The organism is Micromonospora sp. NPDC003816 (assembly GCF_042874705.1).
In the GTDB taxonomy this organism is placed as follows: domain Bacteria; phylum Actinomycetota; class Actinomycetes; order Mycobacteriales; family Micromonosporaceae; genus Micromonospora.
Map to the genome: position 1 here is coordinate 1,001,702 of NZ_JBIANP010000002.1, position 55,481 is coordinate 1,057,182.

At 70.7% G+C, this 55,481-nt stretch carries 54 protein-coding genes, 2 tRNA genes, 1 pseudogene and 1 riboswitch; of the genes and pseudogenes, 16 read left to right on the forward strand and 41 right to left on the reverse strand.

The window, feature by feature from the left end:
• Positions 1-298: 298 nt before the first annotated feature.
• The 3 genes from ACFYTT_RS10450 to ACFYTT_RS10460 all read right to left on the reverse strand — a co-directional run bounded on the left by ACFYTT_RS10450 (position 299) and on the right by ACFYTT_RS10460 (position 4,234).
• A complete protein-coding gene (locus ACFYTT_RS10450) occupies positions 299-2,155 on the reverse strand; it encodes an acyl-CoA dehydrogenase (RefSeq protein WP_387258555.1) in 1,857 nt (618 codons plus the stop codon).
• 193 nt (positions 2,156-2,348) lie between these two features.
• Positions 2,349-3,476 carry a PP2C family protein-serine/threonine phosphatase gene (locus ACFYTT_RS10455; protein WP_131051715.1) on the reverse strand — a complete coding sequence of 376 codons (1,128 nt, stop codon included), beginning with the start codon at positions 3,474-3,476 and terminating at the stop codon, positions 2,349-2,351.
• A 98-nt stretch (positions 3,477-3,574) separates the two neighbouring features.
• Positions 3,575-4,234, reverse strand: coding sequence for a septal ring lytic transglycosylase RlpA family protein (locus ACFYTT_RS10460; RefSeq protein WP_131051714.1), 660 nt, complete (start codon positions 4,232-4,234; stop codon positions 3,575-3,577).
• A gap of 272 nt (positions 4,235-4,506) precedes the next feature.
• On the opposite strand from ACFYTT_RS10460, the gene ACFYTT_RS10465 reads away from it, so the two are divergent.
• Positions 4,507-5,052: a phosphoribosyltransferase gene (locus ACFYTT_RS10465; RefSeq protein WP_387258558.1), complete on the forward strand. Its 546-nt coding sequence runs from the start codon at positions 4,507-4,509 to the stop codon at positions 5,050-5,052.
• A gap of 157 nt (positions 5,053-5,209) precedes the next feature.
• On the opposite strand, the gene ACFYTT_RS10470 is transcribed toward ACFYTT_RS10465, so the two are convergent.
• On the reverse strand, positions 5,210-5,725 hold the full coding sequence (locus tag ACFYTT_RS10470) for an alpha/beta hydrolase (RefSeq protein WP_117228054.1): 516 nt from the start codon (positions 5,723-5,725) through the stop codon (positions 5,210-5,212).
• 105 nt (positions 5,726-5,830) lie between these two features.
• Here ACFYTT_RS10470 and ACFYTT_RS10475 point away from each other — a divergent pair, with 105 nt between their 5' ends.
• The gene (locus ACFYTT_RS10475) at positions 5,831-6,250 is read left to right on the forward strand and encodes an ASCH domain-containing protein (protein WP_387258560.1); all 420 of its coding nucleotides are present in this window, start codon (positions 5,831-5,833) and stop codon (positions 6,248-6,250) included.
• Between the two features lie 6 nt (positions 6,251-6,256).
• Here the strand turns inward: ACFYTT_RS10475 and ACFYTT_RS10480 are convergent, their stop codons facing one another.
• The 8 genes from ACFYTT_RS10480 to ACFYTT_RS10515 all read right to left on the reverse strand — a co-directional run bounded on the left by ACFYTT_RS10480 (position 6,257) and on the right by ACFYTT_RS10515 (position 10,227).
• Positions 6,257-7,135 (reverse strand): LLM class flavin-dependent oxidoreductase, encoded by an 879-nt coding sequence (locus tag ACFYTT_RS10480; RefSeq protein WP_387258562.1) that lies wholly within the window; start codon positions 7,133-7,135, stop codon positions 6,257-6,259.
• A 59-nt stretch (positions 7,136-7,194) separates the two neighbouring features.
• Positions 7,195-7,761 carry a dienelactone hydrolase family protein gene (locus tag ACFYTT_RS10485; RefSeq protein WP_387258564.1) on the reverse strand — a complete coding sequence of 189 codons (567 nt, stop codon included), beginning with the start codon at positions 7,759-7,761 and terminating at the stop codon, positions 7,195-7,197.
• Positions 7,762-7,806: 45 nt separating this feature from the next.
• Positions 7,807-8,127 carry a hypothetical protein gene (locus ACFYTT_RS10490; protein ID WP_387258567.1) on the reverse strand — a complete coding sequence of 107 codons (321 nt, stop codon included), beginning with the start codon at positions 8,125-8,127 and terminating at the stop codon, positions 7,807-7,809.
• A 66-nt stretch (positions 8,128-8,193) separates the two neighbouring features.
• The gene (locus ACFYTT_RS10495; protein WP_387258569.1) at positions 8,194-8,511 is read right to left on the reverse strand and encodes an antibiotic biosynthesis monooxygenase family protein; all 318 of its coding nucleotides are present in this window, start codon (positions 8,509-8,511) and stop codon (positions 8,194-8,196) included.
• Positions 8,512-8,613: 102 nt separating this feature from the next.
• Positions 8,614-8,937 carry a divalent-cation tolerance protein CutA gene (gene cutA / locus ACFYTT_RS10500; protein WP_387258571.1) on the reverse strand — a complete coding sequence of 108 codons (324 nt, stop codon included), beginning with the start codon at positions 8,935-8,937 and terminating at the stop codon, positions 8,614-8,616.
• 210 nt (positions 8,938-9,147) lie between these two features.
• A complete protein-coding gene (locus ACFYTT_RS10505) occupies positions 9,148-9,492 on the reverse strand; it encodes a DUF6966 domain-containing protein (protein WP_131051706.1) in 345 nt (114 codons plus the stop codon).
• Positions 9,493-9,647: 155 nt separating this feature from the next.
• On the reverse strand, positions 9,648-9,995 hold the full coding sequence (locus ACFYTT_RS10510; RefSeq protein WP_387258574.1) for a DUF6228 family protein: 348 nt from the start codon (positions 9,993-9,995) through the stop codon (positions 9,648-9,650).
• A gap of 158 nt (positions 9,996-10,153) precedes the next feature.
• A tRNA-Gly gene (locus tag ACFYTT_RS10515) sits at positions 10,154-10,227 on the reverse strand.
• Positions 10,228-10,440: 213 nt separating this feature from the next.
• On the opposite strand from ACFYTT_RS10515, the gene ACFYTT_RS10520 reads away from it, so the two are divergent.
• The gene (locus ACFYTT_RS10520; protein WP_387258575.1) at positions 10,441-11,442 is read left to right on the forward strand and encodes a zinc metalloprotease; all 1,002 of its coding nucleotides are present in this window, start codon (positions 10,441-10,443) and stop codon (positions 11,440-11,442) included.
• A gap of 67 nt (positions 11,443-11,509) precedes the next feature.
• Here the strand turns inward: ACFYTT_RS10520 and ACFYTT_RS10525 are convergent, their stop codons facing one another.
• Entirely contained in the window at positions 11,510-12,043 is a 534-nt protein-coding gene (locus tag ACFYTT_RS10525) for a pyridoxamine 5'-phosphate oxidase family protein (RefSeq protein WP_131051699.1), read from the reverse strand.
• A gap of 79 nt (positions 12,044-12,122) precedes the next feature.
• On the opposite strand from ACFYTT_RS10525, the gene dcd reads away from it, so the two are divergent.
• Positions 12,123-12,701, forward strand: coding sequence for a dCTP deaminase (gene dcd / locus ACFYTT_RS10530; RefSeq protein ID WP_131051698.1), 579 nt, complete (start codon positions 12,123-12,125; stop codon positions 12,699-12,701).
• Positions 12,702-12,756: 55 nt separating this feature from the next.
• Here the strand turns inward: dcd and ACFYTT_RS10535 are convergent, their stop codons facing one another.
• The 4 genes from ACFYTT_RS10535 to ACFYTT_RS10550 all read right to left on the reverse strand — a co-directional run bounded on the left by ACFYTT_RS10535 (position 12,757) and on the right by ACFYTT_RS10550 (position 18,120).
• Entirely contained in the window at positions 12,757-13,797 is a 1,041-nt protein-coding gene (locus ACFYTT_RS10535) for an NlpC/P60 family protein (protein ID WP_131051697.1), read from the reverse strand.
• A gap of 12 nt (positions 13,798-13,809) precedes the next feature.
• A riboswitch (cyclic di-AMP (ydaO/yuaA leader) is annotated at positions 13,810-13,944 on the reverse strand.
• Positions 13,945-14,123: 179 nt separating this feature from the next.
• Positions 14,124-15,137, reverse strand: a complete 1,014-nt coding sequence (locus tag ACFYTT_RS10540) for an NlpC/P60 family protein (RefSeq protein WP_236145589.1) — start codon at positions 15,135-15,137, stop codon at positions 14,124-14,126.
• A gap of 252 nt (positions 15,138-15,389) precedes the next feature.
• A complete protein-coding gene (locus ACFYTT_RS10545) occupies positions 15,390-17,591 on the reverse strand; it encodes a (Fe-S)-binding protein (protein WP_131051695.1) in 2,202 nt (733 codons plus the stop codon).
• Positions 17,592-17,856: 265 nt separating this feature from the next.
• Positions 17,857-18,120, reverse strand: coding sequence for a cell division protein CrgA (locus ACFYTT_RS10550; protein WP_131051694.1), 264 nt, complete (start codon positions 18,118-18,120; stop codon positions 17,857-17,859).
• Positions 18,121-18,341: 221 nt separating this feature from the next.
• Between ACFYTT_RS10550 and ACFYTT_RS10555 the strand changes: the two genes are divergently transcribed.
• Positions 18,342-19,142: a DUF881 domain-containing protein gene (locus ACFYTT_RS10555; RefSeq protein WP_131051693.1), complete on the forward strand. Its 801-nt coding sequence runs from the start codon at positions 18,342-18,344 to the stop codon at positions 19,140-19,142.
• Positions 19,143-20,255: 1,113 nt separating this feature from the next.
• Here the strand turns inward: ACFYTT_RS10555 and ACFYTT_RS10560 are convergent.
• The gene (locus ACFYTT_RS10560) at positions 20,256-20,669 is read right to left on the reverse strand and encodes a hypothetical protein (protein ID WP_176092224.1); all 414 of its coding nucleotides are present in this window, start codon (positions 20,667-20,669) and stop codon (positions 20,256-20,258) included.
• On the opposite strand from ACFYTT_RS10560, the gene ACFYTT_RS10565 reads away from it, so the two are divergent.
• From ACFYTT_RS10565 to ACFYTT_RS10575, 3 genes are read left to right on the forward strand one after another with little or no spacing between them, the layout of a single operon-like run.
• Positions 20,659-21,525, forward strand: coding sequence for a class E sortase (locus tag ACFYTT_RS10565; protein ID WP_131051409.1), 867 nt, complete (start codon positions 20,659-20,661; stop codon positions 21,523-21,525). The genes ACFYTT_RS10560 and ACFYTT_RS10565 overlap by 11 nt on opposite strands.
• A gap of 2 nt (positions 21,526-21,527) precedes the next feature.
• Positions 21,528-21,827, forward strand: coding sequence for a hypothetical protein (locus ACFYTT_RS10570; protein WP_131051373.1), 300 nt, complete (start codon positions 21,528-21,530; stop codon positions 21,825-21,827).
• A 5-nt stretch (positions 21,828-21,832) separates the two neighbouring features.
• The gene (locus ACFYTT_RS10575) at positions 21,833-22,483 is read left to right on the forward strand and encodes an aminodeoxychorismate/anthranilate synthase component II (protein WP_387258582.1); all 651 of its coding nucleotides are present in this window, start codon (positions 21,833-21,835) and stop codon (positions 22,481-22,483) included.
• A gap of 135 nt (positions 22,484-22,618) precedes the next feature.
• Here ACFYTT_RS10575 and ACFYTT_RS10580 read toward each other — a convergent pair whose 3' ends face one another.
• The 8 genes from ACFYTT_RS10580 to ACFYTT_RS10615 are packed head-to-tail and all read right to left on the reverse strand — an operon-like array spanning position 22,619 to position 32,350.
• Positions 22,619-23,311 carry a vancomycin high temperature exclusion protein gene (locus ACFYTT_RS10580; protein WP_387258584.1) on the reverse strand — a complete coding sequence of 231 codons (693 nt, stop codon included), beginning with the start codon at positions 23,309-23,311 and terminating at the stop codon, positions 22,619-22,621.
• Entirely contained in the window at positions 23,308-25,164 is a 1,857-nt protein-coding gene (gene pknB, locus ACFYTT_RS10585) for a Stk1 family PASTA domain-containing Ser/Thr kinase (RefSeq protein ID WP_176092222.1), read from the reverse strand. The genes ACFYTT_RS10580 and pknB overlap by 4 nt, the downstream gene beginning before the upstream one ends.
• Entirely contained in the window at positions 25,161-26,576 is a 1,416-nt protein-coding gene (locus tag ACFYTT_RS10590; RefSeq protein WP_387258586.1) for a protein kinase, read from the reverse strand. The genes pknB and ACFYTT_RS10590 overlap by 4 nt, the downstream gene beginning before the upstream one ends.
• A gap of 1 nt (position 26,577) precedes the next feature.
• A complete protein-coding gene (locus ACFYTT_RS10595; protein ID WP_131051378.1) occupies positions 26,578-28,083 on the reverse strand; it encodes a penicillin-binding protein 2 in 1,506 nt (501 codons plus the stop codon).
• Entirely contained in the window at positions 28,080-29,570 is a 1,491-nt protein-coding gene (locus ACFYTT_RS10600) for an FtsW/RodA/SpoVE family cell cycle protein (RefSeq protein WP_131051379.1), read from the reverse strand. Before ACFYTT_RS10600 ends, ACFYTT_RS10595 begins: the two co-directional genes overlap by 4 nt.
• Before the next feature lie 27 nt (positions 29,571-29,597).
• Positions 29,598-31,064, reverse strand: a complete 1,467-nt coding sequence (locus ACFYTT_RS10605) for a PP2C family serine/threonine-protein phosphatase (protein ID WP_176092220.1) — start codon at positions 31,062-31,064, stop codon at positions 29,598-29,600.
• Positions 31,061-31,549: an FHA domain-containing protein gene (locus tag ACFYTT_RS10610; RefSeq protein WP_111242783.1), complete on the reverse strand. Its 489-nt coding sequence runs from the start codon at positions 31,547-31,549 to the stop codon at positions 31,061-31,063. The genes ACFYTT_RS10605 and ACFYTT_RS10610 overlap by 4 nt, the downstream gene beginning before the upstream one ends.
• Before the next feature lie 6 nt (positions 31,550-31,555).
• Positions 31,556-32,350 (reverse strand): DUF3662 and FHA domain-containing protein, encoded by a 795-nt coding sequence (locus ACFYTT_RS10615; protein WP_131051381.1) that lies wholly within the window; start codon positions 32,348-32,350, stop codon positions 31,556-31,558.
• A gap of 227 nt (positions 32,351-32,577) precedes the next feature.
• Here ACFYTT_RS10615 and ACFYTT_RS10620 point away from each other — a divergent pair.
• The 3 genes from ACFYTT_RS10620 (at position 32,578) to ACFYTT_RS10630 (ending at position 34,638) form a co-directional block, all read left to right on the forward strand.
• Positions 32,578-32,663, forward strand: a tRNA-Leu gene (locus ACFYTT_RS10620).
• Positions 32,664-32,728: 65 nt separating this feature from the next.
• Positions 32,729-33,844: an NAD-dependent epimerase/dehydratase family protein gene (locus tag ACFYTT_RS10625; protein ID WP_176092219.1), complete on the forward strand. Its 1,116-nt coding sequence runs from the start codon at positions 32,729-32,731 to the stop codon at positions 33,842-33,844.
• Complete coding sequence (locus ACFYTT_RS10630) at positions 33,841-34,638, forward strand: WecB/TagA/CpsF family glycosyltransferase (RefSeq protein WP_357214451.1); 798 nt, start codon at positions 33,841-33,843, stop codon at positions 34,636-34,638. The genes ACFYTT_RS10625 and ACFYTT_RS10630 overlap by 4 nt, the downstream gene beginning before the upstream one ends.
• A gap of 64 nt (positions 34,639-34,702) precedes the next feature.
• Here the strand turns inward: ACFYTT_RS10630 and ACFYTT_RS10635 are convergent, their stop codons facing one another.
• Positions 34,703-36,577, reverse strand: a complete 1,875-nt coding sequence (locus ACFYTT_RS10635; RefSeq protein ID WP_357214448.1) for a S8 family serine peptidase — start codon at positions 36,575-36,577, stop codon at positions 34,703-34,705.
• A gap of 220 nt (positions 36,578-36,797) precedes the next feature.
• Between ACFYTT_RS10635 and ACFYTT_RS10640 the strand changes: the two genes are divergently transcribed.
• Positions 36,798-37,400 (forward strand): hypothetical protein, encoded by a 603-nt coding sequence (locus ACFYTT_RS10640; protein WP_387258590.1) that lies wholly within the window; start codon positions 36,798-36,800, stop codon positions 37,398-37,400.
• Here the strand turns inward: ACFYTT_RS10640 and ACFYTT_RS10645 are convergent.
• The 3 genes from ACFYTT_RS10645 to ACFYTT_RS10655 all read right to left on the reverse strand — a co-directional run bounded on the left by ACFYTT_RS10645 (position 37,368) and on the right by ACFYTT_RS10655 (position 39,030).
• Entirely contained in the window at positions 37,368-37,766 is a 399-nt protein-coding gene (locus tag ACFYTT_RS10645) for a hypothetical protein (RefSeq protein WP_387258592.1), read from the reverse strand. The two genes, ACFYTT_RS10640 and ACFYTT_RS10645, sit on opposite strands and share 33 nt — an antisense overlap.
• A 191-nt stretch (positions 37,767-37,957) precedes the next feature.
• Positions 37,958-38,179: a DUF397 domain-containing protein gene (locus ACFYTT_RS10650; protein ID WP_131051387.1), complete on the reverse strand. Its 222-nt coding sequence runs from the start codon at positions 38,177-38,179 to the stop codon at positions 37,958-37,960.
• Positions 38,149-39,030 carry a helix-turn-helix transcriptional regulator gene (locus ACFYTT_RS10655; RefSeq protein WP_131051388.1) on the reverse strand — a complete coding sequence of 294 codons (882 nt, stop codon included), beginning with the start codon at positions 39,028-39,030 and terminating at the stop codon, positions 38,149-38,151. The genes ACFYTT_RS10650 and ACFYTT_RS10655 overlap by 31 nt, the downstream gene beginning before the upstream one ends.
• Before the next feature lie 566 nt (positions 39,031-39,596).
• Here ACFYTT_RS10655 and ACFYTT_RS10660 point away from each other — a divergent pair.
• Positions 39,597-39,887 (forward strand): hypothetical protein, encoded by a 291-nt coding sequence (locus tag ACFYTT_RS10660; protein ID WP_131051389.1) that lies wholly within the window; start codon positions 39,597-39,599, stop codon positions 39,885-39,887.
• 107 nt (positions 39,888-39,994) lie between these two features.
• A complete protein-coding gene (locus tag ACFYTT_RS10665) occupies positions 39,995-40,429 on the forward strand; it encodes a hypothetical protein (protein WP_387258595.1) in 435 nt (144 codons plus the stop codon).
• Positions 40,430-40,436: 7 nt separating this feature from the next.
• On the opposite strand, the gene ACFYTT_RS10670 is transcribed toward ACFYTT_RS10665, so the two are convergent.
• Both ACFYTT_RS10670 and ACFYTT_RS10675 read right to left on the reverse strand, forming a co-directional pair.
• Positions 40,437-41,183, reverse strand: coding sequence for a PASTA domain-containing protein (locus ACFYTT_RS10670; protein ID WP_387258597.1), 747 nt, complete (start codon positions 41,181-41,183; stop codon positions 40,437-40,439).
• 105 nt (positions 41,184-41,288) lie between these two features.
• Positions 41,289-41,963, reverse strand: a complete 675-nt coding sequence (locus ACFYTT_RS10675; RefSeq protein WP_176092216.1) for a PASTA domain-containing protein — start codon at positions 41,961-41,963, stop codon at positions 41,289-41,291.
• Between the two features lie 121 nt (positions 41,964-42,084).
• On the opposite strand from ACFYTT_RS10675, the gene ACFYTT_RS10680 reads away from it, so the two are divergent.
• Positions 42,085-43,545, forward strand: a complete 1,461-nt coding sequence (locus tag ACFYTT_RS10680) for a hypothetical protein (RefSeq protein ID WP_387258599.1) — start codon at positions 42,085-42,087, stop codon at positions 43,543-43,545.
• A 42-nt stretch (positions 43,546-43,587) separates the two neighbouring features.
• Here ACFYTT_RS10680 and ACFYTT_RS10685 read toward each other — a convergent pair whose 3' ends face one another.
• Positions 43,588-45,066, reverse strand: a complete 1,479-nt coding sequence (locus ACFYTT_RS10685; protein WP_131051394.1) for a glutamate--cysteine ligase — start codon at positions 45,064-45,066, stop codon at positions 43,588-43,590.
• Positions 45,067-45,372: 306 nt separating this feature from the next.
• Positions 45,373-45,954 (reverse strand): YceI family protein, encoded by a 582-nt coding sequence (locus ACFYTT_RS10690; protein ID WP_131051395.1) that lies wholly within the window; start codon positions 45,952-45,954, stop codon positions 45,373-45,375.
• 103 nt (positions 45,955-46,057) lie between these two features.
• On the opposite strand from ACFYTT_RS10690, the gene ACFYTT_RS10695 reads away from it, so the two are divergent.
• Positions 46,058-46,582 (forward strand): MarR family winged helix-turn-helix transcriptional regulator, encoded by a 525-nt coding sequence (locus tag ACFYTT_RS10695; protein WP_176092214.1) that lies wholly within the window; start codon positions 46,058-46,060, stop codon positions 46,580-46,582.
• A gap of 336 nt (positions 46,583-46,918) precedes the next feature.
• Here ACFYTT_RS10695 and ACFYTT_RS10700 read toward each other — a convergent pair.
• The 7 genes and pseudogenes from ACFYTT_RS10700 to ACFYTT_RS10730 form a co-directional block, all read right to left on the reverse strand.
• Positions 46,919-49,378 (reverse strand): annotated as a pseudogene (locus tag ACFYTT_RS10700) (ATP-binding protein); the annotation flags it as partial.
• 11 nt (positions 49,379-49,389) lie between these two features.
• On the reverse strand, positions 49,390-49,725 hold the full coding sequence (locus tag ACFYTT_RS10705; protein WP_387258687.1) for a hypothetical protein: 336 nt from the start codon (positions 49,723-49,725) through the stop codon (positions 49,390-49,392).
• 153 nt (positions 49,726-49,878) lie between these two features.
• Positions 49,879-51,033, reverse strand: coding sequence for an acyl-CoA dehydrogenase family protein (locus ACFYTT_RS10710; protein ID WP_131051399.1), 1,155 nt, complete (start codon positions 51,031-51,033; stop codon positions 49,879-49,881).
• A gap of 83 nt (positions 51,034-51,116) precedes the next feature.
• On the reverse strand, positions 51,117-52,649 hold the full coding sequence (locus tag ACFYTT_RS10715) for an acyl-CoA carboxylase subunit beta (protein WP_176092211.1): 1,533 nt from the start codon (positions 52,647-52,649) through the stop codon (positions 51,117-51,119).
• Between the two features lie 125 nt (positions 52,650-52,774).
• Positions 52,775-53,596: an amino acid ABC transporter ATP-binding protein gene (locus tag ACFYTT_RS10720; protein ID WP_387258601.1), complete on the reverse strand. Its 822-nt coding sequence runs from the start codon at positions 53,594-53,596 to the stop codon at positions 52,775-52,777.
• A 5-nt stretch (positions 53,597-53,601) separates the two neighbouring features.
• Positions 53,602-54,396 (reverse strand): amino acid ABC transporter permease, encoded by a 795-nt coding sequence (locus ACFYTT_RS10725; RefSeq protein ID WP_176092210.1) that lies wholly within the window; start codon positions 54,394-54,396, stop codon positions 53,602-53,604.
• A complete protein-coding gene (locus ACFYTT_RS10730; RefSeq protein WP_236145567.1) occupies positions 54,393-55,145 on the reverse strand; it encodes a basic amino acid ABC transporter substrate-binding protein in 753 nt (250 codons plus the stop codon). Before ACFYTT_RS10730 ends, ACFYTT_RS10725 begins: the two co-directional genes overlap by 4 nt.
• Positions 55,146-55,481 lie beyond the last annotated feature (336 nt).

The window sequence follows — 55,481 nt, forward strand, 5'->3', positions numbered from 1 at the left end:
CGGGGGGGGGGGGGGGGGGGGGGGGGCCCGCGGGGGGGGGGGGGGGCGGCCCCCGGGGGGGGGGGGGGGGGGGGGGGGGGTGGGGGGGGTCCCGCCCCCCCCCCCCAACCCCCCCCCACCTCCAGATCGATACTCCGGAACCCGTTCCACCAGCCTCAGTAAATGAGGCATTCAAAAGGGCATGGACACACCGAGCGCACGGAAGCACCCGCGAACGGGTGCAGCCGGTGGGGCACATGCCCCACCGGCTGCACCGGACAGCGCGGACTACGTCACCGCGCGGTGTCGACCGGGCCGATCAGAACGCCTCCTCCGGGATGTCCATGATGTCCAGGTCGGTGCTTTCGAGGATGCGCCGGTCGGCGCCGACGCGGGGCAGTACCTCGCGGGCGAAGAACCGGGCGGCGGCCACCTTGCCGGTGTAGAACGCCTTGTCGGTCGCGGAGACCTCGCCGGCCAACGCCTTCAGCGCCACGTCCGCCTGCTTCTGCAGCAGCCAGCCGACCACCACGTCGCCGAGCGCCAGCAGGAACCGCCGGCTGCCCAGCCCCACCTTGTAGAGAGACCGGGCGTCGCCGCCCTGGACCTCGCCCAGCCAGCCGGTCATCACACCGATCATGTTCTGGATCTCGGCGAGGGCCTTGCCGAGCGCCTGCCGCTCCTGCTTGAGCTGACCGTTGCCGACCTCGGTGGTGATGAACTCCTGGATCTCTCCGGCGACCGCCATCAGCGCCTTGCCGTTGTCCCGGACGATCTTCCGGAAGATCAGGTCGAGGCTCTGGATGGCGGTGGTGCCCTCGTACAGGGTGTCGATCTTGGCGTCCCGGACGTACTGCTCCAGCGGGTAGTCCTGGAGGAAGCCGGAACCACCGAAGGTCTGCAACGACTCGTGCCCGAGCATCTCGTACGCCCGCTCCGAGCCGACGCCCTTGACCAGGGGCAGCAGCAGGTCGTTGACCCGCTTCGCCAGCTTGGTGGCCTTCTCGTCACCGGCCGCCTCGGCGAGGGCGATCTTGTCCTGCCAGGACGCGGTGTAGAGCACCAGGGCACGCAGGCCCTCGGCGTACGACTTCTGCAGCAGCAGCGACCGGCGGACGTCCGGGTGGTGGGTGATGGTGACGCGGGGAGCGCTCTTGTCGGACTGCTGGACCAGGTCGGCGCCCTGCACCCGGTTCTTGGCGTACTCCAGGGCGTTGAGGTAGCCGGTGGAGAGGGTGGCGATCGCCTTGGTGCCGACGAGCATCCGGGCGTACTCGATGATCATGAACATCTGCCGGATGCCGTCGTGCTTCTCGCCCAGCAGCCAGCCCTTGGCCGGTACGCCGTGCTCGCCGAAGGTCAGTTCGCAGGTGTTGGAGACCTTGAGGCCCATCTTGTGCTCGACGTTGGTGGCGAAGACGCCGTTGCGCTCGCCCAGCTCGCCGCTGTCCTCGTCGAAGAAGTAGTTCGGTACGACGAACAGCGACAGGCCCTTGGTGCCGGGTCCGCCCACACCCTCCAAGCCGACCGGACGGGCCAGGACGTAGTGGACGATGTTGTCGCTCAGGTCGTGCTCGCCGGAGGTGATGAAGCGCTTCACGCCCTCGATGTGCCACGAGCCGTCCGGCTGGGGAATCGCCCGCGCGCGGCCGGCGCCCACGTCCGAGCCGGCGTCCGGCTCGGTGAGCACCATCGTGGAGCCCCACTGCTGGTCGATGAAGAGCTTGGCCCACTTCTTCTGCTGCTCGGTGCCCTCGACGTGCAGCACGTGCGCGAAGGACGGGCCGGAGGCGTACATCCAGACCGGGGCGTTCGAGCCGAGCACCAGCTCGGCGAGCGCCCACCACAGCGCCCGGGGGGCGTTGGTGCCGCCCAGCTCCGGGGGCAGGTCGAGCCGCCAGAACTCGGAGTCCATGAACGCCTGGTACGACTTCTTGAACGACTCCGGCAGTGGCGCGGTGTGGGTGGCCGGGTCGAAGACCGGCGGGTTGCGGTCACCGTCGGTGTAGCTGGCGGAGAGGTCATCGCGGGCCAGGCGGTCCATCTCGGCGAGGAAGCTCCGCGCCGTGTCGACGTCGAGCTCGGAGTACGGCTCCTGGCCGAACGACCGGTCCGCCCCGAACACCTCGAACAGGTTGAACTCGAGGTCCCGAAGGTTGCTCTTGTAGTGGGTCATGTCGCTGGCCCCGCTTCCGGACAGGTGTTACCGATCAGTAACCCCAGACTCTATTACTGACGGGTAGGCAGCGACAACCCGCACACCGGAGTGACAGGGATTACACACTTGCGGTTCAGGTTCCGGCGGCACGCCGTCGCCCGGCCCGAAGGTCGGCCCGGCCCGGCCGGACACCGCCCGACGGCCCCGGGGGTCAGCTCTCGGCCGCCCCGACCTCCCAGCTCGGCACCGCCGCCGTCGCGCCACCGCGCGAACCCGTGTACTCCATCAGGACCAGCGCGATGTCGTCGTCCAACCGACCGTGCACCCACTCCACCAGAGCGGTCTCCAGCGAGGCCAGACCGTCGCCCACCGTGCCGTGCCCGAGCAGCCGCCACGCCCGGTCGGCGGTGGGGAAGAACTCGCCGTCCCGGCGGGCCTCACCGAGCCCGTCGGTGAACAGCAACAGGCGATCGCCGGGTTCCAGCCGCTCGACCCGGGGCCGGACCACCGGCATGAAGCCCAGCGGGGGTGCCGGGGCGGGCGGTTCGAGCGGGATCACCGCGCCCCGGCGCAGCAGCAGCGGCGCCGGATGTCCACAGTTGACGATGGTGAGCGTGCCGCCCCGCTCCTCCACCAGCGCGGCGGTGACGAAATCCTCGTCACCCACGCTGCGGGCCACCGCCCGGTCCAGGTCCGCGACCACCCCGCGCAGGTCCGAGCGCTCGTACGCCACGTGCCGGTAGGAGCCCAGCACGATGCTGGCCAGCCGGACCGCCTCCAGGCCCTTGCCGCGTACGTCACCGATGATCATGCGTACGCCGTACGGGGTGTCGATGGCCTCGTAGAGGTCGCCGCCGATCTCCGCCTTCGCGGTGGACGAGATGTAACGTCCGGCCACCGCCAGCGTGCCGACCCGGGGACCGAGCGGACGCAGCACCGCCTGCTGGGCCACCGCGGCGAGCTTGGACAACTCGGCGATCTGCTCGGCCTGCCGCTGACGTACCGCCGCCACCGCCGCCGCGATCCCGGTGCCCAACGCGATGCCCGCCACCGCGACCGCCGTGGAGAGCGAGACGTTCTCCTCGGCCAATGCGAACGAGGCACCGAGCACGGACGCGGCGGCACCGACGCCGAGCACGATGCGCCAGGACGCCAACGCGGCGGCCAGGAACGGAGCGGCCACCATCAGCGCGATGTAGTTCGCCGCCCTCCCGTCTGCCAACTCGACGGCAGAGACGAGCGCGAGCAGGGCAAGGGCCGCGCCGAGGCCGGCGCGGGATCCGGGACTCAGCCGGTTACGGCCCGGCTGGAGGAGTTGCGTACGTACATCCGACAGCATGCCCGATGGACGTGAACGAAAAAATGAACCTGACCCGTCGGACGAGAGGGATCTGGCCGCGAGGATCATCCCGCGCGCCGATCGCCGCCCGGTCGGGCTCAGCCCAACACCTCGTAACGCACCTGGATGTGGCCGAGGTCGAGCGAGGCGATCTCGGCGAACGAGCCACGGGACAGGTCCAGGCAGCGGCCCTCGATGAACGGTCCCCGGTCGTTGATGCGTACGGTGATCGACTTGCCGTTGGCGGGGTTCGTCACGCGTACCCGGGTGTCGAACGGCAGGGTCTTGTGCGCGGCGGTCATCCCCTCCGGGTTGAACGCCTCGCCGTTGGCGGTCACCTGGCCCTGCCAGTAGAAGGAGGCGCCACACGAGCCGCTGTCCACCACCGGACGGGCCGTCGTCTTCGTGGCCGTCGGCTTCGGTGTCGGACTGGCCGTACGCGTCTTGCTCCGCGACGGTGCCTGCGTGGTCCGGACCGGCGTCGGGCTCGCCGAGGCGCTCGGCGAGGCGCTGGCGCTCGGGCTGGCAGTCGGGCTCGGGCTGGCACTCGGTGACGCGCTCGGCGAGCCGGTCGACGGCTCGGTGACGTCCGGGGTGACCGGCAGGTCGATCGCGGTCGGACCGGCCGGCTCCGAGTCGCCCGCCAGACGCACCGCACCGACGGTCCCGCCGACGGCGAGCGCGACGGCGAGCACGGCCGTGGCGGTCAGCCCGGCCGGCGAGGTGATCCTGCGGGTACGGGTGTGCCTACCAGTCACCGGCCCGGTCCTTTCCTCAGCAGATCAAATCGGGTCGGACCATAACGAGAGAACCACTTCCGACGTCAACGTGATCATGATGGTATGACCATAATTGCGGCGATACGTGAAGCCGATCATCCGATCCGAGGTGGGCCAGCCGGCCCCCCGCAGCCGTGGGCTGTCGCTGCCCCGCAGCGGGGGGCCGTTGGCTGCCACAGCCACCGGTGGTTGCCGCGCAGCGGTGGGCTGCGGCTGCCTCGCGGATCCCGGGTGTGCCGCAGGATGAGGGGATGTCCACCGAGCTGAGAGCCCGCCTGGTCGAGCTGTTCCGTTGGATCGACCCCGGTCCCGGGGCGAGCCACCTGGTCAGCGACGTCTCCGGATGGTGGCGCGACCCCCACGTACTCGCCGCTCTCGGTCCCGCGCTCGTCGCGCCGTTCCGGGCCGCCCGACCCACCGTGGTCGTCTCCCCTGCCGTGACCGGCTTCCTGCTCGGCCCGCTGGCCGCCACCGCGCTCGGCGTCGGGTTCGTGCCGGCACACAAGCCCGGCGACGGCCGGCTGCCCGCCGGTCCGCTGACCTGGGCGCAGAGCCCGCCCGACTTCCGTGGCCGGCAGGTCGACCTGGCCGTACGGGACCGGCACCTCGGCCCCGGCGACCGGGTGCTGGTCGTGGACGACTGGGTGGCCACCGCCGCCCAGGTCCGGGCGCTCTATGACATCTGCGCCGCCCGAGGTGCCGAACCGCTGGGCACTTCGGCGGTGGTGGTCGACTGCGCACCGGAACTGCGCACCGAACTCCGCATCAGCGGCTTGCTCACCAGCGCCGCCTTGTGAAAGGAAGGGCACCTTATTAACGCCTCGTGCATAGCAGGGGTCCCCTGCTAACAGCGAACCCCGCCGCGCCGCCGCCGAACACCAGCCGCCGAACACCAGCCATCGCCAAGCACCAGCCGCCGCCGGAGGCCGGCATCCGAAGCCGACCCGGGCGGGGTCAGCGGACGAAGTCCTCGACCACCGTGCAGACCTTGCCGAGCACCTCGGCGGACCGGGCCAACGGCCCCGGCACCATCAGCGCGTGGTCGGCGGCCGTGATCTCCAGCACGTGCGGGGTCAACCGGCGGGCGATCCCGCCATCCCAGGACGAGTCGGCCGTACCCCCCACCAGCAGGAACGGGGCGGTGGACCGGCGCAGCGCGTCGACCACCTCACCCCGGTGCAGCAGCGGCGTCAACCAGACGGCGGGTAGCCGCCGCTCGACCGCGAGTGGCGCGGCCAGCGAGCCGAGCGACTTGCCGACCAGCAGGTCGGTGCGCTCGGTCAAGGTCGGGGCGACCTCGTCGCAGACCCACCGGCCGATGGTGTTGGGGTCGAAGTCCTCCGGCACCTGCCAGGCGATGCCGTGCAGCCCGAAACCAAGCCGACGCAGCGCCTCACCCAGATAGAGGAAGAGCGGATACCGGGTGTCGTAGCCGCGTCCGGGAATGAGCACCGCGCGTCGGTCCGCCATCGACATCTCCTCGTTCGTCGGGCATCGACCGTACCGCTCCCATGCGGACTCTCCACCCGTGGAGAACCGACCGGAATCCGTCGGCCCCACCGGTAATCTCGCGTCATGTGGCCACGCGTCGGCGGACTACGCACCCTCGCCCTCGGCACGTCCGGCGAGCTTCGTGCGAGGCTCAACACCCTGGTCCTGGGCGAGGTGAAGACCGCCACCGCCGGCTTGCTCACCGAGTACGCCGAGGAGCGCGAGGACCTGGAACACGTCGGTGAACGGCTGGTTGTCGTCGACGACCAGGACTCCCTGGTGGCCGTGGTCGAGGTGACAGGTGTGGAGGTGACCCGCTTCGCCGAGGTGAGCTGGGACTTCGCCCGCTCCGAGGGGGAGGGCGACCGCTCGATCGAGGAGTGGCGGGCCGGGCACGCCGCCTACTGGGCCCGGCTCGGCACGCCGGTCACCGACGACACCGAGATCGTCTGCGTACGCTTCCGGCTGGTCAGCCGAGGCGACGAGGGCGCGTACGGGACGTAGGACACCTCAGCCGCGCAGGTCGGGCAGCAGTCGGGTGGCCACGTCGACGAGCACCGACTCGTCGCCCGCGTACCAACTGCTCTCCCGGGGCCAGTGCGTGATCACGTCGGTGAAGCCCAGCTCCGCCGCGCGGCCCACCTGGTCGGCGAAGAACTGCGCGCTGCCCAGCGAGAAGGCCGGTGCCGAGTCCAGCGAGAGGTAACGGTCCAGGCTGGCCGGGTCACGCCGGTCGGCGACGAGCCGGGCGTCCATCCGGGCCACCAGCTCGGCCACCCCGTCCCACCACTCGCCCAGGTCGTCGACGTCCGGTCCGGTGGTCACCCAGCCCTGCCCGAACCGGCTGACCAGCCGCATCGACCGGGGACCGTTGGCTGCCATCACGAACGGCACCCGAGGCGTCTGTACGCAGCCCGGGTTGTTCCGCGCGTCCACCGCCGCGAACCACTCGCCCCGCCAGGTCGTGCCGTCGGTGAGCAGGATCGCGTCGAGCAGCTCGGTGAACTCGGCGAACCGGTCCACCCGCTGTCGCGGCGGCAGCGTCTCGCCACCGAGCACCGCCGAGTCGAAGCCGATGCCGCCCGCGCCGAGCCCGAGCAGTACCCGCCCGTCGGACACGTCGTCGAGCGAGGTCACCTGCCGGGCGAAGGCCGCCGGATGCCGGAAGTTCGGGGACGCCACGAGCGTGCCGAGCCGGAGCCGCGAGGTCACCGTCGCGGCGGCGGTCAGCGTACCCATCGAGTCGAACCACGGGCCGTCCACCAGATCCCGCCAGCCCAGGTGGTCGTACGTCCAGGCGTGGTCGAAGCCCCACTCCTCCGCCTGCTGCCACCGGTGGCGCGCCACCGACCACCGCTGGTCGGGCAGGATCACGATGCCGAATCTCATGATCGCCAGGGTACGGCGACCGACCTGCGACCTCAGCCCAGCCGGTCGAGCGTGTGGGCTCAGCCCAGCCGGGCGAGGAAGTCCAGCGTGCGCCCGATCAGCAGCTCGGCGGCCGGCTCGTCGTAGTCGACGCCACCCGCATCGGCGAAGAGGTGCCCGGCACCGGGGTAGAGATACAGCTCGGCGCCGTCGATATCCGCCGTCATCGCCCGCATCGCCGGCACCTCGGCCCACTCGTCGTCGGCCATCGCGTGCATCTGCACCGGCGTTCCGGCCGGCCACGGGCTGTCGAACTCCTCCGGAGGCACCGCACCGTAGAGCAGCAACGCGCCCAGGGCACCCGGACGGGTCTGGGTGAGCGACTGCGCCGGCAGGTTCCCGAGCGAACAGCCCGCGTAGACGAGCCGCTCGGGCAACGCCTCGGCCGCCGCCGTCCCGCGTCGGATGATCTCACCGAACCCGATCGACTCGGCGTGCGCGACCCCCTCGTCGACCGTGCCGAAGGTGGCACCGTCGTACAGGTCAGGGGTGTGCACGGTGTGCCCGGCGGCCCGCCACCGGTCGGCCAGCGCCAGGAACCCCGGCGTCTGCCCCTGAGCATGGTGAAACAGCAGAATCTCGACCATGCGCCCACCGTAAGACCGCCGTCCGACAAGAACCGGGAGGTACGCCTACTCGTCCGTGACAGGCTCGTCCAGCCAGCGGAACCCGGCCTCGTCGCCTTCGACGCTGAACAGGAACTCGGCGACCCGGCCACCATCCGGACGGACCAGGGTGAAAGCGGCACTGATCTCGTCATCGATCCGCACCATGGCCTCGTCGTCGTCCGCGTCGAGAGCGGCGCTCCGCGCCACGAAGAGCGGACGGAACTGCTCGAACCCCGCCAGCGGACGGAGCCGCCCGTACGTCCACGGGAAGTCACGGCTCCGCACCTCGATCGCGGCCACCACCTCGTCCCGGTGACACAGACGCCAGATCTCGCCATCAGTCATGGACGGCAGCGTAGAAGTCCGCCACATCCCATGATCGTCACTGTTTTCCCGGCCCGGCGTCGCGCATCAGGCCTCGATCTCCACATAGTTCGCCAGGTCCGCCTCGATGCCGGCCGCCGTGAAGAAGGCAGCTGGCTCGAAACCCTCCGCGCGATGCGCCGCCTGCACGGCAGCACGGGCCGAGGGCAGATCGTCCGCAGACGACCACCGCACGATGGTGACTGCGTTGAAGCGCCCCGGGCCGGAGTGCTGTTCCAGTAGGGCATCGTCGAGGAATCCCGGCTGATCCCGCAGGATCGCGTGAGTTCGCCGTACGTGTCGCCAGAACTCCGCACGCGCGGGTTCCGGGACGTCGAACTTGTCCACTCGGTAGACGACGGTCATGCCGCCCTCCTTCGTGCCGGAAATCGGTCAGACTGAGGCTAGAACCTCAACCCGACTTCAGATCAACAGCTCGGAGCGACAACCTTCACCACGATGAAATGCTCACGCTGGTTCTGTCTCATCCAGCACCCATCGGAGGTAGGCGGGATTCCCCTGGCTCACGGGCAGGGCGATGACGCAGGGCACCTCGTACGGATGCTCCGCGTTCACACGGGCGGTGATGCGGTCGACCAGGCTCGCCCGGGTGTGCAGCGCCACCCGCGCCTCCTGTTCGTCGTGGACCGTGCCCTGCCACCGATAGATCGAGCGAATCGGAACGAGGTGGTGTCCACAGGCGGCCAGACGGTCGTCCACCAGGCGGCGCGTGAAGGCTGCCAGCCACTCGGCGTCCGGCCCGGTAATGATCACCTCAACGACGTCAGTCACCTGCGATCTCCCCCGTCCCTGAGCCTGTCTATGGTGGCGCGGGCTTCCTGCTCACTGTGCGCCATTCCGCCCCACCCGGTGACGATCGTGCCCTCGTAGCTCAGCCCTACCCATCGGCCCGTCATCTCCTGGCCGTGCTTTCGCCCCGTCGGTGGTAGCCGCCGTCTGCAACGCCGGACGTCGACCGTTGGATCGGGCATGCTCGAGCAGTCATTGCTGCCGAGACTCCTGAATGTCGGCCTTGAGCTGCGCGGCCAGGCCGTAACACAGCCCTCGCAGCTCCTCGATCTGCTCGGAGACAGCCCGCTCTCGATCCGGCGACAGCGAGCCGCTTCCGATGATCGACAGATCGCTGATGCTCCCCATCCCGCCGTATGCATCCATCCAGTAATCGAGGCCAGTCACATCGCCAGCATCCAAGCGGGTAAGCGCTCGGTCCGCCCACTGTGCCCAGTGCTCGGTGTCAGCCTGGCGTAACAGGTCGCGTAGGTCGACCAGCGCGATCCGAAACCGCTGAAGGTTCCAATCGATACGCGACTGTGGCACCTTGACCACGGCCTGACTCCTCATGCAGCACTCTATGGCGCTCCGTCTGCCATAGTCTGCGCGCATTCCTCACCTCAGACAAGCTCCGTACGACACGCTCATGGCATGTGCGGGGAGGGGCCGCTACAGCCAAAGCAGGTTGCTGATCTCGGCAGCCACCTGGGTCATCTCCTCGCCAGCCTCCAGCAAAGCTCACGTTCCATAGACCTCCAGGTACGGACGCCCTGCCACCCTTCCCACCCTTTCGCGAGGGGGTCGAGGAAGACCGACAGGGCAACAGTCTCCGGCCCGATACCCAGCCGAACGGAAGCGCCCGACCTCGACCGTGGCTCAACTCGTTGCCAGCCACACGTCCTCCGAACCTGACCTAATACCAAGTGATCCGAACCGGCAGATGCGCGATGCCATGACGCGCTTCCTTGATCAATGAGAGCCGCAGGCGCGATCTGGGTCAGAGACCGGCGCCTAGCTCTAAACACCCGGGCCGACGTCCGCGCCGAACTGGCGACCATCAACCGACTCTGGGGCTCACGTAGACGGGAGCAACGCGCCGTCGACCTCGCCTATCGACTGCTCTGCGCCTTGACGCGCAGCAGGCACAGCATGCCCGAGAAGCGGTCGGCATGAATGAAGCCCAGGTCGGGAGCGCATCCTGACCTGGGCTTCACGCTGGAGCGGGTGACGGGAATCGAACCCGCACTGTCAGCTTGGGAAGCTGATGTTCTGCCATTGAACTACACCCGCAAGCGGCACCACTGTACCTGAGCCGTCGCCCCGGTGCACCCAGCCACCCCCGCCGGCCACCCTGCCCGGCCCGCCTCCGCACGCTCCGCAAGAAGTTGCACGCCGGCAACACATAGCCATTCTCAAATCTGTCGATGCGTTGTAACGTCTGCCCCACGTTTCCCGCACGACGCGACACAACCCCCGGTCGCGTCGCCAGAAAGAGGTGGGCTTATGGGACTCCGTCCCGTCCTGCTGAACCGGCGGATCGCCGGCATCGCATCGACGTCGCTGGCGGTGGCGCTCGGTGTGGCCACGGTCGGTCTGCTGCCGGCGGCCACCACGGCCGCCATTCCGACGGCTGCCGCCGTCTCCGCCGACGAGGTGTGTGAGGACCCGACGGGCACTGCGGCCCGGGTCCGGGGCGACGCGGTCGTCAAGCACGACCCGAACGAGTTGACCATGGCTCAACTGCACCAGCGGGAGTCGGAGTTCGCCGACCTGTTGCAGGAGCGGGCCAAGCGGGTCGGCCAGCGTACGCTCAGCGCCCAGGCCGCCGCGGCCTCGGTCACCATCCCGGTCGTGGTGCACGTGATCCGCAAGGACACCACCCGGGCCGGCGGGAACATCCCCGACTCGATGATCCAGTCGCAGATCAGTGTGCTGAACCAGTCGTTCGCCGGTGCGACGGGCGGTGCCGCCACCGCCTTCGCGTTCCAGTTGCAGAGCATCAACCGGGTCACCAACACGTCGTGGTATCCGATCCGGCAGGGCTCCACGGCCGAGCGGCAGATGAAGACCCAGCTCCGGCAGGGCACCAAGGGCACGCTCAACATCTATCTCGGCGAGCTGAGCGGGGGCCTGCTCGGCTGGGCGACCTTCCCGCAGAGCACGCTGAACGTGATGGACGGCGTGGTCGTGCTCAGCGAGTCGCTGCCGGGTGGCACCGCCACCAACTACAACCAGGGTGACACCGGCACCCACGAGGTCGGTCACTGGCTGAACCTGTACCACACGTTCCAGGGCGGCTGCTCGGGCAGCGGCGACCAGGTTTCCGACACTCCGGCGGAGGCGTCGCCGGCCTACCAGTGCCCGACCGGTCGGGACACCTGCTCCACCGCGGGGCTGGACCCGATCACCAACTTCATGGACTACACGTACGACACCTGCATGTACCAGTTCACCCCGGGTCAGGCGACCCGGATGATCAACGCGTGGAACACGTACCGCGCGTAGCGCGGCAGCCGTCGGCGCGTACCTCCGGTGCCGGTCCCGTCGTCAGGCGGGACCGGCACCGGTCGGTTCAGGCGGCGCGGACATGTCGGGCCGCACGGGTCCGGTGGGGCGTGGGCCGGGCGGCCTGCGGAGTGGCACCGGCCGGGTCGAGCCAGACCTGCACGGCCGGCTCACCGACCAGCCCGCCGGTGGCGGCGCGCTCGTGCCGGGCGAGCATCGCCACGTCGACGGTGAACTCGAACAGGCGCCAGTCGGCGTGCGGGGCGGCACGGGCCGCGAGCGCCAACCGGGCCACCGTGGCGTCGTCGGTGACGGGTCGGGCCCGGCCGGCGACGTACGCCTCGTCGTCGCTCTCCTCCGCCGGGAACGAGTGGAGCGCGTAACGCCCGTCGCGTTCCAGGTCGCGCCGCTTCGGCGAGTCGATCACGAAGCAGAACAGACCGTCGTCGGTGATCACCGGGGAGACCGGGTGCACCCGGGGCCCGCCGTCGGCGCGGACCGTGGCCAGGTAGCCGAAGCCCGGGCCGTACTGCTGCATGAGAAGGCGGATCCCGTCGGCGAGTCGGGGCTCGTCGACGGCGAAATCGGACCAGGAAGCCATGCCGACATCCTATCGAACATACGTTCTAAGCAGGTAGTCCGACACGCAGGTCACGACTACCGGCCGCTATGGTGTGGCGATGCTGCTCTCCGACCGTGACCTGGTCTCCGAGATCAAGGCCGGCACCCTGGCGCTGGAGCCCTTCGAGCCCACCCTGGTGCAGCCGTCCAGCATCGACGTACGCCTGGACAAGCTCTTCCGGGTGTTCAACAACCACCTCTACACACACATCGACCCGGCCACCCAGCAGGACGATCTCACCTCGCCGGTGGAGGTGCCCGACGGCGAGCCGTTCGTGCTGCACCCAGGCGAGTTCGTGCTCGCCTCCACGCTCGAGGTGATCTCGCTCGGCGACCAGCTCGCCGGCCGGCTCGAAGGCAAGTCCAGCCTCGGTCGCCTCGGCCTGCTGACGCACTCCACCGCCGGCTTCATCGACCCCGGCTTCTCCGGCCACGTCACGTTGGAACTGTCCAACGTGGCCAACCTGCCGATCATGCTCTGGCCCGGCATGAAGATCGGTCAGCTCTGCATCTTCCGGCTCGCCTCGCCCGCCGAGCACCCGTACGGCTCGCTCGTCTACGGCTCGCGCTACCAGGGGCAGCGCGGCCCGACGCCGAGCCGTGCCTGGCAGAACTGGCGTACCTGGCCGACCCGCTGACCACCGGCGGGCCCGCGCCGCGCGGACGCGGGCCCGTGGTCGTCCGCCCGAGGACTCAGCCGGGCCGACCGAAACTGTGGATCGGACTGGTGTCCATCCGCTTCATCGCGATCGGCTTGCCGGCACGGGAGGCGTGCACCACCCAGCCGCCGCCGACGTACATCCCCACGTGGTGCAGGTCGCGGAAGTAGAAGACCAGGTCACCCGGGCGCAGGTCGCCGCGACTGACCGAGGCGGTGACCTGCCGCTGCCGCGCCGCGTTGTGCGGCAGCGACACCCCGGCCCGCGCCCACGCGGCCAACATCAACCCCGAGCAGTCGTACGCGTGCGGCCCCTCGGCACCCCACGAGTACGGCTTGCCGATCTGGGCGCACGCGAAGGTGACCGCCTCGCCGGCCGGGCCACCCGGGTAGGTGGCCGGACAGGGCGCCGGCCGCAGCGGACCACCACCCCCGTCGTCGTACGCCCGCAGCCGCAACCGCTGCAACCGGTCGATCTCGGTGTCGATCTGCCGCCGCTTCGCGGCCAGGTCGGCTTCGGTACGGGTCAGCTCGACGATGGTGCGGTCCAGTCCGGCTCGGGCGGCGGCGAGTTCGTCCCGCAGTTCACTCGCCTGGCGTACGTCCTCCTGCTGGAATCGGGCGTACCGGTCGAGCAGGCCGAGCTGGGCGACGACCTCGCTCGGGGACCGGCTGCCCAGCAACGTGTTCACGGCGCGGACCGGCTCGCCCCGGTACGCCCGCGCGGCCAGCGCGCCGACCCGCTTCATCGCCTCGTCCACCTGCAGTTGCAGCGGGGCGATACGGGCGGTCAGGGCGTCCGCCTCCCGGCGGGTGCCGGCCAGGTCCTGTCGGGTCGCGTTGTGTCGTTCGATGACGGCTTCGAGCCGGTTCCAGTCCTCGTCGATCTGGCGCTCGATGTCGTCGACGGTCGGGTCGGCGTGGGCCGCCGTCGCGCCACCGGTCAGCAGGACGGCGGTCGCGGCGAGTGCGGCGAGTGCGGTGGTGCAGCGGTACCAGCGGAATCGCGGCGCAGCCGTCGTCGGGCCGGATGTCCCCGGCCGGTACGACGGTGGCCGCGGGGCATGGTGTGCCACCGGGCTGCGTACTCCTTCTTCCCAGACCGCCTACCGGGTTAGCTGACGGGTTCGGGCGCCCGGGACGCCCTACCGCGACCATCGCGGACTCACCCCGGAAACCTGGGTCCCCGGCTCGCTCGGACAGCGACTCGGCGGTGTCGGACCGTCACCGCCCCGGATGGGCGGTTGTGCCAGCGGGCCGACGATTGCCCAGCGTAGGGACGACCGGCGTCAATACGCAACACACCCACACCGTCACTCTCGGTGCATTAATCCGACAACGAAGAAGGCCCCCGGTCGCTTGACCGAGGGCCTTCCGTGGTTCCTGCGTACGCGCTCAGGCGTCAGCCTGGTCGACGGAAGCCGGCGACCGGCATCGTCGTGATCGGCGAGACGTTGACCGGAACACCGGCACGCGCCGCGTGCACCATCGTGTTGTTGCCCAGATAGATCCCGACGTGACTCACGTCGCTGCGGAAGAACACGAGGTCACCGGGGCGGGCGTCGGCCCGCGAGATCGCCTTGCCCTCGCGCCACTGGGCGCCGGTGAAGTGGGTCAGGGAGATACCCGCCGCCCGGTACGCGTACTGGGTGAGACCGGAGCAGTCGAACGAGTTCGGCCCGGTGGCGCCCCAGACGTACGGCTTGCCGACCTGGGCGCAGGCGGTCCGGATGGCCGTCCGGGCCGCGTCGCTGACCACGCCGTTGATGGTCGGGCAGTTGGTGGTCTTGACCGTGGTGACCGGCAGGGACCGCTCCAGCCGCTTGATCTCGGCGTCGATCTGCTTCTTCTTCGCCGCCAGCTGCTTCTGCTTGGCCTCCTGGTCGACGATCAGCGCGTCGAGGGTGGCCTTCTGGTCGTCGTACTTCTTGCGGATCTTCATGACGCCCTCGAGCTGGCGGCGCTCCTCCCAGGCGAGCCGGTCGAGGAGGGCCATCTGCTCACCGAGCTGGTCCGGCTTCGCGTTGAGCAGCACCGCGCCGAGTTCCTGCGAGGGGCCGGTGATGTAGTACCGGGAGGCGAGACCGGCGACGCGGTTCATCGCCAACTCGGTCTCCAGGGCCAACGGCTGGATCTTCTTCTCCAGCTTGTCGACCTTCTCGCGGTTGACCCTCAGCTCCGAGCGCACCTTGTTGAACTGCTCGATGGTGGGTTCGAGCTGCTGCCACTGCTTGTCGATCTGGCGCTCGATCTCGTCCACCGACGGCGCGGCGTACGCGGGCGCGGCGACCAGGCCGGCACCGACCGCAGCAGCGGCGACCAGGACGACCAGGCGGCGAGCGGCCTTGCGCAGCCCGCGCACGGGGGTGGAACGTCCCGGCGCATGACGATGGAGGGGCATGGTTGCCACCGGCACCGACTCCTTTGCGACCGACCACCGGGCGTCCCGCTAGCGGTAAGGGGCGAGACAGACGACCACGGCGGTCGGTGCCCCACATTAGGGAAGGCGCGCAGCGGAATCAAGGCAACCAACGGCTCATTCACCTTTGTGCGACCGACCGCACACAAAGGGTGTCGACCAATTCGTTACAGTTATCTACGCCAATATAAAAATCGGGACGTGTCGGCATCCGTACAGATGCCCGACACGTCCCGACGTTCGCGCTGGTCAACCGGCGACCGGCTCGCCCTCCTCGGCGCCCCGGGCCTGTTCCGGCTTGATCGAACGCAGCAGCACGCTGGCCACGTCGACCACCTCGACCTGGTCGCCGGCGCCCTTGCCGTTCACTCCGTCACTGAGCATCGTGGAGCAGAACGGACAGCCGACCGCGACGGTCTTCGCACCGGTGGACATGGCCTCCTCGACCCGATCCACATTGATCCGCTTGCCGATCCGCTCCTCCATCCACATGCGCGCGCCACCGGCGCCGCAGCAGAAGGAACGCTCGCTGTTGCGCGGCATCTCGACGAGGTCGTTGTCGGCGCCGACGGCGCTGCCCAGCACCTCGCGTGGCGGGGTGAAGACCCGGTTGTGTCGGCCCAGGTAGCACGGGTCGTGATAGGTGACGCCGCCGTCGACCGGCTGCACCGGGGTCAGCTTGCCGGTGGCGACCAGGTGCGCCAGCAACTGGGTGTGGTGCACCACCTCGAACTCGCCGCCGAGCTGGCCGTACTCGTTGCCCAGGGTGTTGAAGCAGTGCGGACAGGTCGCGACGATCTTGCGCTTGGCCTTCTCGCGACCCTCGAACGCCTCGTTGAGCGTCTCCACGTTCTGCTGGGCGAGCATCTGGAAGACGAACTCGTTGCCGATCCGGCGGGCCGGATCGCCCGAGCAGGTCTCGCCCTCACCGAGGATGGCGAACGAGACACCCGCCTCGTTCAGCAGCGTGGCGACCGCCCGGGTGGTCTTCTTGGCGCGGTCCTCGAAGGCACCGGCACAGCCCACCCAGAACAGGTATTCGAAGTCCTCGACCTCGCCGACCCGGGGCACCTCGAAGTCGAGGCCCTTGGTCCAGTCCTCCCGGGTGTTCTGCGGCGCGCCCCAGGGGTTGCCCTTGTTCTCCAGGTTGCGCAGCATCACGCCGGCCTCGGAGGGGAAGTTCGACTCGATCAGCACCTGGTAGCGGCGCATGTCGACGATGTGGTCGACGTGCTCGATGTCCACCGGGCACTGCTCGACGCAGGCGCCGCAGGTGGTGCACGACCAGAGCACGTCCGGGTCGATCACGCCGCCCGCCTCGGCGTCGCCGATCAGCGGCTTCTCCGCCTCGGCGAGGGCCAGCACGTCGAGGTGGGCGAGCTGCGCGGCGGTGGCCTTCTCCTCGCCGGTGAGGTCCTTACCGCCGCCGGCCAGCAGATAGGGCGCCTTGGCGTACGCGTGGTCGCGCAGGCTGAGCACCAGCAGCTTCGGCGACAACGGCTTGCCGGTGTTCCACGCCGGGCACTGCGACTGGCACCGGCCGCACTCGGTGCAGGTGCTGAAGTCCAGCAGGCCCTTCCAGGTGAACTGCTCGACGTGCGCGACGCCGAACTGGTCCTTCTCCGGATCGGCCTCCTCGAAGTCCAGCGGCTTGCCCTCGCTCGTCATCGGCCGCAGCGGCCCGAGTCCGGAGCCGGAGGCACCGGGCTTCCGCTTGAAGTAGATGTTCGGGAAGGCGAGGAAGCGGTGCCAGGCGACGCCCATGGTCACGTTCAGCGAGATCACGATGAGCCAGGTCATCGAAATCGCGATCTTGATGAGGGCGGCGACACTGACCCCGGACTCCCAGTCCGGCAGCACCGAGCCGACCGCGTGACTCAGCGGGGTGGCCCAGGTCGGGTACTCGAAGTGGTCGGTGGCGACCTTGAAGCCACGGATCAGGAAGCCCATGACCAGGACGGCGAGGACGACGGCCTCGACGAAGTAGCCCTGCCACATGGTGGAGCCGGTGAACCGCGACCGGCGTCCGGCCTGGCTCGGACGGTTGGCCACCCGGATCGCGATCAGCACCACGATGCCGACGACACCGAGGATGCCGATCCACTCGGTGACCAGTCCGTAGAGCGCCCAGCCACCGACCAGCGGCAGCCCGGCGGTCGGCGACACCACCTCGAAGTACGCCTCGAGCACCAGCAGCGACAGCACGAGGAAGCCGACCATCACGAACCAGTGCGCGGCGCCGACCACGCTCCAGCGCAGCATCCGGGTGTGCCCGGCCGTCTCCGCGAGCATGGTCTTCGTCCGCGCGACGTGGTCGCCCGAGCGGGCGGGGTCGGGCTGACCCAGCCGGATCACGGCGAACATCTTCGAGACCGCACGTACCGCAAGCCACACCGCCACGGCGGTGATGGCGGCCGCGAGGATCGTGGTGACGATCTGGACGCTGCCCATCGAGTTGGCCTCCCGGTCTGCTGCCTGTCGAGCGGCTCGGCGACCGGGGTCGGGGTGCGGTTGGTCACCCCAGGGTGCCGCACCTCGACCCGGATCGGTCGATGACCTCGGTCCACTCGGTCATGCGATGCAGCTTACGCGCAAGGTTACTCAGCAGTAACGTGAGACTTCTCGCACCTGGGCCACGCCGCCCTGCGCACACCTTAGGAGGCCGCCGCCGAGTCCGCTCGGTCGGGGCCTGTGCAGGTGGCCGTTGATCAGGGAATCAGCGCCAGCGGGAGAGCAGGATCAGCGAGGCGACCATCGCGCCGAAGCCGATCGCGAGGTTCCAGTACCCGAGCTCCATGACCGGGTACTCCTGCTCGGACAGGTAGTAGACCACCAGCCACGCGATGCCGAAGGCGATCAGCGACACGGCCGTGGCGGGCAGCCAGACCGGGCTCGGCTTGCGAGACGCCGATGTCGTCGTCGGGCGCACGTCCGTGGGCGGGGTGTACACCTTCTTCTTGCGGACCTGAGACTTGGGCACGACGCTCTCCAGAGGGGTTACGACCTCGTCCGGCCTGACAACCGGGCGCGAGGGCGACGGTCCATGGCCAATAATGTTCGACAGCTAGCGTAGTCCGGAAGGCCCGTCCAATCCACGAATGAGGCCAGACCGATGCCCGGCATCGGCGAATCGGACGGGCGGGCGACTGTCGCTCCGCCGCACCCTCGGGTGCCGGAGCCGGAGGACAAGGGGGAACGGCCGTGGAGTACACGTCCGGCGCAGCGTCGTGGCAGAAGGCGCTGCGACGACTCGTCGCCGGGTTGCTGCCCCGCCGGCCCCGTCAGCGCCGTCCGGGCTGGTCGATCGGCGTACCGCTGATCGCCGCCGCGGCCGGCCTGCTCTTCACCACCACCGCCACCACGGCGGGCGGCACGAACCTGCGTGAGGACCGACGCCCGCAGCTCACCGAGCTGATCGAGGACCGCCGCACCCAGGTGGCGGCGAACGAGGAGCGCGCCGCGACGCTGCGCAAGGAGGTCGAGAGCCGTACGGCCGACCTCGCCGACTCGGACGGGCCGATCAAGGAGCAGCAGGAACGCGGCACCGCCAGCCTCGGCACCGCCGGTTTCACGGAGTTGACCGGCTCGGGGATGACCGTCGTGCTCGACGACGCGCCCCGGCTCAACAACCTGCCCGAAGGGGCCACCAACGACGATCTCGTCGTGCACCAGGGTGACGTCCAGGCCGTGGTGAACGCGTTGTGGGCCGGTGGCGCCGAGGCCATGTCAATCATGAACGTCCGCGTCCTGGCGACCAGCGCGGTACGCTGCGTGGGTAACACCCTGCTGTTGCACGGCCGGGTGTACTCCCCTCCGTTCAAGATCGTAGCGATTGGCGACCCCGCCGCACTGCGGCAGGCCCTCGCCGCTTCCGAGGGAGTCCGGTGGTTCAGGGACGCGGTCGACAACTACCAGCTCGGCTACCAGGAGCTTCCCGGCCCCGTCACCGTGCCCGCGTTCGAGGACTCGACCACCCTGCGATCGGCGACGGTGCCGAGGTGAGCACGCAGTGAGCACGCACCCCGACGGCCGGCACCGCGACCAGGCCGACGAATCCACCGCCTTCCTGCCGAAGGTCGAGCGGCCCGACCCGGCCACGCCCGACAGCCGCCCCCGGGCCACGCCCGACAGCCGTCGCGCCGCCACGCCGGACACCCGATCGTCGGCCGGGCCCGAGCGCCGTCCGCCGGTCCCACCCGGCACCCGGCCGTCCGAGACGGGCGACACCCGCTCCGCGGAGACCACCGGCCCGGCCGGTCGGTGGAACAGCACGCCCGGCCGCTGGGACACCTCCGCCCCGCCGGAGAGTGGACCGGGTCCTCGCTTCGGCACACCAACCGGCCAGGGCGGCTCCGGAGCACCCGGCCGCTGGGATGCCGCACCGGGCCAGGAGCGGACGCCAGGCCAGGACCGGGCGCCGAGCCAGGAGCGGACGCCGGGGCAGGAGCGGACGCCGGGGCAGGAGCGGACGCCGGGCCAGGAGCGGACGCCGGGGCAGTGGGGCCCGTCGCCGAACGTGCCGCCGGTCGGCGGAACCGCTCGACGGCAGAGCCCGACCGGCGCCGGTCAGTGGAACGGCGTGCCCCTGCCTTCCGGCGAACCGGACATCCCCGTCGGTCCGACCCCGTGGCGCGGGGCCTTCGAGGCTCGGCGTCCCGCCGCGCCGACCCCGCCCGATGCCGGGTCACCGCCACAAGGCCCCAGATCCACGCACCCGGACGTACCCCGCCTGGCCCCTTCGGGAAGCGGTTCCGTCCCGCCAGGGGCCGGCCCACCCCGGTCGGATGCCGGCCCGGTGCGACCGGCCACACCCCAGCCCGGTCACCCACCGACCCAGACCCCACCTGTCGGACCGGGACAGTCGCCGTACGCCCGGCACGGTCTCGACCCGGCGCAGGCGCGGCACGGTACGCAGCCCGGGCAGCTTCCGCCGTCGGAGCCCACCCGCCCGCAGCACCAAGCTCCGCAGCACCCGGCATCGCCGTACCCGGCGGCGCAGCCCACCCGCCCGCAGCCCGCCGCCCCGCAGCACCCGACGTCACCGCACCCGGCGGGGCAGCACCCGGCGGGGCAGCACCCGGCGGGGCAGCACCCGGCGGGGCAGCACCCGACGTCTCAGCCCGCCGGCCCGCCGCCGCCCGCAGCATGGCGGGCGGGAAACCGGGACGGCCGCGACGCCTCAGCCTCGGGGCAGCCCACCGAGCATGGCTGGGCGGGTGAGGGGCCGACGGCGCTGATGCCGGCGATCGGCGGCCCGGCCCGCTCCGCCACCTCCCCGACCAGCGGTCCGCCCACGTCGTCGCCGACCGGGGGAGCTTCCACGCCACCACCGACGGGAGGCACCCCCTCCTCGCCGACGCGCGGCGGCCCGACGTCGCCGACCGGCACCACCCCGGCGTTGTCGCCGCCCGGCGGGGCGTCCGGCGGTTCCCGCCCGGACGGCGGGCGACCGGCCGACCCGGGCGCCACCGCCCTCATCCCGGCGATCACCGGCACCCGGCCGAGCACCCCGCCCGCGATGGACTCCACCGCCCTGATGGGAGCCGTGCCCCGGCCGCCGAAGACCGACGACCCGGCTGACGGTGCCGACAAGGGGGCCGAGGCGCCCAAGCCGCGACGCGGCGACCGGGTGGTGCAGCTCCGGCCGCACCAGACCGACGAGGGCTACAAGAGCGTCTACTCCGAGCTGACCCGGCCGTCCGCGTGGTCCCGGGTCCGCACCAGTCTGCGCTTCAGCGGCGAACTGCTGATCACGTTCGGCCTGGTGGTGCTCCTCTTCGCCGGATACGAGATCTGGGGCAAGTCGGCGATCGTCGACGCGCACCAGGGCGAGCTGAGCCAGCAGCTCGCGCAGGCGTGGGGGCCCGAGGGCGACCCGACGGTGGCTCCCTCGGCCAGCGCCTCGGCGTCCGCGTCCCCGAAACCGCCGGTCAACGGCAAGCCGATCGCCGGGCTCTACATTCCGAAATTCGAGAAGGAGTGGATCGTCGTCGAGGGTGTCCGCCAGGAGGACATCCGGTACGCGCCGGGCCACTACCCGGACAGCGCCCTGCCCGGTCAGGTCGGCAACTTCTCCGTGGCCGGGCACCGCAACCGGGCCACCTTCTGGCGACTGGACGAGCTGCGCGACGGTGACGCCATCGTGGTCGAGGGCCGCGACGACTGGTACGTCTACCAGGTCACCGAGAACCACATCGTGAAGCCGTCCCAGGTGGAGGTGGTCGCGCCCGTGCCGGGGCGGCCGGGGGTCCGGCCGTCCAAACGGATGCTGACGCTGACCACCTGCAACCCCAAGTTCGACAACTACGAGCGGTTGATCGTCCACGCCGAGTTGACCCGTACGCAGCCGAAGGCCGAGGGGCGCCCGGCGGAGCTGGGAGCCTGACCATGTACGCCTGGATCTGGCGCAAGCTGCCCTTCGGGGTGCCCGGCAAACTCGTCGGCAGTCTGCTGCTCGCCACCACCGCGGTGGCGCTGCTCTGGTACGTGGTGTTCCCCTGGGCCGGGCCGCACCTCCCGTTCACCGGAGAGGACGTCCAGGTGACCCAGCAGGACGACGGTCCCGGGGTACCCGGCGGTGACGTGGTGCCCGGTGGGGACCCCTCCGACGCCCCGCCGGGCGACGAGCACGACCTGCCGTACGACACCGACCGGAACAACACCCCGCCGCCGGACGAAGACGAGTGAGGCCGATGCGCGTCCTGGTGATCGACAACTACGACTCGTTCGTCTTCAACCTGGTGCAGTATCTCGGCCAGCTCGGCGTCGAGTGCGAGGTACGGCGCAACGACGAGATGGACGTGGCGGAGGTGGGACGGGTCGGTGCCGACGGCATCCTGCTCTCACCGGGACCGGGCAGCCCCGACCGGGCCGGCATCTGCCTCGACGTGATCCGCCGGTACGCGGGCGAGATTCCGATCTTCGGCGTCTGCCTCGGTCACCAGGCGATCGGCGAGGCGTACGGCGCCACCGTCGCCCGCGCACCCGAACTGCTGCACGGCAAGACCTCGGAGGTACGCCACGACTCGGTCGGCGTACTCGCCGGTCTGCCCGACCCGTTCACGGCGACCCGCTACCACTCGCTCGCCGTCCTGCCCGAGACGCTGCCGGAGGAGCTGGAGGTCACCGGCCGGACGGAGTCCGGCGTGGTGATGGCGATGCGGCACCGGACGCTGCCCGTCGAGGGTGTGCAGTTCCACCCGGAGTCGGTGCTCACCGAGGGCGGCCACCTGATGCTGGCGAACTGGCTGGCCGGCTGCGGCTACCGGGAGGCGCTGGACCGTGCCCCCGCGCTGGCCGCCGAGGTCGACACCCGCCGCCGCGCCGCCTTCGCCACCACCTGACGCCGAGCCGCCGCCTGACGCCGGTCCGTCACCGGTACAGCGAAGCGGTCACCGACCGGCGGCCTCCGCCGTGCCGGGTGGCCCAGCGCCCGGATCGGCCGAAGCGGCCACCCGCCCGTCGGATCACCGGAGCGGTCATCGACGCAGCGCGTCCGTGACGCTCGGGTCGGCGGGCGAGCTGACCGCAGGCGGTCGGTGGCGAACCGCGTCCAGGACCGCCTTGCCGCTGGCCAGGTAGTCACGGGCCGCCTTCTGCGCCAGCAGGCTCGATCCGCAGCCGGTGCAGCGGGCGGTGACCCCGTCGGTGTCGATGCCGAGATGTCGGCAGAGCGTCACGGCCCGGTCCAGGTGGTAGGACTGCGTGACGATCAGGGCCCGCTCGATTCCGTAGACGTCCCGTGCCCGCAGGCAGGTGTCGTACGTGTCCAGGCCGTGCGGATCCGTGACGACGCGCTGCGGGTCGACACCGAGCGGCCCGGTCAGGTGCGCGGCCATCGCCGCCGGCTCGTCCCCGGACGTCCCGCCACCGTCACCCGACACCAGCACCACCCGGGCCCGCCCGCTGTGTACCAGCTCAGCGGCGGTCTCCAGGCGTCCGGCGAGCCGGATGCCGGGTCGCTGCCCGTTCTCGGTCACCGCCGTGCCCAGGACGATCACCACGTCGACGCTCGGCGCGTCGGCCTCGGTGTGGACGTGTCCGCGCGCGGACACCGTCGTCCAGAACCACGGCACGCTCACCAGCAGCAGCGCGACCGCGAGGAGCACGGCGACCCGGATCAGGCGGCGTCGCCACCGCACCGGGTCACCGGCCGGGGCCGGGTCGGTCACTCGCCGGGGAACCGGAACGGCGGGAAGCCCGGACTCGGCATGACCTGACCGCCACCACCGCTGCCGCCACCGTTACCGTTGCCGCCACCACCGTCGTCCTCGTCGGGGGGCGGGGTGCTCGGAGACCCGGTCGGCGGCGTCGGCGTCGGCGGGTCCGGGTCCTCCACCTCCTCCTCGACGGAGATCGTGATCGTCACCCTGCTGCCCTTGGTGCGCTGGGTGTTGGCGTTCGGGTTCTGGTCGAGCACCCGTCCGGCCTGGTCCGCAGGCACCTCACGACCGAGCTCGACCCGGACCTCGAAGCCCGCGTCCCGCAGCCTCTTACGCGCCTCGTCCTCGGTGAGGTTCGCGACGTCCGGCACCCGGACCACGTTGCCCTTGGAGACGGTGAGAGTGACCTTGCTCCCCTCCTCCACCCGCTCGCCCACGCCCGGATCGATCGCCAACACCTGGCCCTCGGGCGCGGCGTTGTTGTCCTCCTTGACGTCCACGTCGAGCTTCAGTTCCTTGAGCTGCTGCTCGGCGAACTCCTGGGTGCCACCGACCACGGCCGGGATGGTCACCACGGGCTTCCCGTCGCAGATCTGCACGGTCACCGTGCTGTTCGGCTGCACTCGCTCGCCGGCGGCCGGGGTCTGGCTGACCACGGCGCCCTTCTTGCAGTCGGAGGAGAGGACGGGGTCGCCGAGCGCCGCGGTGAGGCCGTTCTGCTCGATCTGGGCGAATGCGTCCTGCTGCGTGAGCCCGGTGAGGGTGGGCACCGGAGTGTCCTCGTCATCACGCTGGTTCAGCAGCAGCGCGGCGACCAGCGCGATCACCGCGAGCACGCCGAGCGCGGCGAACATGGCGATCAGCCAGGACGAGGCGCGCCGCTGGCGCGGATCGCCGACCCGGGCGGGGATCTGCCGCGTCTGGGTGGCACCACCTGCCCCACCCGACGAGTAGCCCGAGGACGGGGCCATGGCGACGGTCTCGTCCTCGCGCATCACCGGCGTCGCCATCACCGGACGACCGGCCGCCGCCCGAAGCATGTCGGCACGCATCTCGCCGGCGCTCTGGTAACGGTTGAGCGGGTTCTTGGAGAGCGCCTTGAGCACGATCGCGTCGACCGCCGGGTTGACGTCCGGGTTCAGGTCGCTCGGCGTCGGCGGGGTCTCCCGGACGTGTTGGTACGCGACGCTGACCGGACTGTCGCCGACGAACGGCGGGTGGCCGCAGACCAGCTCGAAGAGGACGCAGCCGGCCGCGTACACGTCGGAGCGGGCGTCCACGGCCTCGCCGCGCGCCTGCTCCGGGGAGAGGTACTGCGCGGTGCCGATGACCGCGCTGGTCTGCGTCATCGTGGTGGCACCGCTGGCCAGAGCCCGGGCGATGCCGAAGTCCATCACCTTGACCTGGCCGGTCTGGGTGAGCATCACGTTGCCGGGCTTGATGTCGCGGTGGATGATGCCGTGCCGGTGGCTGAAGTCCAGCGCCGCACAGATGTCGGCGGAGATCTCCAGCGCCCGCCGGGGCTGTAGCCGGCCCTCGGCGCCGAGCACCTCCTTGAGGGTGCGCCCGTTGACGAACTCCATCACGATGAACGGAAGGGTCTCGCCGGTCGGCGCCTGTTCCTCACCCGTGTCGTAGACCGCGACGATGGCCGGGTGGTTGAGCGAGGCGGCGTTCTGCGCCTCCCGACGGAACCGCATCTGGAAGGTGGCGTCCCGGGCCAGGTCGGTCCGGAGCATCTTGATCGCCACGTCCCGACCGAGCCTCAGGTCGCGACCACGATGCACCTCGGCCATGCCGCCATAACCGAGCAGCTCGCCGACCTGGTACCTGCCACCGAGCAGGCGGGCCTGCGCTGTCATCGCGTCCGTCGTCCTTCGCTCGTCGTCGTCTCGTGGCTGCCTCCACGGGGCTGATCCAGTCGACGGTACGCCGTACCGGCCGGATCGTCTCGCCCGTCGAACCCACGCACGACGGACGACACCGTTTGCACAGAGACCCCGACCGGCAGGTCGGCGCTGTTATTCAGTCGCACCTTGTAGGAAATCACGCCGGAACAGAGCAGGACCAGCACGCCCAGCATCACCGCCAGGAACAGCACTCCGGAACGCGACCGTCCGGGCGCCTGCTGTGGTGGAGCGGGTCGGAGCTGGTAGCCGGGCGGCGGGGTGGCGGCGGCACGCTGATAGTTGTTGGGTGGTGGCATCGGTCGGCCGGCCGGCATCGCCGGGACGGCCGGAGCGACGGTCGTGGGACGGAGCGGTTGCGCCGCCGGGTGACGGGCCGCCATCGGCGGCCGGTGGTTCACAGCCGGTGGGCGGCCGGGAGGTGTCGAGTGCGGTGCCGCCGGAGGACGCGGCGGCTGCGGCGTCGGCACCTGGGCGCGCCCCGGAGCCGGTGAGGCGGGAGCGGCCGAGATCGGGTTGGCCTTCTGCCCACCCGCCCGCGCCTGCTGGGACAGTGCCGTCTTGAGCTGCCGGGCCACCCCGGCCAGCGCGGCGGCGCTCTGCCAGCGGTCCTTCGGGTCCTTCGCCATGGCCCGCTCCACCAGGGCGCAGACCTGCGGCGGGATGTCGGACGGCAACTGTCGCGGGGTCTCCCGCACGTGTCGCATGGCGATGTCGAGCGGGTTGTCGCCCTCGAAGGGACGGCGTCCGGCGAGACACTGGTACGCGACGACGCCGAGGGCGTACACGTCCGAGGCGGGGGTGGCGACCTGACCGGTGGCCTGCTCGGGCGAGATGTACGAGGCGGTGCCGAGCACCGAACCGGCGGCGGTGAGCTGGCCGACGAGTTCCGAGCGGGCGATGCCGAAGTCGGTCAGCACCAGCGTGCCGTTCGGCCGGACCAGCAGGTTGCCGGGCTTCACGTCCCGGTGCACGATCCCCTTGAGGTGGGCCGCGTGCAGCGCGTCGGCGGCCTGCGCCACCAACGCCATCGTCCGGGCCGGGGTGAGTCGACCGACCCGGCTCAGCGTGGCGGAGAGCGGGTCGCCCTCCACGTACTCCATCACCAGGAAGGCGATCTGCTGGTCGTTGCCGAAGTCGTAGACGTCGACCACACCCGGATGGTTGATCGTCGCCATGGTGCGAGCCTCGCCACGGAACCGCTCGGCGAAACCGGGCTCGTCCATCAACGCCGGGAGCAGGCTCTTCACCGCGACCGTACGGCCGAGCACCTGGTCCAGGCCGCGCCAGACGTCGCCCATGCCGCCGCTGGCGATGCGTTCGTCGAGACGGTAACGGTTACCGAGCTGAACTCCCGGACTGAGCATGTCAACGCCCCCCACGGTCGGCGATGACGGCGCGCATGATCTGCCCGGAGATCCGGGCCGCCTCTGCGCTGCCGCCGCTGCCGGCCTCTTCGAGCAGCACGCAGACCGCCGAGACCGGTTCCCCGTTGGAGTCGATGGCGAAACCGATGAACCAGCCGTGGTCGGGCCGGTCCGGCGCCGACTGGGCGGTGCCCGTCTTGCCGCCCACGGTGTAGCCGTTGATCTGTGCCGAGCGGGCGGTGCCGTTCTCGACCACGCTGACCATCATGTCCCGCAGGTCGGCGGCGACCTCACGGCTGACCGGCCGGCGCAGTTCACGCGGCTGGGCGGGGTCGTAGACGGTGGTGCGGTCCGGCCCGAGGAGCTGGCGTACCAGGTAGGGCCGCATCTGGCTGCCCTGGTTGGCGACCGCCGCGGCGATCAACGCCCCCTCTAGGGGGCTCATCCGCACGTCGCGCTGCCCGATGGAGGACTGGGCCAGCGCCGCCGGGTCGGCCCCGCCGTCGGGGTTCAGCATGTCGCCGGTACGGCTGGCCGCCACCGACTGGCCGCCCTCGCCGAGCCGGCCGACGGTCAGGTCCTCCTGCTCGAAGCCGAACTGCCGGGCCTTCTCCTTGATCACGTCCGGGCCGAGCTGCACACCGAGCTTGGCGAAGCCGGTGTTGCAGGAGTCGGTGACCGCCTTCATCAGCGTGACCTGCGACTGCGGGCAGATCGACGGCACCGCGTTGGTGATCGCCTCGCCGGAGGTGGGCGGGGTGTAGCTGGGGCCGGCCGGGATGTTCGTGTCCTTGCCGATCCCGTTCTCCAGCGCGGCGGCGGCCACCACCATCTTGAACGTGGAGCCCGGCGGCAGCACCTCGGCCAGCGCGCGGTTGCGCAGCGGACGCTGCGGGTCCTGCTCCAGCTCGTTGTACGCCTTGGTCGCCTCGCTGGTGTTGTGGCTGGCCAGCGGGTTCGGGTCGAAGCTGGGCATGGAGACCAGTGCCTGCACCGCCCCGGTCTTCGGGTCGATGGCGATCGCCGCGCCCTTCTTCACCCCCCGGTTGTTGTTGCGCAACTGGTCGTACGCGACGTCCTGGGCCCCCTTCGAGAGGGTGAGCAGCACGTTTCCGCCGGCGGTGCGGTCGCCGGTGAACATGTCCTTGATCCGGTTGGCGATGAGCTGGTCGCTGGTGCCGGCGAGGAAGTCGTTCTCGGAGCGCTCGATCCCGGTGTCACCGAGGTTGACCGGCTTGTAGCCGAGCACGTGGGCGTACTTCGCCCCGCCCGGATAGGTCCGCAGGAACCTCAGCTCGCCCTCGGTCTCCTTGCTGACCGCCAGTGCGGTGCCGCCCGCCTCGATGTTGCCGCGACGGCGCTCGTACTCGGCGACCTGGACCCGGCCGTTGTAGTCGCTGGTGCGGTACTCGTCGGCCTTGTACGCCTGGATCCAGTTCAGGTTCGCGAAGAGCAGGGCGAACAGGACGATGACGACGACGCCGACCCGGCGCAGGGGTGCGTTCACGGCTTGATCACCTCCGTGGGGGCACCGTGCAGTTGCTCGGGCGGCCCGCCGGACGGACGGTTCACCTTGCCACCGACCCCGGTCACCGGGCGCCGCCCGGCGTCGGAGACCCGCAGCAGCACCGCGACGAGCAGCCAGTTCGCCATCAGCGAGGAGCCACCGGCGGAGAGGAAGGGAGTGGTCTGACCGGTGAGCGGGATCAGCCCGCTGATGCCGCCGACGATCACGAAGACCTGGAGCGCGAGGGTGAAGGCCAAGCCACCGGCGAGCAGCTTGCCGAAGGAGTCACGGACCGCGATGGCGGCCCGCAGGCCGCGCTCCACGATCAGCAGATAGATCACCAGCAGCGCGGAGAGACCGAACAGGCCGATCTCCTCGCCGAGGCCGGCGAAGATGAAGTCGTTCTGCACCTCCGGCAGCAGCAGCGGCTGGCCGCCGCCCGGTCCGGCGCCGAACATCCCGCCGGTGCCGAGCGCGAGCAGCCCCTGCACCAACTGGTAGCCGGAGTCGTACGGCTCGGCGAACGGGTCGAGCCAGATCTCGGCCCGGACGTAGAAGTTCGCGAACGGTCCACCGACCAGTTCCCCGAGCACGTACGCGAGGTAGGCGCCGCCGAAGAAGAGGACCAGACCGATGAGCAGCCAACTGACCCGTTCGGTGGCGATGTACACCGTCGCCACGAACATGCCGAAGTAGAGCAGCGAGGTGCCCAGGTCCTTCTCGAAGATCAGGACGAGCAGGCTGATCACCCAGACCACGAGCACCGGGCCGAGGTCACGGCCGCGCGGGAAGTCGATGCCGAGGAACCGGTGGCTGGCCAGCGAGAGCACCTCGCGCTTGCGGACCAGGTAGTAGGCGAAGAAGACCAGCAGGGCGAGCTTCGCGAACTCGCCGGGCTGGATGGAGAAGCTGCCGACGCGTACCCAGAGCTTGGCACCGTTGATCTCGGAGATGCTGGCCGGCAGCACGGCCGGCAGCATGACCAGCACGATGCCGGCCAGGCCCAGCGTGTACGCGTACCGGGAGATCGAACGGTGGTCGCGCATCAGGGCCAGCAGCCCGGCGGCGAGGATCACCGAGACCAGCGTCCAGGCCAACTGCCGCCCGCCGGTGCCGGCGAAGGTGGCCATGTCGACCCGGTCCTCGGGAGCCGACCGGGCCAGGTCCAGCCGGTGCAGGAAGCCGACCCCGAGCCCGTTGAGCAGGGCCACCGCCGGCAGCAGGGCCGGGTCGGCGAAGGGCGCCAGGAACCGGATCACCAGGTGCAGGCCGAGGAACACCGCCGTGAGCGCGGCGGCCGGCACCCAGAAGGTCGGGGTGACCGTGTCGAGCACGTTCGCCTCGACCATCGCCCCGTACGCCGCGACCAGGGCCATCGCCAGCAACAGCAGCGACAGTTCGGCGTTGCGTCGGGACCGGGCCTGGCGTACGCCGGAACGCTCGCCCGCGTTGGCGGGCGAGGTTGCCGGAGTGGCCGCTGCGGTCACGATCGTCCTCGGTTCGGGTGCCGGTGCCTACTCGGGCGACCGGCAGGCCGCCGGGTCGACGGTGGGCGAGAAGGTGTCGGGCGTGGCGTCGGGCGTACCGGTGGGCAGGGCCGCCGCCCCGTTGTCGGACGGCCGCACCGGTGGGGTCGCGGAGCCGCCCGTGGCGGAGACCGACGCGCTGCGGACCGGGCTCGGTGAGCCGCTCGGCGCATCCGGTGCCGGCGAGGGTTCGCCCGCGTCGGGGGTCGGGGGCGGGGGCGTCGCGGGCGGGCAGATCGGCTTGAGGTTGACGTTGGTGGGGCTGTCCACCGTCAACTCGGCCAGTCGGCGTTCCGCGTCCGGCTCGCTCTTGGCCGGGATGCCCTGCTTGACCTGCTCCTGTGCCGCGAGGGTGAGATCGTCGAGCTGGGCGCTGCTCTCGGAGTGGACCGTGGAGAGGTCCATCCCGGCGATCTGGCCCTGGATGCCACGGAACACGGCCACCTGACCGTCCTGCGTGGCGCCGACGTAGTACTGCCGCTGGGTGTAGGTGTACCCGCCGTAGAGGCTGCCGGCGAGGATCACCGCCAGGGCGGTCGTCATCGCCAGCGCCCGCAGCGGTCGCCGACGGGGCTCCGGCTCGTCGTCGCCGTTGCCGGCGGGCTCCTCCGGCACGGGCGGGCGGGGGGCGGAGAGCGCCGAGGCCCGGGCGGCCGGGGTGGAGACGTCGGCCGAGGTAGCCATGCCACGGTCGCGGGCGGCAGCGCCGCCGACGATCGGTGCCGCCTCGACGATGTCCCGGTCGGTGGCGTCCGCGATGATCACGGTGATGTTGTCCGGACCGCCGCCGCGCAGGGCGAGCTGCACGAGTCGCTCGACACACTGCTGCGGGTCGGTGTACTCGCGCATGGTCTCGCCGATGGTCTCCGCACTGACCACGCCGGAGAGTCCGTCGGAGCAGATCAGGTAGCGGTCACCGGTGAGCACCTGGCGCACGGAGTACTCGGGGTCGATGTCCCGGCCGTCCAGGGCCCGGGTGAGCAGCGAGCGCTGGGGGTGGCTGCTCGCCTCCTCCGGGCTGATCCGGCCTTCGTCGACGAGCATCTGGACGTAGGTGTCGTCCTTGGTGATCTGCGCGAACTCGCCGTCACGAAGGAGATAGGCCCGCGAGTCACCGATGTGGACCATGCCCAGCTTGCTGCCGGAGAAGAGGGTCGCGGTGAGCGTGGTGCCCATCCCCTCCAGCTGTGGGTTGGCTTCCACGGTGTCGCGGAGCTGCTGGTTGGCGGTGCCCACGGCGGAACGCAACGCGTCGACCAGGGCGTCACCGGGGACGTCCTCGTCGAGCGGCGCCATGGCACCGATGACGATGTTGCTGGCGACGTCACCGGCGGCCATGCCGCCCATGCCGTCGGCGACGGCGAGTAGCCGCGGTCCGGCGTAGACGGAATCCTGGTTACCGTCACGGATCAGACCGCGGTCGCTGTGGGCCGCATAGCGCAGGGTCAGAGTCATGGCCGTAATTCGAGAGAGGTGCGGCCGATCCGGATCGGCACGCCGAGGGGGACGGGGGTCGGTCCGGTGACCTTAGCGCGATCGAGGTACGTCCCGTTAGTCGAGCCGAGATCCTCGACGAACCACTGCCCGTCACGCGGTACGAGCCGGGCGTGTCGCGCGGAGGCGTAGTCGTCGGTGATGACGAGGGTGGAGTCCTCGGCCCGACCGATGGTTATCTGTGCCTCGCCCAACGTGATCCGGGTGCCGGCCAGTTGCCCCGCGGTCACCACCAGTTGGTGTGCCGCCCGTCCCCGCTTGACCTTCGCCGGCTTCGCCGTCGCCTGACCGGTCGACGCGCCGACCGCTCGGGGTGCGGCCACGAGCCGACCTGAGCGGGCCCCCGCGAACAGGTCCCGACGGATGACGCCGACCACCGTGAACACGAAGATCCACAGCAGGACGAGGAATCCGAACCGGGCGACGGTGATGACGAGTTCCGGCAAGGCGGGTCAGCCGTCCACGCGGAAGGTCAGGGTGGTCGTACCGAGCTGGATCATGTCGCCGGGGTTCAGCGCCACGGCGGAGACCCGCTGGCCGTTGACCATCGTGCCGTTGGTCGAGCCGAGATCGGTCAGCACGACCTGGCCGCCGTCGAAGTCCAGCCGGGCGTGTCGCCGGGAGATGCCGACGTCGGGCAGACGCAGGTTGGCCTGGTCGCCCCGACCGATCACGGTCGAGCCCATCTGGAGCGGGTAGGTGCGGCCGTCACCGGAGACCAGCCGGACGTTGCGGCCACCACCGTGCCCCTGCGGGGGTCCGTAGCCGCCACCCTGGTCGTACGAGGGGTAGCCGGGCGGACCGGCGTCGTACCCGCCGCCGGGCGCCGAGACCGGGGCGACCTCGCCACCGGTGTAGACCTCGGCGGTGACCCGGAACATGCCGGTGTCCAGCCCTTCACCGCGCTCGATCTCGACGATCACGTCGCCGTAGACCGTCCAGGCCTGCTCGCCGATGAACTCCGCCTGCGACTGGGCCAACTCCTGGGCCAGCGCGGCGGCGTACGGCGCCAGCCGACTGTGGTCGTACGGCGAGAGATCGATCACGTAGCGGTTCGGCACCAAGGTGCGCCCACCGGCCAGGATGGCCTTGTGCGCCTCGGCCTCCCGCTGCATGGCGTTGAGGATCTCCACGGGGTGCACGACCCCCTTGAAGACCTTGGCGAAGGCCCCCTCTACCAGGCCTTCCAGACGCTTCTCGAAGCGTTGCAGCACGCTCACCGGCTCCTCCTCGGGTCCCGAGGACATGATGGTATCCGTCCAGAGCGCACGCAGCTCACACGCCGCTCGGCGAGCAGGCCACGGCCCGTTCGGACGGCCTCGAATCGTCGTGCTACTCTTTCGTCCGCCACGAACGGTAACCGCTGGAAGCAGCGAATGCCATTCGCGGTCACGACCGAGGGTCACGTAGCATTGCCGAGGTCCGCCGGAGACGGTGGAGCTGGCACGGGCTACGCTGCCCGAGGTCATGCCACGGGGAAGTGGCGGAATGGCAGACGCGCACGGTTCAGGTCCGTGTGCCCGAAAGGGCGTGGGGGTTCAACTCCCCCCTTCCCCACCACAGACGAGGGCTCCGCGGCGACGCGGGGCCCTCGCTCCGTATCGAGGCGTACGAAACGTCACGCTATGCTCCGATGGTTTCTGCCTCCGACGCACCAGGAGTGGCATGTGAGTGTCGCATTCGTGACCGGTTCGGGCGGGCTGATCGGCTCCGAGGCGGTCCGGCACTTCGCCGGCCTCGGTCTCGACGTCGTCGGCATCGACAACGACATGCGGCAGGAGTTCTTCGGCGAGGAGGCGTCCACCGCCTGGAACGTCCGCCGGCTGACCGACGAGCTGGGTGAGCGGTATTCGCACCACAGCATCGACATCCGCGACCGCAGCGCGCTCGGCGCGCTGTTCAAGCGGTACGGCCGGGACGTCGCCGTGGTGATCCACACGGCCGCGCAGCCCTCGCACGACTGGGCCGTGCGCGACCCGTTCACCGACTTCGACGTGAACGCCGCCGGCACCCTGAACGTCCTGCAGAGCGTCCGCGAGCACTGCGTGGAGGCACCGGTCATCCACTGCTCCACGAACAAGGTCTACGGCGACCGGCCGAACAGCCTGCCGCTGGTCGAGCAGGAGACCCGCTGGGAGATCGAGCCGGGCCACCCGTACGAGCAGGGCATCCGCGAGGACATGTCGATCGACGCCTGCCTGCACTCCATCTTCGGCGCCTCCAAGGTCGCCGCGGACGTGATGGTGCAGGAGTACGGCCGCTACTTCGACATGCGGACCGCCTGCTTCCGGGGCGGGACGCTAACCGGCCCGGCCCACTCGGCGACCGAGCTGCACGGCTTCCTGGCGTACGTGATGCGCTGCAACCTGGAGCGCCGGACGTACAAGATCTACGGCTACCAGGGCAAGCAGGTGCGGGACGCGATCCACAGCTCGGACGTGGTCTCCGCGTTCGAGGCGTTCTTCCGCGACCCGCGCTCGGCGGCGGTGTACAACCTCGGCGGCGGCCGGCACTCGAACACCTCCATGCGGGAGGCGTTCACCGAGGCCGAGCGGATCACCGGGCAAGAGATGATCTCGGAGTACGTCGAGGCCAACCGGGTCGGCGACCACAAGTGGTGGATCGGCTCCAACGAGGCGTTCCAGGCCGACTACCCGGACTGGAAGCAGGTCTACGACGTACCCATGATCATGCGTGAGATCTACGAGGCCAACGTGGACAAGTGGGTGCCCGGAGCATGACCAAGAAGAACGTCCTCGGCGTCCTCGTCGACGCCACGACCTACGCCGAGGCGACCGAGCGGGTGGTGGCCGCCGCGCAGGAACGCCGCCCGATGGCGTTGACCGCGCTGGCCGTGCACGGCGTGATGACCGGCGTACTGGACCCACCGCACAACGCGCGACTCAACTCGTTCGACGTGGTGACCCCGGACGGCCAGCCGGTGCGCTGGGCGCTCAACCTGCTGCACGGCGCCGGCCTCACCGACCGGGTGTACGGGCCGCTGCTGACCCTGCACGTGCTCTCCCGCTTCGCCGACGAGGGCCTGCCGGTCTACCTGTACGGCTCGACCGACGAGACGCTGGCCCGGCTGATCCCGGAGCTGGAGCGGATGTTCCCGGCGTTGAAGATCGCCGGGGTGGAGGCGTCGAAGTTCCGCCCCGTGCAGCCGGGCGAGGACGTCGAGATCGCCGACCGGATCCGGGCCAGCGGCGCCCGGCTCGTCCTGGTCGGCCTCGGCTGCCCCCGCCAGGAGGTCTTCACGTACGCGATGCGTCCGCTGCTGGACATGCCGATGATGGCGGTCGGCGCGGCCTTCGACTATCACGCCGGACTGCTGCGTCAGCCGCCGCCGTGGATGCAGCGGGCCGGGCTGGAGTGGTTCTGGCGGCTCGGGCTGGAGCCGAAGCGGCTCTGGCGTCGCTACGTGATCCTCAACCCGGCCTACCTCGGCCGGCTGTTCGCGCAGAAGACCGGGCTGTGGAAGGCCCGGCCGCCGGCTCCGGCCACCGAGCGTCCACGCACGTTCGCGGTCTGACCACGGCGTCGAACGACCACCGGGCCCCTGGCGTGATGCCGGGGGCCCGATGCCGTTGCGGACGTCAGAGGGTCAGCGTCCAGGTGTTCACGTAGCCGGTGTCTCCGCTGTAGACGTCCCGCACCTGGAGTCGCCAGGTGCCGTTCGCCGCCTCGCTGGAGAGGTTCACCGTGTAGGTGGCGTTCACGTTGGCCGTGCCGTCGAAGATGCTGCTGTTCTTCAGGCGGTAGGAGGAGCCGTCCGGCGCGAGCAGGTCGACGACCAGGTCACCCCGGTAGGTGTGCACGATGTTCACCGCGACGGTCGAGGTCGACGCGGCGTTCCGGTTGCAGCCGGCGATGGTGATCGAGCTGGTCACCGCCGCGCCCGCGTCCGGGATCGCCACGTCGGTGCCGTTGCTGCCCGTGCAGCCGCCGCTGCCGCTGCCGGTCACCGTCAGCGAGAACGTCGCGGTCCTGCTGCCGGAGGCGGCGCTGCCGGTCACCGTCACCGGGTACGTGCCGGCGGGAGTACCTGCCGAGGTGGTGACGGTCAGCGTCGACGACCCGCCGGAGGTGACGGTGGCCGGGCTGAACGAGGCGGTCGCCCCGGACGGCAGACCGCTCGCCGAGAGGCTGACCGACTGCGCGGACCCGTTGGTGGTGGCGGTGGACACACTCGTGGTCACCGAGCCACCGGGTGCGGTGGAGCCGGCGGTCGGCGACACCGAGACCGAGAAGTCGTTGGTCGGCGGCGGGGTGTCGCCGTTGACCACGTAGAGCAGCTGGTTCGGGGTGCCGGTGCCCACGTTCGTGATCACGTTCGGGGTGGAGTTGGCCACCAGGTAGTCCCGGACCTGTTGCGGGGTCCACGACGGGTTGGCCGACAGCACGAGCGCGGCGACGCCGGCCACGTGCGGGGACGCCATCGACGTACCGCTGATCGAGTTGGTCGCGGTGTCGCCGGTGTGCCAGGCCGACGTGATGCTCACGCCCGGCGCGAGGATGTCCACGCAGGTGCCGAAGTTGGAGAAGCTCGCGGCGGCGTCGTTGTTCTGGGTGGCGCCGACGGTGATCGCCGGAGCGGCCCGGGCCGGCGAGTAGTTGCAGGCGTTCTGCCGCTGGCCGAGCGCGTTGCCGTTACCGGCGGCCACCGCGTAGGTGATGCCGGCGTTGATCGAGTTGATCACCGCGTTGTCGACCGAGGTGTTCGCCCCGCCGCCCAGGCTCATGTTGGCGACGGCCGGCTTGACCGCGTTCGCGGTGACCCAGTCGATGCCGGCGATGACTCCGGCGTTGGTGCCGCTGCCCTGGCAGTTCAGCACCTTGACGGCCACCAGTCGGGTGGCCTTGGCGACGCCGTACGCGGTGCCGCCGACCGTACCGGCGACGTGGGTGCCGTGGCCGTTGCAGTCGGTGTTGTTGGTGTCGACGGTGTTCGTGCCCCAGGTCGCCCGGCCGCCGAAGTCGGAGTGGGTCGTCCGGATGCCGGTGTCGATGACGTACGAGGTGACGTTCGAGGCGGTGTTCGGGTAGGTGTAGGAGCTGTTCAGCGGCAGGTTCCGCTGGTCGATCCGGTCCAGGCCCCAGGACGGGGGGTTCGTCTGGGTGCCGCTGATCGTGACGGTGTGGTTCTGCTCGACGTACGCCACCGCCGGGTCGGCGGCGATCCGCGCCGCAGCCTTGGCGCTGACCCGGAGTTCCGCGCCGCGTACCGCTGCGGTCCAGGTGCGGGCCGTGCTGCCGCCGTGGCGGCGCACCAGCCGGTCCACCGACGAACCGACGGCGTTGCGGCCCACCTCGGCGTCCTTGAACACGACGATGTAGCTGCCCTCGACGGCGGTGGCACCGCCGGCACTCCTGATCGTGCCGACCGGCTCGGCCGCCATGGCCGGCGTGGCAGTGGCGACCATGGCCAGCGCGGCCAGGCCGACGAGTACGGACCTGTGTGGAAGAGCCATCTTCCTACCTCCCTCCGACCGGCCCTGATCGTCTACCCGCTCGTGGCAGGTTGATCGATGAATGCCGATCGAGGTGAGAGTAGTGGTGTGCCCGGAGGCAGATAAACATGCCGGATCTCCCATCACGTCGGTGCGATGGCCCCCTACGGGGATCAGGTACGGGACGAACGGGGGGCGGGCCCGGATTCGCGAGAGCGGAAATCGGGCAAGTCTGATGGGCATGCAGAGCCATCTCGCCCTCCTGCTCCCGGTCGCCACCGTCTGGTGGGTCGCCGGATACCTCGCGGACGGGCTGCCCCGGATGACCCACGCCCGCGGCCTGCGCCGACACACCGGCTGGCTGCTCGGCCTGACCGGGGTCGGACTCGCCCTGACGGTGGCGCTGCCGATCGCCGGGCTGAGCACTCCCGGGGCCACCCTGGCCGATCGGGCCGCGAGCGGACTCACGCTGGCCGCCGTACCCGCCGCCGTGGTGGCGATCTGCACGGTCCGCCGGGTCCGCCGCCTGTTGGCCGGAGCCAGCACGCTCGCCACCGCCCCCCGGACCCCGGCCCCGCACGGGTTGCGGGCCGCCGCCGCCCATCCGCTGATCGGCCTGCCGTTGCAGGTGACCGGGCTGGCTCTGCTGCCGGCTCTGATCGCGGCCAGCGGCGCCGGTCAGTTCTTCGGGCCCGGTGCGGCCGGACCGGCGGTCACCGTGGGCGCGCTGGGCGTGGCGGCCATCGGCGTACGCCATGCGCTGCGGCACAACCGGCTCGCCGAGTTGGCCATGCCGGAGCGGGCGGCGACCTCAGCGCAGCCGGCCCGAGCCCTGCACGTATAGCAGTTCCAGGATCGCCCGGGTCGCCTCGAACCAGCGGTCCAGCCAGCCGGGCGGCGGAACGCTGCCGCGCGGCGGCAGCTCCATCATCAGCCCGTGCATCAGTGGGTGGTCCACCAGGGAGGGATTCTCCGCCATCGGCCATCCCGGCGGCGGGAACGATGCCTCGGTGAGCGGGTTCGGATCCAGTGACGGCGCGTGCTGCGACTGTACCGACTCGGCCATGCCTCTGACGTCCCGCCCGCCGCGATCACCGTCGGGCGGCACCTCGGTCAGCATGCTGTCCCTGCGGGCGCCGCGGTACTGCCCGCCGAAGCGCTCCGCCTTGGCCGGGCCGTTGCTGATGTTCTCTGATCCGATGTTCGTCATTCCGTCTCGCCTGCCTCGCTCGGTTACCCGCCCTGCCGGGGGGATGTCGACCAGCGCGTACCGAGTAGTACAACGAGACACGGTCGATGTGGCGACGGCAGCCGTCCCGGCCGACCGGCGGGCCCGTGCCGCAACGCACGGTCCCCGTCCGGCCAGGCCGGACGGGGACCGTCTACACCGCTTACCGCCAGTCAGCTCCGGCCGAACGCGCCGTCCCTGGTGCCGGCGACGAAGGCGTGCCAGTGTCCCGGTGCGAAGACGAGGGCCGGACCGGCCTTGTCCTTCGAATCCCGGACGCCGACCGCCCCGGTCACGTACGCCACCTCCACGCAGTTGTCACAGTTCGGGCCGCTCTTCGAGCTCTTGAACCATGTCGCCTGCGTCAGGTCCACGGAGAATCCTTGCGTCGCCACTTCCACAACGGCTCCTCTGCCAGTCTCGCGATGTACTCGACGGACTCCTCCGGACGTCGGGCCGCTGCTCGAATGTGATCGAAGATGAAGCTGTACTTCTGTAGCTCGTCGCTCTTCTCCAGGAAAAGCCCACCCGTGGCGTTCTCCGCGTACACGACATCCGGATCACCGGGTTCGGGGAAACTGAGGATCGTGAAGGTGCCGTCCATGCCTGCGTGCGCCCCTACCTCGAACGGCAGGACCTGGAGCGTCACGTTCGGCAGTTGGGCCACCTCCGCCAATCGTTTGAGCTGGCCACGCATGACCGTGTCCCCGCCAACCGGACGGCTCAGCACCGCCTCATCGAGCACCACCCACAGATCGACCGGATCATCCTGGGTCAACAACGACTGACGGCCGAGTCGGACACGCACTCTTTGTTGCACCTGTTCGGGGGTGAAGTCCGGACGGGCGGCCTTGATCATCGCGCTGGCGTACTCCTCGGTCTCCAACAGTCCGGGAATCACCTGCTGCTCGTACGCACGGATCGAGCTGGCCGCCGCCTCCAGGCCGACGAACGCACCGACCAACACCGTGCTGTACGGGTGCCACCAGCCCTTCTGTCGCGCCTCGCGGGCGATCTGGACCAGCTCGTCACTCTCGGCGCCGACCACACCGTAGATCCGGAGCATGTCCCGCACGTCGCGGGGCGTGGCGGAGGTGTGGCCGGTCTCGATGCGGGAGATCTTCGACGCCGAGCACTCCAACTGCTCGGCGACGGCTTCTATGGTGATGCCGGCGGCCTCGCGTTGGCGGCGCAACTCCGCGCCGAGCCGGCGCCGCCGGATGGTCGGACTGCGGCGCTCGCTCACCCGTTGTCACCTCTCGCCTCGACGCGCCGCTGGTTCGACACCCGCCTCGGGCGCGACCGTCGGGGCTGGCGAGCGTACGCGGCATTGGGGTGGTGCCGGTCGTCGGCCGGCCGCGGCGGCGAAACCGTTCCTCAGTGTGCCGCTCGGGTGGTGGCGCGTTCAAGCGCCGTTTCGTGCGAGCCGCTCACTTATCGGCAAAAGTCTACGTGCAACTTGCATGCAGCACGCCTCTGATGCACTCTGTCCGTATGACCTGGGTTACGCACCGTCTCCGCGCCGTCTCCCCCCGTGATCTCCACGGCGGAGCCGCGGACGGGGCGTACACCCGACCGTCGGTCACGGGCCCGGATCTCCCGCACGGGAACCCGCCGCCCACCCCCGACGGCGGCTCCGGCGACACCACCTGAGCCCGCACCGGTCGAGCGGCGCGCCACCAGCGTTCCCGGCACCGACCAACGCCCGCGCCACGAACCGGCGCACGAGACACGACCTCGTCGCCGGAGCCGCATCTCCCCCCGATCGCCCCCGCCGGCCTTCCCCGCCGGCCAACCCTCTCAGGAGCCCATGTGCATCCCCGCTCCGGTGACGTACTGCACGTGACTCGCGCGGCGAGTGTCCAGTTCCGCAGCAAGCCCATCCAGTTCCGGGTGATCCGGGTACTCGACCGACCCACCTACGACGGTTGGCTCTGGCTCGAAGGCTACGAGTTGAACGCGGCGGGGGACGCGGTCAACCGGCGTTCGATCTTCGTCCAGCGAGCGGGTCTGGAGCAGATCCAGGCCGCTCCGCAGCCTCGTCCGCACACCGTCCGCTCAGCCCGTCGGCCGGTCACCCGAACACCGGTCCGGGTGGGCTGAGCATCACGAACAGCCGCCGTGGGGGCATGCCGACGCCATAGAATCGGTATGCCCACCCCGGCAAAGTCTCTATCCCGCGCGTCCCGGGCCCTGAACCTGGGATGGCCATGGTCAATCTGCCCACGCGACAGCCCCGACGATCCCGCATCACCTACGCCTTCGGAGTCCTGGCGCTGCTCGGCGCCGCCACCACCATGCTGGTGCTGGTCCGGGACCCCGCCCTCTCGTCCACCCGGCTGGCCGAGCCGGTGCCGGCACCAGAGATCACCGTGGTGCAGACCGAACCGACCGGCCCGTACGGCGTGACCGGCGGCTGGGACCGGTTCGGCACGAGCGACCAGCCGGGCGTCGATCCGACCACCGCGTACGGCGGTGCCGTGTCGGTAGACGGCCAGGACCGGGAGACGGCCCCGACGGCCCATGCCACCCGTGCGGATCCTCGCCAGGATCTCAGCCGCTCGCTCTTCTGGTCCGGCGTGTTCGGGTTGGCCATCTCACTGGCCGGGTTGGGCCTGGTCGGCACCAGACGCCGGATGTGGTGACCGGCCCTCAGGCGGTCGGACTCGCCGTGCCGGTCGGCTCGGCTGTCGGCGCACCGGTCGTCGGCGACGGGCTCGGGCTCGCGGCGGCCACCACCAGTCTGATCTCGTCACCCGCCTCGACCAACACACCCGCACCCGGCTCGGTGGCGATCACCGTGCCCGACGGCTGGTCCGACAGCCGGTACTCCACCTCGTAGCCGAGATCGAGCTGGTCCAGCAGCGCCCGCGCCGCCGCCTCGGAGAGCCCGGTCAACGGCGGCACCGGAAGCTGGGCCGGGGCGGCGCTGGTGGTCGGCGGTGAAGACGGTGACGGGGTGGTCGGCGACGGTGCGGCGGTGGTCGGCGGTGCCTGTGTCGTCGGCTGTGGCGACGGTGGCGTCGATCCGTCCTCGTCCAGCGCCTGCCGGACCAACCACAGGCCCAGACCGAGCAGGCCGAGCAGGAGCAGCAGGACGACACCCCAGAGAATCGGCAGCCACCAGCGCCGGCTCGCCTGGTCGTCGGGGTACCAGTCACCACCGGCCGGCTCGCCGTCGAAACCCGGCCGCACCGACGGCACCTCCGCGCGGCCCGACCACGCCGCCGACCCGGACCGCTGCGTCGGGGGCAACGGCGCGGTGGCGTCCGCCGGTGCGGGCTCTCCGGGCGTACGGTCCATCGGCGCGGTCTCGTCGGGGCGTCCGGTGACCGGCGGGATCCGTCGGGTCCGGTCGTCCGACGCGTCCTCGGGCGGCTCCTGGCGGTCGTCGCTCATCGCACGTCCTTTCCGCCGGTCCGGCGGGCGGCATGGCCCTCGACGGTCAACCTAACGGTTCGTCGGGCCATCGGCCGGCATCAGCGTGTCGGAAGCGCGTCACTGCTACTGGTCGCTGGCCTCCGGGCTCGGGGTCGTGCCGCACCAGATCTGGACCGCGTCGTTCCACTTCCCGACGGCGCCGCCGGTCGGGTCCTGGGCGGTGACCGTGCCGGACCTCCCGGTGGGGTAACGCGGTGAGAAGCCGTCGTCGACGAGTTCGTCCTGTGCCTCGCCGCACGAGTCGCCGACCACGTCCGGGACCGAAGTCTCCGGTGCCGCACCCGCCACGATGATCTTGACGGTGACCCCGCGCTTCACCGGTGCACCGGCGGCCGGCTCGGTGCTGCGCACGCTGGAACTGTCGCCGCTGCCGCCGAACACGAAATGCCAGCCCAGCCCACGGTCCCGCAGTTCCTCCCGGGCCTCCTCGAAGTCCATCCCGACGAGTTCCGGCACGGTCAGGCCGGAACGGCTCGGCGCGGGCCGGGCAGGCTGGCTGGTCGCCGTCGTCGGCTTCTCGCGCGGCGTCGGCGAGCCCTCGGACGTCGGAGCCCGACTGCCGCTCGCGTCGAGGGTCGTGTCGCGTGGCGACTCCTGATCGCCGGCCAGCATCCAGCCGCCGGCCGCCCCGATGACGGCGAGGAGCACCGCCGCGAGCCCGCCGCCGATCACCACCCTCGTGCGGTCCGGGCCGGCACCGGAGCGCACCTCACCCCGATCCGTGGATTCGTCCGTCATCTCCGCCACCGCCCTATCACCGGCGACGGTAGTCGCCGACGCCAAGCACTGTCCGTCACTGTTGCCGCCTGGTACTGCGCACGACTCGCCGCACCGACCACAGGACGTTACGCTGCCCGGCATGGCCAGACAGGGCTGGGGAGGATCGATCGCCACCGCGGCCGGCGTGGCAGCCGGTGCCGGGGCCGCCCAACTGGGCTTCGGATACGGCCTGGGCATTCTCAACTGGGCACCGACCGAGGCGACCGCCGGCACCGCGGCCTGGGTGGCGAGCCTGATCTGGGCCACCTGGATCGCCGCCACCTCGACGATCTTCGGCGCGGTCTGTGCGCAACGACTACGCGACCGCCGCAACGGCCCGCACCCGGTTTCCGGTCCGGCCGTCGCACCCCCCGATGCCGACCCGCCGTCGGTCGACACCGCCCCGCAGAGCGACACCGCCGGGGCCGACACCGTCCGGTCCGACAACGACGTTCGGTCGCCCGCCGCCGGGTCGACCGACGCACGTCGGGAGGTCGGTGATGGCGGTGGCCTCTGGTGGATCGCGCTGGCCGGTGCCGCCGGCCTGGGCGCACTGATCACCGTGCTGCTGGTCGCCGTACCGGCGCGGGTGGCGGAGGTGCCGGACACCCCGTCGCCACGGAACATGGCCGCCGGCTACGCCGCGATCGGCGTACTGGTCGGAGTGCTGGTGGCGGTCTGGGCACTGCGCTGCCGGGCGGCCGCCACCAACGTCATCGCCACCGCCGGTTGGCTCTGGCTGCTCGCCGTGGTGGCCGTGGTCGACTCGGTGCTCGCCGGTCGTGGACTCACCACGGCCCAGCTCGGCATCTGGCAACTCAGCTCGGACAACCCCCAGTTCTGGATCCGCGACTACTTCTACTGGCCCGGCGCCGTCCTCTCGCTCGCCTCGGCGCTGCTGATCGGCGCGCTGGCCGCCCGTCACGGCGTACGCCCGGCGGATCGACGGGTCGGCGCCACCGCCTCCGGTGCCGCCGGACCGCTGTTGGTGGCCGTCGCCTACTTCCTGGCCGTGCCGAGGCTGACCGCGATCAGCCCGGAGCAGGTGTCGGCCCACCTGATCGCCCCGTACGCGGTGATCGTCGGTATCGGCGGGTCGGTCCTGGTCGCGGCACTCGCGCAGCGGGCCGCCCGGCGCAGGCAGGACCTGCCGCCCACCGGCGAGGTAGCCCGGGTCCCCCGGCAACGCGTGGCGGCCGACGACGCCCACACCGCACCAGCGGCCGACGAGGGCGCTGCGCGCACCCGGACGGCGTCCGACTCGACCACCGCCGACCCGACCACGCCCGACCCGGCCGGGTCCGGATCGACGCTCAACGGCCCCGCGGCGGACAGTGCGAAGGAGTCCGTGCGCGCCACGCCCCGGAGCACCAGCACGGCCCGACGGCGACTCGGCGGCAGGAGCGGGACGGTCGGCGACGACGCACCCGTCACCCCGGGCGGCTCGCCGACCTCCGACGGGCCGTCGACGCCATCCACCCCGGCCACCACGCCGTCGGACGGCGACACGTCCGACAGCGCCCCCGAGGGCACCGGCCGACGGAACCGCCGCAGCCGCTGACCCGGCGGTGCGCGCCGAGGCGCTCGACGTCGGCGCGGCGGGTCAGTCGACGGGCCAGGTGTGCACCGGCTCGTTGGTGCGCTGCAACTCGGCGTAGCGCTGGAGCATGTGGTGCAGGGCGGCGGTCCGGTCCAGGCCGTGCTGCCGCTCGGCGGTCCACACCGCCGCGGTCTGCCAGGCCGCTCCGTTGCGTCCGGTACGGCAGCGTTGCTCGATGATGCCGAGTAGGCGGTCCCGTTCCGCCGGGGACACCCCGAACCCGTCGAGCCCGGCGGCGGCGATCGGCAGCAGCACGTCCAGCACCAGCGTGGTGACCGGCACCTCACCCAGGCGCGGCCAGTGCAGCACGGCGTCCATGCCCCGTCGGGCGGCGGCGTGGAAGTTCTCCTCGGCGGAGCTGAAGGTGAGCTGGCTCCAGATCGGCCGGTCGGCCTCGGCCAGGCCACGGGCCATCCCGAAGTAGAAGGCCGCGTTGGCCAGCATGTCGACCACGGTCGGCCCGGCGGGCAGCACCCGGTTCTCCACCCGCAGGTGCGGTCGGCCGTCCATGATGTCGTACACCGGCCGGTTCCAGCGGTAGACGGTGCCGTTGTGCAGCCGCAGCTCGGCAAGCTCCGGTACGCCGCCCGCGTGCAGCACCTCCACCGGATCCTCGGTCTCGCAGATCGGCAGCAGCGGCGGGAAATAGCGGACGTTCTCCTCGAACAGGTCGAAGATGGACGTGATCCAGCGTTCCCCGAACCAGACCCGGGGGCGTACGCCCTGTGCCTTCAGCTCGTCCGGCCGAGTGTCGGTGGCCTGCTCGAACAGGGCGATCCGGGTCTCCGACCAGAGTTGGCGGCCGTACAGGAAGGGCGAGTTCGCGCCCACCGCCACCTGCACCCCGGCGATGGCCTGGGAGGCGTTCCAGTAGTCGGCGAAGCTGTCCGGCGCGACCTGGAGGTGGAACTGGAGGCTGGTGCAGGCGGCCTCCGGCGCGATCGAGTCGGTGTGCGTACGCAGGCGCTCGACGCCCCGGATGTCGAGTTCGATGTCCTCGCCCCGGGCTCCGACGATCTGATCGTTGAGCACCCGGTACCGCTCGTTGGTGGAGAGGTTGTCCGCGACCAGGTGGCGCTCGGTCAGCGTGGGCAGGATGCCGACCAGGACTATCCGGGTGTCCGAGCGGGCCGCCCGCTCGTTCGCCCGGTCCAGACTGCCGCGCAGGTCACGCTCGTAGTCGGCGAACCCGCCGTTGGAGATCAATCGCGGGTTGGCGTTCAGCTCCAGGTTGAACTGGCCCAGCTCGGTCTGGAACAACGGATCGGCGATGGCGGCGAGGATCTCCTCGTTGCGCATCGCCGGCTCGGCGAGCGGGTCCACCAGGTTGAGCTCGATCTCCAGCCCGGTCATCGGCCGGTCGGCGTCGAACCCGAAGTCGTCCAGCATCAACGCGAAGACGTCCAGGCAACGGCGTACCTTCTGGCGGTACCGGATTCGATCCTCACGGGAGAAGGCGGCTCGGTCGACGTCCCTGCCCATGTTTCCTCCCGGCGCGCGACGCGACGGAACGGTGCCGTTCCGCAGCGCAGTGTGAACCATACTCGGTGAAAGCGCCGAACCGGATGGCCCGAAGATCGGTCCATTGCCGCAGTCCACCCGCCTTGCGGGTGGGTCGGACCCATCGACGGGGCGGGTGAGCCGCTCCCGCCGGGATTCCTACCCGGGCGGGTCCGTCGCGCCACCCGCGACCCTGCTAACAACCTGTGACAAACCGCACCGCGATCGTGACCGGACCGGACAGCGAAGGGGCCCGCGCGGTCGGCGCGGGCCCCTTCGCGTGCGGGATCAGGACTGGCGGATGCCCTCGCCCTCGATCTCGATCTTGACCTTCTTGCCGACCAGCACGCCGCCGGACTCCAGGGCCACGTTCCAGGTCAGACCGAAGTCCTCCCGGTCGATCTCGGTGCTCGCCGAGAAGCCGAAGATGTCCTGGCCGAACGGGCTGCGGCCGACGCCCTCGAACTCGACCTTCAGCTCCACCGGACGCGTCACGCCCTTGATGGTCAGCTCACCGTCGAGCACGAACTCGCTGCCCTCGTGCGACTTCACGCCGGTGCTGCGGTACTCCAGGGTGGGGAACTGCTCGGCGTCGAGGAACTCCGGGCTGCGCAGGTGCGCGTCCCGGTCGGCCTGCGCGGTGTTGATGCTGGCGGCCTGGATGGTGGCGCTGACCGTGGACCCCAGGGGCTCCTCGGCGATGGTGATGGTGGCGGAGGCGTCGGCGAACTCACCGCGCACCTTGCTTACCATCATGTGCCGGGCGACGAAGCCCACGCGCTTGTGCGCCGCGTCCAGCAGGTAGGTGCCGGCCGCCGGGATGGTGAGGCCGTTCCACTCGCGGGTAACCGACTCGGTGCTGCTGGTCATGAGAGACTGCCCTCCGGAAGAGATTGTTTAGTAGCCCAACGACTGCGTTAGCAACTATAGTCGTAGCAATATTCCGTGTGTCAAGTACTGATAGGATGGGCCGGTGAACCCGAACGTGTTCGACGACCCTCGGATCACCGCTGTCGGCCTCCTCTTCGAGGTGCACGCGGGCCTCTCCGCCCGCTTCGCCACGCAACTCGACGAGCACGGCCTGTCAGCAGTCGAGTTCGAGGTGCTGACCCGGCTCACCCGCTCACCCGGCAACCAACTACGGATGACCGACCTCGCCGCGCAGACGTCGCTCTCCACCAGCGGCGTCACCCGGGTCGTGGACCGGATGGAACGCGACGGCCTGATCACCCGGCGCGCCTGCCCCTCCGACCGACGCAGCTCGTACGCGGTGGTGACCCCCTCCGGCCTGCGGCGGCTCGACGAGAGCCTGCCCGGCCACCTCCAACTCATCGAGGACTGGTTCACCGGTCAACTCGACCCGGCGGCGCTGCACGCACTGCTGGACGGTCTGCGGCAGATTCGCGACGCCGTCCATCCCTGCGCGACCGCCGGCAGCAGCGACACGGCCCCGGAGGGGGAAACGGTTCTGAAAACGCCCGACTCGTCCCCCTGCTGAGCGGCTCCGCGCCTCCACCGCGCACACCCGTCCGACCTTCGGTGCCGGTCTGCACACCCGAGCGTGACCGCACCGGCAGAAGGACCGGCAGAACCAGGCGAGCAACCGGCGATAACTCCTAAACCGGACAGACGTCGCAGTGGTCGCTCGCTAATCTCGCTGCAGCGGGGGCGCATTGGGGGGAATCGGCGCGGGCGATGAGCGAGGGGTGGTATCAGGGGGCTTCCTCGCCCGCGCCACCCCAGTTTCCGCCGCCGGCCGGCCGGGCCACGAGCCCGGCCCGCCGTGCTTCCAGGCACCGTCCGCCCCGGTCACCGCCGACATCCGACGGCCGACCGACAACGCGTACAGCAGCTCCTGCTCCTGCGCCAGCAGCCGGACACCGCCCGCACGGCAGGCGAGATCCAGTCGATCGAGTACCTCCGGGTCCGCCGTGCTCGCGGCGAGGCCGACCAGCGCCTCCACCACCCGACGCCGGTCCCGGTCCTCCCCGTTCATCTCGGCCGCGGCGGTGAACCACTCGACCGCGACCTCCCGATCCCCCCGATGCCGGGCCAGGTGTCCCTCGATCAGCGCGCCGGTCCCGTCCAACGGCCGCAGTTCGGCGAGCACCTCGGCGGCCTCGGCCGAACGACCGTCCTGGGCGAGCGCCAGACCCAGCGTGCCCAGCACCCGCCGACGGTGCCGGGGCACCCCCAGGTCGGCCAGGGCCACGAGGACCCGCCGCGCCTCGTCGACCGCGTCGACGTACCGGCCCTCCAGGCGGAGCACCTCCGCGACCGTGCCCCGCACCAGCACCCGCAACCGCTGCTCACCGCACTGCCCACCGAGACGGTCCACGGTGGCCAGACGACGTCGGGCGGCAGCGAGGTCGGCCACCCGCATCTCGTGCCAGGCCAGGTGGTGCTGCGCGATCGCCATCTGCCGGAGCAGACCGGCCTCGGTCGCCACCGCCAGCACCGCTTCCGCCTGCTCCCGGGCCTGTCCCGGCCGGCCCGTCGCGGACAGCAGCGCACCCAGCACGTTCCGCGCCTCCAACTCACCCGGCACGTCACCGAGACGCCGGAAGGCCGCCAGCGCGGCCCGCGCCGTCGGCAACTCCTCGCCCGCCGCGCCGTGCTCACCGGCGAGCATCGCGACGCCGAGCGACGCCCACGCCCGCAACGCCGGATCGGCATCGGCGGTACGCGGATCGGCGAGCAACCGCAGCAACCACTGCCGCCCCAGGACGTCCCGTCCCCGCAGCCGCCACCAGCGGGACAGCGCCGCCGCCAGGCGCAGTGCGGTCAGCGGGTCGTCCACCGCCGCGTACGCCAGTGCCGAGCTGACGTCGCCCGTCACCTCGTCCAACCGGTGTGCCGCGACGGTCGCACCGGCACCACTCAGCGCCGGGACGGTGCGCTCCACCAACCGGGTCACCACCCGGGCGTGCCGGCGTCGGATCGTGGTCGACTCACCGGCACCGGACGCCTGCTCCACCGCATAGTCCCGCACCGCGTCGACCAGTCGGAACCGGAACGGCCCGGTGCCGCGTACGCTCAGCAGCCCCAGGTCGAGGAAGCGGTTCAGCATCGGCACCGGATCGGCGGTGGTGCCCGTACCGGCGAGCATCTCCTCGGCCATCTCGACCGACCAGCGGTTGCCGAACGCGGCCAGCCGGCGCAACGCGGCCCGCTCCTCGTCGGCGAGCAACCGGTAGCTGGTGGCCACCGCGTCGCGGAGCGTCTCCGCCACGGCCGTCCGCGCGTCGTCGCCCCGGCTCGGCCCCGCCTCCCACCCACCGCGTGCCGCGCCCGAGGTGTCCAGGTCCAGCACCCGGTCGCCGTACCGGTCGAGCAGTTCGGTGAGATCGAGCAGTCGCCCGCGCGCGGCCATCAGCTCGATGGCCAGCGGCAGGCCGCCCAACCGCCGGACCAGCGACGCCAGCGCCGGCAGCTCGGCGTCGGACGGCGGCTCCGGGCGCACCTGGGCGAGCCGCGCGGTGAACAACGCGACCGCCGGAGAGGTGGCCAGCGTCGCGGGGTCGGTGCCGCCCGGCGGCGGTACGTCCAGCGGCGACACCGGACGGACCCGCTCCCCCGGCAGCCCGACCGGGTGCCGGCCGGTGACGAGTACCCGCAGCGACGGCACTCCGCCGACGAGCCGGTGCAGGGTGGCCGCGACCGGGCCCGGCGCGCGTTCCGCCGCGTCCACCAGCAGTACGGCCCGCCGGTCACCGAGCCGGGCGGCCAGTTCGGTGATCCGGGCGGCGCCGAACACCGTCACCGAGGCGGCCAGCACGTCGGTGACGTCCGACCCGGCGCCGATCAGCACCCCGGCGACACCACCCGGATGGGCCGGTGCGACGGCGTGCACCACCGCCAACGCCAGCGCCGTCTTGCCGACCCCGGCCAGCCCGACCAGGCTCACCACCCGGGGGCCACGCGGATCGGTCAACATCGCGGTCAACTCGGCCACGTCCTGTTCCCGGCCGATCAGGTCCGGCGCGGGCGGCAGGCCCAGCGCCGGACCCGGATGGGGTGACGCGCCCGCGGCGCCCGTCCCCCGGGCCGCGGTCAGGAACGCGGCGCGGGCGTCACCGGTGAGGTCGAGGGCTCCGGCGAGCAGTTCGACGGTGGTGCGTTGCGGGCGTACGGACCGTCCCCGTTCCAGGTCCCGCACCGTCCGGATACCGACGCCCGCGCGCACCGCCAGCTCGGCCTGGGTGAGGCCGGCGGTCAGGCGGTGCGACCGCAACAGTTCCGGGAGACCGGCGTACGTGACCGGCCCGACCCGACGATCATGACCCGGAGGCATGGCCACGGACACTACGGGCCACACCCGACACGGGACACGGGATCGTCGGCCACCCGACCCCACCGCGAAGAAACCCGACAGCGGCCGACCGGATGACAGCACTGGACGATCAGCCATTGATCGAGTTCACCGGCAGCGGTCACAATGCGGCCCATGTCCAGCAATCGGTTGCCGGGCGACCTCGACACCTGACAGGCCCGCTGGTTGCTGGCCCGCCGGTCACCGCCAGCCTTCTTATCGTGGCAGTGTGGCTGTTCCCACAGCGGCGTGTCGGACAGCCACACTGCCACGATAAGTCGAGGCACATTCTCGGCCGCCATAGCGGTCCAGTCGCCGAGCGTGTTCACGGACCGCTCGCTGGATTCCCACTTCCGCCAGGCCGACACGGTCACGCCCTTGAGTTGGCGGCGGCGTGATGACGGGAAGGGGCACCCGCGAATGGGGCGCCCCTTCAGGCCGTGACGGTCAGGCGGTGACACGCACCAGACGTGCGCCGGCGCTCACATGCCCAGGTCGCGAGCGATGATCATGCGTTGCACCTCGGAGGTGCCCTCGCCGATCTCCAGGATCTTGGAGTCCCGCCAGAAGCGGGCCACCGGGTACTCGTTCATGAAGCCGTAGCCGCCGTGGATCTGGGTCGCCTCCCGGGCGTTGTCCACCGCGACGGTGCTGGCGTGCAGCTTGGCGATCGCGGCCTGCCGCTTGAACGGCTCACCCGCCAGCATCCGGGCCGCCGCGTCGTAGTACGCCAGACGGGCGGTGTACGCCCGCAGTTCCATGTCGGCGATCTTGAACTGGATCGCCTGGTAGTTGCCGATCGGCTGACCGAAGGCGTGCCGCTCGGCGGCGTACTTCACCGACTCGTCGACGCAGCCCTGCGCGAGCCCGACGGCCAGCGCCGCGATCGCGATCCGGCCCTCGTCCAGGATCCGCAGGAACTGGGCGAAGCCCCGGCCGCGCTCACCGAGCAGGTTCTCCGCCGGCACCCGGCAGTCGTCGAAGGTCAGCTCGTGGGTGTCCGAGGCGTTCCACCCCACCTTCGAGTAGCCCGGCGCGACGGTGAAGCCCGGCGTCCCGCTCGGGACGATGATGGTGGAGAGCTCCTTCGCGCCGTCCGGTCGGGTGCCGGTGACGGCGGTGACGGTGACCAGCGCGGTGATGTCGGTGCCGGAGTTCGTGATGAACGCCTTCGAGCCGTTGATCACCCACTCGCCGGTCGCCTCGTCCCGCACCGCCCGGGTCTCGGTGCCACCGGCGTCCGAGCCGAAGCCCGGCTCGGTGAGCCCGAAGCCGGCCAGCGCCTCACCGCTGAGCAGCTTCGGCAGCCACCGCGCCTTCTGCTCGGCGGTGCCGAACCGGTAGATCGGCATCGCGCCCAGGGAGACCGCCGCCTCCAGGGTGATCGCCACACTGGAGTCGACCCGGGCGAGTTCCTCCAGGGCCAGACAGAGCGCGAAGTAGTCGCCGCCCATGCCGCCGTACTCCTCGGAGAAGGGCAGGCCGAACAGGCCCATCTTGCCCATCTGCCGGACCACCTCGTACGGGAAGGTGTGCTGCTCGTAGTGCTCGGCGATGACCGGCGCGACCACCTCCCGGGCGAATTCCCGCACGCTCTCGCGCAGCGCCTCGTGTTCCTCGGTGAGCCGGAAGTCCATCGGGTTCCTCCTGTGTGGACGTGCCCGTCGGGCGCTCGTGACGCCGGGGCGGTGCCGGTGCTGGCTGGTGCCGGTGCGACGGTTCAGACGGGGGTGACGCCGTGCCGTCGGCGGGAGAAGTGCCGGTCCTTGGACCGGGCGGCGGTGAACCGGCGGACCAGTTCGGCGCGGAGCTGGTGCGGCTCCACGATGGCGTCGACCACCAGTTCGCTGGCGAGTCGCACGACGTCGATGTCCCGCTCGTACTCCTCGCGCTTCGCGGCGACGAAGGCGGCCCGCTCGGCCTCGTCCTCGATCGCGGCGATCTTGTTGGCGTAGACGGCGTTCACCGCGGCCTCGGCCCCCATCACCGCGATCTTCGCGGTGGGCAGGGCGATGGTGGCGTCCGGCTCGAAGCCCGGCCCGGCCATGGCGTAGAGCCCGGCACCGTACGCCTTGCGGACCACCACACAGATCTTGGGTACGGTCGCCTCGGAGATCGCGGTGATCATCTTTGCGCCGTGCCGGATGATGCCCTGCTTCTCCACCGCGCTGCCGACCATGAAGCCGGGTACGTCGCTCAGGAACAGCAGCGGCACGTTGAACGCGTCGCAGAGCTGCACGAAGCGGGTCGCCTTGTCGGCCGAGTCGACGAAGAGCACGCCACCCTTGAACATCGAGTTGTTGCCGACCACGCCGACGACCTCGCCGTTCAGCCGGCCGAAGCCGATGGTCAGCTCCCTGGCCCAGAGCGCCTGGATCTCGAAGAAGGAGCCGTCGTCGAGCAGGCCCTTGACGTACCGCCGCATGTCGAACGCCTGGCGTTCGCTCGCCGGCACCAGCGCGGCCAGGTCCGCCTTCGCGGGCGCCTCGGCGGCCTCGGCGGCCGGCGGACGCTGCGTCCAGTTCGCCGGCAGGTAGGACAGGTAGCGCTTGACCACGTCGAGCGCCTCGGCCTCGGACTTGCAGAGGAAGTGCCCCACGCCGGACTCGGCACAGTGCACCTTGGCCCCGCCCATCGCCTCCAGCGTGGTCTTCTCGCCGGTGACCATCTCGACCATCCGGTCGGAGCCGAGATACATGCTGGCGTTGCCGTCCACCATCGCCACCACGTCGCAGAACGCCGGGATGTAGGCACCGCCCGCCGCACTCGGCCCGAACAGCGCGCAGACCTGCGGGATCGAGCCGGAGGCGCGTACCTGGTTCCAGAAGATCTTGCCCGCGCCACGCCGGCCCGGGAAGAGGTCGACCTGGTCGGTGATCCGGGCGCCGGCCGAGTCGACCAGGTAGACCATCGGCACGCCGGTGTCGTACGCCCGCTCGATGGTCCGGATGATCTTCTCGACGGTCCGCGCGCCCCAACTGCCGGCCTTGACCGTCGAGTCGTTGGCCATCAGGCAGACCTGGCGGCCGTCGATGGTGGCGGTGCCGGTGACCACCCCGTCGGCCGGCAGGCCATCGGCGAGCGCGTTCGCGTAGAGCCCGTCCTCGACGAACGACCCCTCGTCCACCAGCAGTGCGACCCGTTCCCGGGCGAACATCTTGCCCTTGGCCGCGTTCGCCGCGTGGTACTTCTCCGCGCCACCGGCGCGTACCCGCTTGCGTAGCTGTTCCAGAGCCTCACCGTCGAGCGTCACGCCGCCCCCTCGCCGCCATCCCGACACCGGCACCCCGGCACGGGTCAACCAGCCTGAACGATCGTTAGGCTAACGCATCGGGGGCGGCACCGGCGACCCGCCGGCCGCCGGCACGCGGTGAAGCGTCACCGGCCATCGTCACCAGCCGAAGGCGGCTCCGGCGCCCGGTCGGGCCGGCCCAGTTCCGCCACGTGGGTCGGGTCCAGCACCCGGGCGAGGAAGGCCCGGGTCCGTTCGTGCCGGGGAGCACCGAGCACCGCCTGCGGCGGCCCCTGCTCGACGACCACCCCGCCGTCCATGAACACCACCCGGTCGGCGACCTCCCGGGCGAACGCCATCTCGTGGGTCACCACCATCATCGTCATACCGTCCTCGGCCAGCTTCCGCATCACGGTGAGCACGTCACCGACCAGCTCCGGGTCGAGGGCCGAGGTCGGCTCGTCGAAGAGCATCAGCTCCGGATCCATGGACAACGACCGGGCGATCGCCGCCCGCTGCTGCTGTCCACCGGAGAGCTGCGCCGGAAACGCGTCGGCCTTGTCGGTCAGACCGACCCGCGCGAGGTTGCCCCGCGCGATCCGCTCGGCCTCCGCGCGACCGCGCCGCAGCACCCGACGCTGGGCGATGGTGAGGTTGTCCAGCACGGTCAGGTGCGGGAAGAGATTGAACGACTGGAACACCATGCCGATGCCCCGACGGACCCTGTCGATCTCGACGTCCGGGTCGGTCATCTCGACGTCGCCGACCCAGATCCGGCCCGAGGTCGGTTCCTCCAGCAGATTCACGCAGCGGAGCAACGTGGACTTCCCGGAACCGGACGGCCCGATGACACAGACGACCTCACCGTGACCGACCTCGACGTCGATGCCCCGAAGCACCTCCAGCGACCCGAACGACTTGTGCAGATCACTGATTCGTACGGCGGGGCGGACCCGATCATTCGACATCCGGATCACCGGGCTTTCGCGTAACGGAGTTCGAGACGCCGTACGAGCTGGGACAACGGCAACGTGATGATCAGATAGGTGAAGCCGGCGACCAGCAACGGAGTGGCGTTCACCCGGTCGTTGAGCGCATCCCGGCCGAATTTCGTGATCTCGATGGTCTGCGCGGTCACGCCGAGCACGTAGGCGAGCGACGAATCCTTGGTGAGCAGGATGAGTTCGTTCGTCAACGGCGGGATCACGATCCGGAACGCCTGCGGGATGACGATGGCGCGCATCGCGGTGAAGTGCGACATGCCGAGCGTACGGGCCGCCTCCATCTGCCCCTTCGGAACCGCCTGGATACCGGCGCGAATGGTCTCCGCCATGTACGCCGCCGCCGTCAACCCGAGGCCGATGGCGATCGAGCCGAACACGCCGCCGGGAATCTCCCGCTCCGGAAAGGCGATAGGGATGCCGTACCCGACCAGAAAGAGCACCAGCAGCGCGGGCAGCCCCCGGAACAACTCGATGTAGGCCGTCGCGACCCACCGGTACGGCGCCACCCGGGACAACCGCATCAACGCCAGCAGCGTGCCGAACACGAGACCGAAGGCGAAAGCGCCCAGGGTGTAGAGAATCGTGTTGCGCAACGCGACCGTGATGATCGTCGGGAACATCGACCTGATGATGTCGACCCGGAAGAAGGCGTCGGCGAGCCTGCCCCAGTCCGCGCTGCCGATCACCAGCGCGGCGACCGCCACGAAGGCCAGGTATTGAAGCCAGAGAGACAGTCGCTCGCGCTGACGACGACGCAGTTTCACGGTCGTGGGCCGATCCACTTCTCGTAGACCCGCTCGTAGGTGCCGTCCTGCTTGGCCCGGTCGAGCACCTCGTTGATGGTCTTGAGCAGCTCAGGGTTGTCGTCCTTGCGGACCGAGAAGCCGTACTGCTCACCGGTGTCGAACTCGGCCGCCACCTCGAACCCGCCGGGGTTCTCCTTGATGTACTCGGTCCAGACCGGCAGGTCGTTGATGGCCGCCTCCACCTGCCCGTTGGCGAGGGCCTGCTGCTCGGCGGCCAGGTCCTCGAACTCGACGAGTTCGAGACCCTTCTCCGTCGCGAGGCCCCGCGCGTAGTCGCGACCGGTGGTGGCGGCCTGGACGGCGACCTTCTTGCCCCGCAGGTCGTCCAGTGACTTGTACGGCTTACCGGTCTTGACCAGCATCGCCTGGGTCGCGTCGAAATAGGGCGCGGAGAAGTCCATCACCTTCTGCCGTTCCTCGGTAATCGTCATTCCGGCGGCGGCGACGTCGCACTTTCCGGTGTTCAGGTCCTGGCCGGACTTGATCCCCTCGAAGGGCGTGTCGACGATCCGTTGTTCGACGCCGAGTTCCTGGGCGACCAGATCGATCATGTCGACGTCGAAGCCGATCACCTCACCGGCGGCGTCCTTCGACTGGAACGGCGGATAGGGCAGGTGCGTGCACACGGTCAGCTTGCCCTTTTCGATGAGCTTGACGCCGCTGGCCTGGACCTCGCTCTTGTCCTCCTTGGCGCATCCCGCTGTCACGACGAGAGCGGCCACCGCCACTACCAGGCAAACCTTCCGGACCGGGCTCTGCACAGTCACGCGGTGTCCCTTCGCTTCGTCCCCGTTGGCCGGAAGCCACGGCCGATGAGAGCGCACGGTACCTGATCCAGATGTCCGCTGACAGACGTCCGACGATCGGTTTTTCGTCCCCCGGGACGCACCGGACGGAAGGCACATGTCATCGCCATCGGACAATTTCCCCGAAGCCGCTCACCTGCCCTTCCGGCACCTGCCAGGACGCACACCCGTCAATGCGTTGACAGGCGCGCGAGACCGCCGTTAGGGTCCGACCCGGGTCAATGTAGACCTACCACT

Coding starts and splice junctions, on each gene's coding strand:
- ACFYTT_RS10450 (WP_387258555.1), bottom strand. CDS start 2,155: ATGACCCACTACAAGAGCAACCTTCGGGACCTCGAGTTCAACCTGTTC.
- ACFYTT_RS10455 (WP_131051715.1), bottom strand. CDS start 3,476: ATGCTGTCGGATGTACGTACGCAACTCCTCCAGCCGGGCCGTAACCGG.
- ACFYTT_RS10465 (WP_387258558.1), top strand. CDS start 4,507: ATGTCCACCGAGCTGAGAGCCCGCCTGGTCGAGCTGTTCCGTTGGATC.
- ACFYTT_RS10470 (WP_117228054.1), bottom strand. CDS start 5,725: ATGGCGGACCGACGCGCGGTGCTCATTCCCGGACGCGGCTACGACACC.
- ACFYTT_RS10475 (WP_387258560.1), top strand. CDS start 5,831: ATGTGGCCACGCGTCGGCGGACTACGCACCCTCGCCCTCGGCACGTCC.
- ACFYTT_RS10480 (WP_387258562.1), bottom strand. CDS start 7,135: ATGAGATTCGGCATCGTGATCCTGCCCGACCAGCGGTGGTCGGTGGCG.
- ACFYTT_RS10485 (WP_387258564.1), bottom strand. CDS start 7,761: ATGGTCGAGATTCTGCTGTTTCACCATGCTCAGGGGCAGACGCCGGGG.
- ACFYTT_RS10490 (WP_387258567.1), bottom strand. CDS start 8,127: ATGACTGATGGCGAGATCTGGCGTCTGTGTCACCGGGACGAGGTGGTG.
- ACFYTT_RS10495 (WP_387258569.1), bottom strand. CDS start 8,511: ATGACCGTCGTCTACCGAGTGGACAAGTTCGACGTCCCGGAACCCGCG.
- ACFYTT_RS10510 (WP_387258574.1), bottom strand. CDS start 9,995: ATGGTCGCCAGTTCGGCGCGGACGTCGGCCCGGGTGTTTAGAGCTAGG.
- ACFYTT_RS10520 (WP_387258575.1), top strand. CDS start 10,441: ATGGGACTCCGTCCCGTCCTGCTGAACCGGCGGATCGCCGGCATCGCA.
- ACFYTT_RS10525 (WP_131051699.1), bottom strand. CDS start 12,043: ATGGCTTCCTGGTCCGATTTCGCCGTCGACGAGCCCCGACTCGCCGAC.
- dcd (WP_131051698.1), top strand. CDS start 12,123: ATGCTGCTCTCCGACCGTGACCTGGTCTCCGAGATCAAGGCCGGCACC.
- ACFYTT_RS10545 (WP_131051695.1), bottom strand. CDS start 17,591: ATGGGCAGCGTCCAGATCGTCACCACGATCCTCGCGGCCGCCATCACC.
- ACFYTT_RS10565 (WP_131051409.1), top strand. CDS start 20,659: ATGGACTCCACCGCCCTGATGGGAGCCGTGCCCCGGCCGCCGAAGACC.
- ACFYTT_RS10570 (WP_131051373.1), top strand. CDS start 21,528: ATGTACGCCTGGATCTGGCGCAAGCTGCCCTTCGGGGTGCCCGGCAAA.
- ACFYTT_RS10575 (WP_387258582.1), top strand. CDS start 21,833: ATGCGCGTCCTGGTGATCGACAACTACGACTCGTTCGTCTTCAACCTG.
- pknB (WP_176092222.1), bottom strand. CDS start 25,164: ATGACAGCGCAGGCCCGCCTGCTCGGTGGCAGGTACCAGGTCGGCGAG.
- ACFYTT_RS10590 (WP_387258586.1), bottom strand. CDS start 26,576: ATGCTCAGTCCGGGAGTTCAGCTCGGTAACCGTTACCGTCTCGACGAA.
- ACFYTT_RS10605 (WP_176092220.1), bottom strand. CDS start 31,064: ATGACTCTGACCCTGCGCTATGCGGCCCACAGCGACCGCGGTCTGATC.
- ACFYTT_RS10615 (WP_131051381.1), bottom strand. CDS start 32,350: ATGTCCTCGGGACCCGAGGAGGAGCCGGTGAGCGTGCTGCAACGCTTC.
- ACFYTT_RS10625 (WP_176092219.1), top strand. CDS start 32,729: ATGCTCCGATGGTTTCTGCCTCCGACGCACCAGGAGTGGCATGTGAGT.
- ACFYTT_RS10630 (WP_357214451.1), top strand. CDS start 33,841: ATGACCAAGAAGAACGTCCTCGGCGTCCTCGTCGACGCCACGACCTAC.
- ACFYTT_RS10635 (WP_357214448.1), bottom strand. CDS start 36,577: ATGGCTCTTCCACACAGGTCCGTACTCGTCGGCCTGGCCGCGCTGGCC.
- ACFYTT_RS10640 (WP_387258590.1), top strand. CDS start 36,798: ATGCAGAGCCATCTCGCCCTCCTGCTCCCGGTCGCCACCGTCTGGTGG.
- ACFYTT_RS10645 (WP_387258592.1), bottom strand. CDS start 37,766: ATGACGAACATCGGATCAGAGAACATCAGCAACGGCCCGGCCAAGGCG.
- ACFYTT_RS10665 (WP_387258595.1), top strand. CDS start 39,995: ATGGTCAATCTGCCCACGCGACAGCCCCGACGATCCCGCATCACCTAC.
- ACFYTT_RS10670 (WP_387258597.1), bottom strand. CDS start 41,183: ATGAGCGACGACCGCCAGGAGCCGCCCGAGGACGCGTCGGACGACCGG.
- ACFYTT_RS10675 (WP_176092216.1), bottom strand. CDS start 41,963: ATGACGGACGAATCCACGGATCGGGGTGAGGTGCGCTCCGGTGCCGGC.
- ACFYTT_RS10680 (WP_387258599.1), top strand. CDS start 42,085: ATGGCCAGACAGGGCTGGGGAGGATCGATCGCCACCGCGGCCGGCGTG.
- ACFYTT_RS10685 (WP_131051394.1), bottom strand. CDS start 45,066: ATGGGCAGGGACGTCGACCGAGCCGCCTTCTCCCGTGAGGATCGAATC.
- ACFYTT_RS10690 (WP_131051395.1), bottom strand. CDS start 45,954: ATGACCAGCAGCACCGAGTCGGTTACCCGCGAGTGGAACGGCCTCACC.
- ACFYTT_RS10710 (WP_131051399.1), bottom strand. CDS start 51,033: ATGGACTTCCGGCTCACCGAGGAACACGAGGCGCTGCGCGAGAGCGTG.
- ACFYTT_RS10720 (WP_387258601.1), bottom strand. CDS start 53,596: ATGTCGAATGATCGGGTCCGCCCCGCCGTACGAATCAGTGATCTGCAC.